This is a genomic window from Micromonospora sp. PTRAS2, from assembly GCF_054052245.1.
This window is the reverse complement of sequence record NZ_JBSWBU010000002.1, coordinates 461374-514168: the sequence shown is the minus strand read 5'-3', so window position 1 is coordinate 514168 and position 52795 is coordinate 461374. Positions and strand designations below refer to the sequence as shown.

The window sequence follows — 52795 nt, the reverse complement described above, 5'->3', positions numbered from 1 at the left end:
CTCCACGTGTTTGGCCATCGACGCCCGTGCCCGGTCGGTGAACTCGGCCGGCTTCGCCTTCGCATAGTCGGGCGCGTCGGCCAGCTCCACCCCCTCCGGCACGTACGACAGCGGGTCGTGCGCGCTGGTCTGGTCGGTGACGACGTCGATCGCCACGCCCCGGCGCAGCAGCTCGGGGAAGACCGTGGCCGCGTTGCCGACGACGCCGACCGACAGCGCCCGGCGGTCCCGCTTCGCGGCGAGCACCCGCTCGACGGCGTCGTCGAGGGAGTCGGCGACCTCGTCGAGGTAGCGGTCGCGCACCCGGCGGTCCAGCCGGGACCGGTCGACGTCGACGATCAGGCACACGCCGCCGTTCATGGTGACCGCGAGGGGCTGCGCCCCGCCCATCCCGCCGCAGCCGGCGGTGAGGGTCAGCGTGCCGGCGAGGGTGCCGTCTCCGTGCTGCTGCCCGTCGCCGCGGGCACCGGCGAACTTCGCGGCGACGGCCGCGAACGTCTCGTAGGTGCCCTGGAGGATGCCCTGGGTGCCGATGTAGATCCACGAGCCGGCCGTCATCTGCCCGTACATGGTCAGGCCGAGGGACTCCAGGCGGCGGAACTCCGGCCAGGTGGCCCAGTCGCCGACCAGGTTGGAGTTGGCCAGCAGCACCCGGGGGGCCCACTCGTGGGTGCGCAGCACCCCGACCGGTCGGCCGGACTGCACCAGCATCGTCTCGTCGTCGCGCAGGTCGGTGAGCGTGCGCACCAGCGCGTGATACGACGGCCAGTCCCGCGCCGCCCGCCCGGTGCCGCCGTAGACGACCAGGTCGTCGGGGCGCTCGGCCACCTCCGGGTCGAGGTTGTTCATCAGCATCCGCAGGGCGGCCTCCTGCGGCCACCCCCGGGCGGTGAGCGCGGCCCCCCGGGCGGCGCGGACGGGCTGGGGCATCTCGTCTCTCCTCTCAGCCGAGGAACAACTGGCGGCGGGCGGCGGAGGACTCGAACGCCTCCAGCCGGCGCTGGGTCTCGGCGGGCGCGGCGTCGCAGATGGCCTGAAGGACCACCATCGCCAGGGTCATCGGTGCGGTGTGCAGGTCGAACACGAGGTCGGTGCCGACGGCGGCCGGGAGCACCACCTCGGCGTGCTCGGTCGCGGGGCTGACCGGCGAGTCGGTGATGGCCACCACCGTCAGCCCGGCGGCCCGCGCCTCGGCCAGCGCGTCGAGGGTCTCCCGGGGGTAGCGGGGCAGCACGAAGGCCAGCAGGGCGGTCGCGCCGGCCGCCGCGGCCTGCTCCAGGCGGTCGGCGAGCAGGCTGCCGCCGTCGTCGAGCACCCGCACGTCGGGGTGCACCTTGGCGGCGAAGAACGCGAAGTACGCCGCCAGCGGCGCGGCGGCCCGCAGCCCGAGCACCGGCAGGGGGCGGCTCGCGGCGAGCAGCTTGCCGACGGCGGCGATCCGGTCGGTGTCGGCCAGCTCGCCGGCCAGCCGCTCCAGGTTGGCCACCTCGGTGCCGACGGCGCGTTGCAGCTCGTTGCCGCCGCCGGAGGGCTCGCCGGCGCCGGCGGCGCCGGTCAGCTCCCGCAGCCGGCGGCGCAGCGCCGGGTAGCCGTCGTGGCCGAGCGCCACGGCGAACCGGGTCACCGACGGCTGGCTGACGCCGGCCAGCTCGGCCACCTCGGCCGCCGAGAGGTACGCCGCGGCGGCGGCGTGCTGCACCAGGCTGTGCGCGATGCGCCGCTGCGTCGGGGTGAGCCGGACGCCCTGGAAGAGGTCGAGCACCCGGTCGGCGGACGCCCCGACCGTGCCTCCTTCATTCATGTCCTGACCCTATGCATGAAAACTTTCAGGGGCAACCCCGCGACGGCCTCCCGCGTCGTGCCGCCTCGGTACTATCCGCACGGCGGGTGAACAGAGGAGTGGGGCATGCAGCCGGAAGGTCCGTACAGGTTCACCGAGGCGTCGGGCGTCTGCCAGGTCGGCAGCGCCTGGTGGGCGGTGGACAGTCAGGACCGGCTGCTGACCGTCGCCGTGCTGGAGGGCGCCGCCGCCGCCGACCAGCCCTGGCGGGAGGCGTTCACCAACGCGGCGGACACCCTCGCGCAGACCCCGGGCGGCCCCCGCTACGTCAACGCCGACTTCGCCGCCGCCCGCCCCTGGGTGGCCTATCCGGCCGAGGTGGAGAACGCCGCCGACAAGCTCTTCGGCCTGCTCGGCATGCCGCTGCGCTCGCCCCACCTGGAGCCCGTCGGCGACCTGGCCACCCGGGCGATGCCGGCGACCACCCCGGTCGCCCCGGCCACCCCGACCTCGGGCGTGCCCAGCTCGGCCGTGCCCGCCTCCGGCCAGCCCGCCTCGGGCGTCCCCGCCTCGGGTGTCCCGGCCTCGGGCGTCCCCGCCTCGGGCGCCCCGATCTCGGGCCCGCCCGGCTCGGGGATCCCCAGCTCCGGGGTGCCCGTGTCCGGGGCGCCCAGCTCGGGGGCGCCGCCGGTCTGGGCGGCGCACGCCACCGGTTCGCCGGTCGTCGCGACCCCACCGGCGGACCCGCCGGCCGCCCACCCCGGGCCCGCCGACCCCGGGCCGCCGCACGACCCGTTCGCGTCGCCCGCCCGGCGCATCCAGCCGTCCCCGCCGCCCCGCCCGCGCACCGGGCTGCGGCTCGGCGTCGCGGCGCTGGCCCTGGCCGTGCTCGCCGCGGGCGGCGGGCTCGCCGTCTGGGCCGTCACCCGGGGCGCGGACGCGCCGCCGCCGGCCGGCCCCGCCGGGGCGTTCCCGACCGCCACCCCCGCCGCCGGCTTCCGCCCGTGGAGCCAGGCGGCCCCCTACAGCGCGCAGGAACGGGCGCTCGCCACCGCCGCGCCGGGGCTCGTCTTCGTCGAGGCCGTCTTCAACGGATACCTGCGCGACGGGCGGACCGGGGCGCTGCTCAACCCGACGCCCGTCACGTTCCAGCGGCGGTGCAGCGGCTTCGTGGTCGACCCCGCCGGGCACGTGCTCACCAACGGCCAGTGCGTCGCCCCCGACGAGCCGGTCGCCCGGGAGCGGGCCCTCTACACCCTCGGCCGCATCCTCGTCGCCGGGAAGAAGCTCACCTCGGGCGCGCTCGACGGCTGGGTCCGGTCGCGGACGGCCGGCACCCGGTTCACCGGCAAGGAGCCGGACCGCCCCCCGTCGAGCCAGGTCTTCGTGCAGCTCAACCAGGCCACCGGCGGGCTGACCGGCACCCCCGCGATCGCCGGCGAGGTGGTCCGCACCCGCGCCGCCGACGCCGGGGACCTCGCCCTGGTCAAGGTCGCCCGGCCCGACCTGCCCGGCGTCGAGCTGGGCGACGCCGCCGCGCTGACGCCGGGCGGCGTGGTGGTGGTCGCCGGCTACCACACCGTCGACGCCGACTTCCGCGACGCCACCTACACGCTGCGCTCGAAGACCGTGCAGGTCACCGCCACCGCCACCGGCCAGGGCGCCGTGCCGCTGTTCCGGATCGGCGACGACATCGGCATCTACTCCCACGGCGGCGTCGCCCTCGACCCGGCCGGCCGGGTTGTCGGCGTGCTCACCAACGACCGGTCCGGGGCGGGCGGGGCCAACCGGGCCGTCGTGCCGGTCACCGCCGCCCGGGAGCTGCTCGCCGAGGCCGGGGTCGCGCCCACGCTCGGCGACGCCGACCGGCTCTACCGGCGCGGGCTCGACGCGTACTTCACCGGACGGGACGCCACGGCGGTGTCCCAACTGGACGCCGTCGCCCGGGGCGGCAACGGCAACGAGCTGGCCGAGGCGTACCGGCGGAGCGCGGCCGACCGGCAGCAGCTCACGGCGGCGGCACCGGAGCAGTCCAACCTGCCCACGGTGCTGTTCTCGGGGCTCGGCGGCGCCCTGCTCGCCGCGCTCGCGATCGGCGTGGTGCTGCTGGCGAGGCGCCGATCGCGCCGCTGATCCGCCGCCGCGCCGGGTGCGCTCCAGGCCCGCCGCGCCGCCGTGCCGGCCGCGCCCCGTGCCGTCGCGCCGGGGCGGTCAGCGGGTCGAGGCGTCCCGGCCCCACGCGCCGCGCGGGTGACGGCGGGCGCGCAGCGCGGCGGCGAGCGTGACGGCCACGTAGACCACCGCGGCCGGCGCGAGCCAGGGGCGGGGCAGCACCACGTCGCGCAGCCAGGACGACGGGACCGACGGCCGGATCCCGGCATGCGAGGCGCGCAGCATGGCGTTGCCGGCCCGCACCCGGGCCAGCGTGCGGACCAGGTCCCGCAGCGTCCGGGGGGTCTGCACGAGCGACGCCACCGACGACACCTCGCGCTTCTCGGCCGAGGCGAACCGGGAGTCCAGGAAGAGGTCGTCGGCGATCTCGGCCGGGAACCGGTCGAAGCGCTCCCGTCCCGCCGCCGACACGCCCAGCACGCCCCGGCCGAACAGTGCGTCCGCGAAGATCGGCAACCGGGTGTTGATCGCGTAGTAGGCGCGCACCAGCAGCGGCCGGCCGGTGGTGACCATCTCCCGGCGGGGCGTCACGGCCAGCGGCGGGTCCACCGGGGCGGTCAGCGCGGCGGCCATCGCCGGCAGCGCGCCGGGGCCGAGGACCACGTCGGCGTCCAGATAGAACCGGGGGAAGCCGCGCACCACCGCGTCCCCGGCGTTCAGCGCGTGCGCCTTGCCCGCCTCGGCCAGCTCCACCACGCGTACGCCGGGCCGCGCGGCGGCCACCCGCGCCGTGTCGTCGGTGCAGCCGTTGGCCACCACGACGACGTCCAGCTCGACGCCGTCGTCGGTGTCCGCGTCGGCGAGCAGCGCGTCCAGGCAGCCGCCGATGACGTTCGCCTCGTCGTGGGCGGCGATCACCACACCGATCGGGCCGGGGCGGGGTGGGGGGCTCGACACGGCTGACCAGCTTGCCGGACGGGACACCGCGCCGCAAGGCGGGGTCGCGCCGCCCGCGCGCCCCGCCGGGCGGCCGTGGGGTCAGCGGGCGGGGCCCCCGCGTTGGTATCGTCCTGGTGTTTTGCTCCTTACCGACGGTTGGACAAGGTGGACAGTCCCGCGCCGCTCACCGCCCCCGGCACCCGGCTCGGGGGCGGCGCTCCGGAGCGGCTCGACCGGGCCGCCGGCCACCTCGCCACCGCCGCGCTGGCGCTGATCGCGGTCAAGCCCCTGCTCGACATCGGCGAGCGGGACGCGGGCGGCGGCGTCGACCTGGGCGTCCTGCTCAGCGCCGTCGGGGCGGGCTGCATGCTGGCGGCCCTCACGGCGGCGGTCCTCGCGGCCCGCCGGCTGCCGCCGCGCCCCGTGCAGGCGATGCTGCTCGCCCTCGCCCTGCTGCTGGTCGTCTCCGGATTCAGCTACCTGGCGGCCGGGCCGCGCGCCGACCTGCTGGCCCTGTTCGACATCCGTCGCTACCCCATCTACGGCCCGCGGCTCGACCCCGCCACGGCGATCCCCGCCGAGGCGGTGCGCCTGCTGGTCAGCTTCGCCCCGGTGGCGCTGATCGGGATGGCGCTGATGCGCCCGGCCCGGTTCCCCGTCCGCCGCCTGGCCGTGGTGGCGGCCGTCGTGCTGGCCGGCGCGGTCGTCCACTGCGCGCTGGCCTGGCTCCAGGTCGCCGGCGTCGTGCCCTACTCGTTCTACTTCGAGCTGCCGGGCCAGAAGATCGGCCGGGCGTCGGGGGGCTACTACCACCCGATGTCGCTCGGGCGGCTGCTGATGTTCTCGGTCTTCCTCTGCTATGTGCTCGGCGACCGGCTGCGGCTGCCCGGCGGCCGGCTGCGCCTGACCCCGCTGGGCCGGTACGCGCTGGTCGGCCTCTTCGTGGCCACCGGCGCGGTGTCGCTGCACCGGCTCACCATCGGCTGCCTGCTGGTGATCGTGGCCGCCTTCGAGGCGCGGCGGCTGGGGGCCCTGCGGGCCACGCTGCGCACCCGCGTCGGCCGGCGGCGGGTCGTGGCCGTGGCCGCCGGCCTGGTCGCGGCCGGCGGGGTCGCCGTCGCGCTCGTGGGCGACGCCGTCCGGGAGCGGGCCGGGGTGGCGCTGACGGAGGTCGGCTCGCTGGACGTGCGCTCCGACACGTTCATGCACGGCCGGGGTGCCATCTGGAACGACGTCGCCCGCGTCCTGCACCGGTCCACGCCGGACGTCTGGCTCTTCGGGTTCGGCTACGAGCCGTGGGACATGCACAACGACCTGCTGCGCGTCCTCGTCGTCTGGGGCGTCGTCGGCCTCGTCGCGGTCGTCGGGACCGTCGCCGGCCTCTACGTCGTCGTCCGGCGGCGGTGCGCCGATCCGGCGCAGCGCTGGGCGCTCGGCGTGCTGTACGCGGTCTTCGTGCTCTTCGGGCTCACGCAGAAGCCGATGGCGTACCCGTACTTCATGTGGCTGTTCCTCTTCGGGCAGCTGGTGATCCTGTCGCTGGGCGGCGCGACGGGCGCGTCGTCGGGCGACGACACGGTCACGGCCGATGTCGAACGGGGGGAGGAGGGGCGGCTCGATGAGGCATCCACTGCCGGCGTCCGTCCAGGGTGAGCAGGACGCGGACGGGGCACCGCACGCGGGCGACGACGCGGCCGTGGTGCCGACGTTCTCGGTCTGCATCGTGGTCCGCGACCGCGCCGAACTGCTGGTCGACGCCGTGCGCAGCGTGCTCGCCAACCATCACCGGGACTTCGAGCTGGTCGTCGTCGACGACGGCTCGGCCGTCCCGGTCACCCGGGTCCTGGCGGAGGCGGGCGTGTCCGCCGACCGGCGGGTCCGGGTGCTCAGCCTGCCGCCGAGCGGCATCGCCCGGGCCCGCAACGTCGCCCTGCGCGCCGCGACCGGCCGGTACATCACGGTGCTGGACTCCGACGACGAGCTCTCCGCCGACGCGCTGGGCCGGCTGCACGACCTGCTCACCGCCACCGGCGGCGGCTGGGTCTACGTCGACTACCACGAGGTGCGCGGCGACGCCTCCCGGCGCATCCGGCTGCCCGAATACACTTCGGCGCGCACCATGCTGCTGGGCGTGCTGACCCGCCCCCGGCTGCCGTTCAAGCACTCCGGCACCACCATCGACCGGCGGGTGCTGGAGCACATCGGCGGGTACGACGAGAGCTTCCGCCTCTTCGAGGACGTGGAGCTGATGCTGCGGGCGCTGCGCGCCGGCGTGCACCCCCGGCACCTGCCCCACCCGGTGGTCCGGTTCCGCCGGCACGACGGCAACATCACCCGGGGCCGCCTCGGCGGGCTGGTCTTCTGGTTCCGGCTGATCGACATGTACCGCCCGTCGCGGGCACCCGGCGTGGCGCTGGGCATCAAGGCGCTGCGCACCCTGAGCGAGACGGGCAAGTGGCTTGTCAGCCTCGGCCGTTGACGCCGGGCGGGGCGGCGAACCGCGGCGCGGGCGGGAGCCGGACCCCGGCTCCGGGCCGCACCCGAAGCCCGGGCGCGGGCGGGCGGCCACCATGCTGACCCAGGTCGGCCTGCTGGGGCTGAGCCAGGTCGGTGTCACCGTCGCCGCGTTCGGCAGCCAGGTGCTGCTCGCCCGCACGCTCACCCGGGAGGACTTCGGCTCGTTCACCGCCGTGCTGGCCGTGGTGTCGTTGACCGCTCCGGTGGCCGTCTTCGGCGTGTCCGAGCTGTGGTTGCAGGTGTTCGGGCAGGAGGGCGCGCGGGCGTACCGCTGGGTGGGGCCGTCGCTGCGGCTGGCCGGCGCGGCCTGCGCGGTGCTGCTGCTCGGCGTGCTGGCCTGGAGCGCCGCCGAGCTGCCCGACACCACGGCGGCGGGGGTGCGGGCCCTGCTCGCCACCGTCGTGGTGGCCCAGGCGGCGCTCGCCCTGGCCGGTGCGGTGCGGCAGCTGCGCGGCGACTACCGGGGGCTGTCCGCGCTCCAGCTGGCCCCCCACCTGGGCCGGGTGCTGGTCACCGGCGCGGTCTGGGCGGCCGGGCTGTCGGTCGTCGCCGCGGCGGCCGGGTACGCGGTCGTCGCCGTGGCGACGGTCGCCGCCTGCCTGCTGGCCTCCCGCGAGTTCCGGCGCGGCGCGATGCCGCTGGAGGGCCACCCGGCCCCCGCCGCCCGAGCCGCCCGCGCCACCGCCCCCGCCGCCCGAGCCGCCGTCCCGGCCCCCCGCGCCGCCGTCCCCGCCGCCCCGGCGGACGTCGACACCGGCCCCCGGCCGCGCGAGCTGCTGGGGGCGGCCACCCCGTACGTGCTCGGCAACGTCTGCTACCTGCTCGGCATCCACTTCGGCACGGTGCTCGCCGCCCAGCTGCTCGGCGGGGCGGAGGCGGCCCTGCTCGCCGTGCCGATGGCCGTGCTCACCGCCGTCTACCTGGTGCCCCGGGTCGTCTACCAGCAGTACCTGCTGGGCAAGCTGCACCGCTGGGCCGGCTCGGACGCCGAGGCGGTGCTGCTGGCGTACCGCTGGGGCAGCGCCGGGATGGTCGCGCTCGGCGCGGTCGTCGCGGCGGCGGTGGCGGTCGGCGGCCTGGTGGCCCTGCCGCTGGTGTTCGGCCCGGCATACCGCGACGCCGCGCCGGTGCTGGCGGTGCTGGCGCTGGCGGTGCCGTTCCGGTTCGGCGGTGCCGCCGTGGCCGCGCTGCTGACCAGCGGCGGGCTGCTGCGCCGCAAGGTGGTGTACCAGGCCGTGGGCGCCGTGGTGCTGCTGGTGGCGCTGGCGGTGGCCGTCCCGGCGTGGGGCGTGCGCGGTGCCGCCGGGGCGACCGTGCTGGCGGAGGCGGTACTCTGCTGCCTGCTCTGGGTCGCCGCCCGGCGGGGCGTCGTGGGCGACGCCCCGCTGCCCACCTGGCGCGACCTGCGCAGGCGCCTGAGCAGGGAGGCTCCCCGTGCGTCCTGAACCGGCACCCACCCGTCCCGCGCCGGCCGCCGTGGCCCGCCGGCCCCTGGTCGTCGGCTACTACGGCATGGAGAACGTCGGCGACAACGCGTTCTGTGTCGTCATGGACTGGGCGACGCGGGTCTACTGGGGAGCCGAGGAGCCCGTCTTCGCCGCACCACCCATGGTGGACCTGCCGCCGGAGCGCACCGGCATGGACCCGCGCTGGTACCGCTCGCGCGGCACCGCCGACCGGGCCGGCTGGGTGCTCAACAAGGCCGCCCTGCTGCGCCGCTCCACCATGCTGGTCTTCGGCGGCGGCTCGGTGTTCCGCGAGATGGGGCCGCTGAGCGAGAAGAAGGTCTTCTCGCTGTTCTCCGGGGTGTCCGGGCACCCGATGGCCGCCGTCGGGGTCTCCGTCGGCCCGTTCGTCTCCGCCGCCTCCGAGCGCCGGTTGCTGCGCGTCCTGCGCCGGGTCGCCTTCATCGGCGTACGCGACATCGCCTCCGCCGAGGTCCTCGAACGGGCCGGCTACCCGGGCGTGCTGGTGCCCGCCGGTGACCTCGCCGGCCTGCTGCCCGAGGCGCTCGGCGAGCCGGTCCCGCCGCGCCGGCCGCGCCCCACCGGCCGGGCCCGCCTCGGCGTGACCCTGCTCGGCGTCGACCACGAGGCCGCCGACGCCGACGTGCGCCGCCGCGAGGACGCCCTGGTCGAGGGGGTACGCGCGCTGGTGCGCGCCGAGCCCGTCGACATCACCGTGTTCGTGTTCAACACCCACCCGCTGCACGGCGACGAGCGGGTCAGCGAGCGGCTGCGGGCCGCCGTCGCGGGGCACTGCGACGTGCGGGTCGTCACCGCCCGCGACGGCGTGCGTGTCTGCTGGGACGAGATGAAGCGCTGCGACCTCGGGCTGCACATGCGGCTGCACGGGGCCGTCTTCGCCTACCTGGCGGGGGTACCGTTCACCCTCGTGCCGTACCAGCAGAAGTGCGACGACTTCCTCGACGAGATCGGGCAGCCGGCGGCGCTGCGCACGCCCCGGGTGCCCGGCGACGCGGCGGCGGTGGCCCGCACGCTGACCGGCCTGCTCACCACCGAGGAGGTGCCGGAGCTGCCCCGCGCGATCTACGCCGAGCGCGCCCGGCGCAACTTCACAGCCGCCCCCTGGGCCCGTGGGTGACGGCGGCCGGAGCCTCGATCGGGCGTCGCTGCCCCACCCTGACGCCGCCGCCGGGGCCGTGGCCGGCGCGCCCACCCGACCCCGGCCGGTTCCGGCGGTGACCCGGCCGCGCCCGCTCACCGCCGCCGGCCTGCTGGTGGCGGCGGCGCTGGTCGTCGCCACCGTCCTGCTCGCCGGCATGGCCGCCGTCGGCACCGGCCGCGCCGGGGACCCGGGCGGGGCCGGGGCCGCCCGGTCCGCCCCGGCCTACACCCCGTCGGCGGCCGGCACGCTGCGCGGCCTCGCCCCGGCCGGGACGCTGATCGGCACGGCCGTCGACCCGAGGGGCCTCAACCTCGACCCCGCCTACCCGGGGGTCCTCGCCGCCGAGTTCAACGCGGTCACCGCCGAGAACGCGATGAAGTGGCGCAACCTGGAGCCCTCGCCCGGCGTGTACGCGTGGGCCGGCGGCGACCAGATCGTCGACCTGGCCCACCGCAACGGCCAGGCCGTCTACGGCCACACCCTGGTCTGGCACAACGACGTGCCGGACTGGGTGTCCCCGGACTGGCCGGCGCAGCGGCTGCGGGAGGTGCTGCGCCGGCACGTGACCGCCGTCGTCGCGCACTACCGGGGCCGGGTGTGGGCCTGGGACGTGGTCAACGAGGTGCTCGCCGAGGACGGCTCCCTGCGCGACACCCTCTGGCTGCGCAAGCTCGGCCCCGGCTACGTCGCCGACGCGTTCCGCTGGGCCCGGCAGGCCGACCCCGACGCCAGGCTGTTCGTCAACGAGTACGGCACCGAGGGGCGGACCGCGAAGGCCGACGCGCTGCTGGACCTGGTGCGGCGGCTGCGCGCCGACGGCGTACCGGTCGACGGGGTGGGCTTCCAGGGGCACCTGGACGCCGAGCGTCCGCCCGAGGACGTCCGGGGCAACCTGCGCCGCTTCGCCGCGCTGGGCGTGCGCGTCGCCGTCACCGAGCTGGACGTGCGGGTGCGGCTCCCCGCGACGGCGGAGGGGCTGCGCCGCCAGGCCGCCGTGTACCGGGAGGTGCTGCGCGCCTGCCTGGACGTGGCCGCCTGCGCGTCGGTCACCGTGTGGGGCTTCACCGACGCCCGCAGCTGGATCCCCGGCTACCACCGCGGCTTCGGCGCGGCCTGCCTCTTCGACGCCGACTTCCGGCCGAAGCCGGCCCACGCGGCGCTGCTCGACGAGCTGGTGGCCCGGCGGCGCACCGGCGGCTGACGCCGCGCGGGACGTGGGCCGCCGACGGTCAGTCCCACCAGAACGACCAGCTCTGCATGCCCCGGATCTCCTGCGCGTACGCCGCCAGCGAGCCGCTGCCCTGCCGGACGTTGTCGGGGCAGAAGGCGAGGTGCTCGGCGGCGACGCGCAGGGCGTGCTCGGGCGTGGTGGGCGGGGCGGCCACGCTGAGGTGGAGGGTGTCGAAGCCGACCCCGATCACCAGCGCGCCGAAGCGCTCCGCCCAGCTGCGCAGCACCGCCGTGAGCTGGCCACCGGAGTCGAGGTGGTGCACCGGCCCCGTCCAGCCGGTGGCGGCCGGCGCGTCCGCGCCGCCGGCGGCCGGCACCAGCCCCAGCCGGGTCTCCCCGAGGTATTCGGTGTCGCTGAGCAGGAAGTCCACCAGGTCGTCGGCGACGTCGCCGACCGGTTCCTCCGGCTCGCCGGGCGCGGCCAGGCCGGGCCAGCGCCGGCCGAACGGGGCGGTGGCCTCGGCCAGCTCGGGGTCGTCGTCCTCGGACACGCAGCCGTCCCACCAGTGCGCCAGCAGCTCCGCCGGGTCGTGCCCGCCCCGTGGCGGCCGGCGGGCCGGGGCCACCTCCCCGTCGACCCAGGGGCGGTGCGGCTGGCCGCCCAGGCCGCTCAGCAGCAGCGGCCACAGCCCCGTGCCGGGGTGGTTGCGCCGGAACTGCGCCCACAGCGCGGGCTCGGCCGGTGCGTCGCTCAGCCAGTAGCGCGGCGGCCCGCCCGCCTGCGGCGTGATCAGGCGGCCGGGGGGCAGCTTTCCGGCGGGCAGCGCGGCCAGCAGCCGGGGCAGGTCGTCGGGCATGGGCGGCAGCCTACGGACCGGGTCCGACGTTCCCCGACCGCCCAGCCCGGGCTCTTGGCGGCGTCACGAGCCGGCGGCGACGATCTCCTTGACGGCGTCGCGGCGGACGGCGTCGTAGAGGGTGCGCGCCCGGCGGTCGTCGGCGAAGACGACGCTCTCGCTGCCGACGGTGCCCGTGCCCCGGCTGGGCGAGGTGAAGAAGAACAGGTTGCCGCCGCGCAACCCGCGCAGCTGGGTCGCCATGTCCAGCAGCGACATGCCCCGGTCGACGGAGACCGAATCCGACGTGGCCCGCACGAACGCGTTGAGCCGGCTGGGGTTGGCGAGGATGCCGCCGGACGCGGCCCGGTCGAGGATCGCCTTGATGACCTGCTGCTGGTGCCGGATCCGGGCGAAGTCGCCGTCGGCGAACTGCTTGCGCTGCCGGGCGTAGTCCAGCGCCGTCTCGCCGTCCATGAGCTGCGGCCCCTGCCGGAAGGTGCGGAACGGCGGGTGGATGGAGGTGAACGTCTTCTCCGAGGTGATCTCGACCCCGCCGAGGGCGTCGATGATCTCCCGGAACCCCGCGAAGTCGACAAGCACCACGTGGTCGATGCGGACGCCGGTGAACTGCTCCACCGTCCGCACCATCAGCGGCACCCCGCCCCAGGCGTACGCGGCGTTGATCTTCGCCTCCCGGCCGCCGTGCCGCCCGTCGGCCGAGCGGGGGACCGGGACCCAGGTGTCCCGGGGGATCGAGATCAGCTCCGCGCTCGACCGGTCCTTCGGCAGGTGCGCCACGATGATCGTGTCGGTGCGCGACCCCTGGGTGCCGTCCGGGTCCCGCGAGTCGCTGCCCAGGACCATGATGTTCAGCGCGCCCCGGGCCACCGCCGCCGGCCGCTCCTGCTCCGGCACCTCGGCGAACGCGTCGACCCGGTCGACGCCCCGCTCCACCGACCGCAGCCACAGCGCCCCGGCGACCGTGCCACCCGCGCCCAGCAGCACTACGGCGAGCAGCGCGACCAGCGCGATCCGCCCCCACCGGCGGCGCTTCGGGCGCGCCCCGGCACCCTCCGGCGTGGACGCTGCGGCGGGCGGGTCGGGCGGGCCGCCCGGGGTCGGTGCGGCCACCTGCTCGGGACGGGACATGGCGGCGATGCTATCGACGCGCCGCGCCCCGCACGTGCCCGTACCGGCCGGTCCGGGGCCGGGCGAGGGTGAAGTTCGCCACCCGTTGTTTCCCCGGACCTGGTACAACCCTCCCGTGGACGCAACGAAGCTCCGGCGGGCCGTCGCCCGCACCCGGCTCGCCCCGGTCGCCGCCTTCCCCAGGCGGCTCGCCCGGGTGGCCCGGTACGACGCCAAGGTGCTGCGCGCCTCCGCCCGCTGGCTGGTCACCTCCCGGGAGCACCACAACTACACGTACGAGCTGACCACGCTGAGCCGGCACCACCTGTCCTGGTTCGTCAGCGTCGTCTGCGACGTGCCGGTGGGCCGGGTGCGCGGCTGGTTCGCCGAGATCGAGGGCGACGACGAGCTGCGCCGGCACATCGAGCGGGCCACCGCGGAGGCGTCCCGCCGGGGCCTGGCCGACCGCCAGGTCCGCTACGCGCGCCGGATCGGCTGGTACGCGATGGTCCGCGCCGCCCGCCCCGCCCACGTCGTGGAGACCGGCGTCGACAAGGGGCTGGGCAGCTGCGTGCTGGCGGCGGCCCTGCTGCGCAACGCCGCCGAGGGCCACCCCGGCCGGGTCACCTCGCTGGACATCAACCCCGAGGCCGGCTACCTGGCCCGCACCGCACCCTGGTCCGAGGTCGTCGACCTGGTGGTCGGGGACTCCGTCGCCTCGATCGGCGCGCTCGACCGGCCCGTCGACCTCTTCCTGCACGACAGCGACCACAGCCGCGCCCACGAGAAGCGCGAGTTCGACGCCGTCGAGCCGAAGCTGGCCCCCGGCGCGCTGCTGCTCACCGACAACGTCACCGCCACCAACGTCCTCGCCGAGCACGCCGAACGCACCGGCCGGCGGTTCCTCGCGTACCGGGAGACCCCGGCCCGGCACTGGTATCCGGGCGACGGCATCGGGGCCGCCTGGTGACGCCCGGCGTCTTAGCTTTGGCTTAGCCGGCTTGTCCCCGACGCCGGGGGTCCGGCAGCATCGACCGGCGTGACCGACGGAAGCGCGCCCACGGACGCCCCCCAGCCCGCCGGCGGCCCCGGCCGCCGCCGCGCCCCGCGCCCCGGCCGGTCCCGCTGGTTCGCTGCCGGTGGGGTGGCCGTCCTCGCCGGCGTCCTCGGCCTGACCCTCGCCCTGCGCGCCGGCGCCACCCCGGCCTGCGCCGCCCCGCCCGCCGCCGTCCCGCTCGGTGTCGCCGCGCCGGTCGCCGCCGCGCCGCCGGTCGATGGGACCGTCCACAAGGGCAAGGCCACCTTCTACGACTCCAAGGGCGCCGGCGGCAACTGCTCCTACCCGAGCGCCCCGGCGAACCGGCTCTACGTGGCGCTCGGCCCGTCGGAGTACGCCGCCGGCGCGGCCTGCGGGGGCCACCTCGACGTGACGGGCCCGAAGGGCACGGTCCGCGTCCTCGTCATGGACCAGTGCCCCGAGTGCGCACCCGGTCACCTGGACCTCTCGCGCGAGGCGTTCGCGCGGATCGCCGACCCGGTGCAGGGCATCGTCTCCGTCAGCTACCGCGCGGTGGTCGACCCGCCGCTGCCCGGCCCGCTCACGTTCCGGATCAAGGAGGGCGCCTCGCGGTACTGGTTCGCCGTGCTGGTCGCCGACCACGGCAACCCGCTGCGCGCCGTGGAGGTGCGCCAGGGCGAATCGGGCGGGTGGCGGGCCGCCGCCCGGCAGGACTACAACTACTGGCTGGTCGAGTCCGGCGTCGGCCCCGGCCCGTACTCGATCCGGGTCACCGACGTCTACGGCCACCGCGTCACGGCAGGTGGCGTCCGGCTGACGCCCGGGCAGGTCCAGCGCGGCACGGTCAGGATGTACGGCGGCGGCGCGTCGGCCGGCGGCGGTCGACCGGCTGCCCGCTCGGCGTCGCCCCGGCCCAGCGCCTCGCCGACGCCCCGCGCGACGTCCCCGCGCCCGTCGCCGTCGGCCGCCCCGGCCTCATCCAGCCCGTCGGCCCCGGACGCGCCCGTCGTGCCGCTCGCCGCCGAAGCGCCCGCCGCCGGCTGCCGCAACTGACCCGGAGTCTCGTCGGCGTCCCCACCTGGCCGGGCGGGGATGTTGGCTGGCTCCGCTCCCCGACACGCCGACGCGATTGCACCGCAACCGGCCATTGATCGGACTACCGCGACGCCTTCCCAGGATCGGGGCTGCCGGCGGTGAGGTCGAGCCACATCAGGATCTCGTCGCGGTCGTCGCCCGGGGCGACCCGCAGCGCGCCCGGCAGCCGGCCCACCTCCCGGTACCCGAGCCGCGTGTAGAACCGCTCCAGCCCCAGCCCGCCCCGCACGGTCACGTGCAGCGCCTCCCGGCCCAGCTTCCGGCCGAGCCGTTCCGCCTCCCGCATCAGCGCCGACCCGTACCCCCGGCCCTGCGTGCCCGGGTGCACCATCACCCGCTTCAGCACGCACCAGTGGGCCTTGAGGTCGAACCGGTTGTCGGCGAAGACCAGCACGGCCTGCGGCCGGTCGCCGTCGAAGCCGACGAGCAGCCGGTCCGGGCCGTCGACGATGCCGGCGAACGCCGCCTCGGCGACGGGCCGGACGTCGGCCGCGGTAACCGGCGGCACGAAGCCGACCGCGCCGCCGGCGTTGGTGACGTCCACCCACAGGGCGACGATCTGTGCGCGCAGCTCGGCGGTGAGGTCGGGGTCGAGGACGAAACGCAGGCTCACGTCGCCATCCTGGCCCCGCCGCCACCCGCCGGCCGCACGATCGTGACACGCACAACAGCCGCACCAGGTGCCGGACGGCTTGCTGGGGTCGGCGGGTCGCGACGGAGCCGGCCGGAGCATCGACCGACCCGTCGACCGCGATGACGCGCGTGATGGAACCCGTGGTGCGGGAGAGGGGACTCGAACCCCCACGTCCTCACGGACACAGGAACCTAAATCCTGCGTGTCTACCCAATTCCACCACTCCCGCCTGCCCGAGGAGTCTAGAGGGTTCGGCGTCCCTCGTGTTAGCACCGTCCGGCAGGCGGACCGCCCGGATCCCGGCCGGACTCAGGTGACCGGGACCGGCGCGCCGCCGCTGCCGCCGTGCGCCGGGTCGTGGGCGGGCGCGTTGATCTCGACCGGCGGCGGGAACCGGGTCACGAAGTCGCACAGCGTGACGTGGGTCGGCTTGATGGTGATCACCGCCATGTCGGTCGTGTGCGCGCGTTTCTGCTGCTCCCAGCCCGGGGCCAGGCTCTTGTCCGCGAACATCCGCCAAGACGCCTTGACGTGCACGTCCGGGACCCCGGGGTGGACCTCGATGGACGCCGTGCCGCGCACCAGCATGACGACGGGCGTGTAGTCGGAGACGGTCGGGCCGAGCTGCGCCGCGACCTTCCGCCGCACCTCCGCCGAGTACGTGTCGACGCTGAAGGAGACCTGCGGATGCGCCGCGATCGCCCGCACCTTGTACGCGGTCGTCGGGCTGGCGAACTGGAACGCCTCGCCGTTCCACAGGTACGCGACCGGCACCGTGCGCGGGTGACCGTCCAGGCCCACGTAGCCGAGCCGCATCGCGACCGGCGACTCCAGCAAGATCTGGGCCACCGGATCGGTGTTCACCAGGTGCACGATTTCGGCGTAGTCCACAGCTGCCCCTTCCCCGCGCGGATGCCGGCAGCCGTCTTCGTCCCGGTGCCCGTGTGCGGCGGGCCCGCGATCCCCGGCGTGACCGGCCGTAGTCTGATCGCTACCAGGAAAGTATCGACGGCGGGTGGTGCCCCGGCCATCTCGCTGCTTGCCGTTGTGACCCGGCGTGCGGCGCGGGGCGTGGGGGTGTCGGGCCTCCGGCGCGGGCGTCGCCCGGTCGCCCGGTCACCCGGTCACCCGGTCGCCCGGTCGAGGCCGAGGTCGCGGCGCAACTTGGCGACGTGGCCGGTGGCCTTGACGTTGTAGAGCGCCCGCTCGATCTTGCCGTCGGGGTCGATGACGAAGGTGGACCGGATCACCCCGGTCACCGTGCGCCCGTAGGACTGCTTCTCGCCGTACGCGCCGTAGGCGGTGAGCACCGCCCGGTCGGTGTCGGCGACCAGCGGGAAGGTGATGGCGTCCCGCTCGCGGAACTTCGCCAGCTTCTCCGGCTTGTCCGGCGAGATGCCGACCACCTCGTAGCCAGCGGACCGGAGCGAGGCGAGCGAGTCGCGGAAGTCGCACGCCTGCTTGGTGCAGCCGGGGGTCATCGCGGCGGGGTAGGCGTACAGGATCACCGTCCGGCCGCGCAGGTCGGCCAGGGAGAGGGTCTCGCCGGTGTCGGTCGGCAGGCTGAACTCGGGCGCGGGGTCACCGGGGCTGAGGCGGGCTGGCGCGGTCATGGCCGAACCCTACCGCCGCCCCGGGCTGCCGATCCGACGCCGCCCCGGGCTGCCGGTCCGACGCCGCCCGCCATGTCGCCGACATCGCGGGATCCCGGGGGCGGTGATGGCCCCATGTCGCCGACATGGCGGGCGGGGCGCGCGCGGCGGTCCGGGCGGGGCGCGCGCGGCGGTCCGGGCGGCCCCGCGCGGCGGTCCCGGCCCCGCGCGGCGGTCCCCGGCCCGGCGGTGATCAGCGCCTCGACGCTGTTGCCAGGGATTGGCAACAGCTCATCCGTGGAAATAGGCTGGGCCGAGCCGGCGTGGACGCTCCCGCCGGGCCTCCGGGAGGTCGAGTGGAAACCCTGGCGATGCACATCTCCAACGGCATCGTGAACGGCCCGGTCGCCGCCGTCTTCGCCGCGTTCGCCCTGGCCGTGCTGACCCTCTGCGTGCTGCGCGGCCGGCGCGACCTCGACGACCGGCTCGCCCCGATGGCCGGGCTCGTCGCCGCGTTCATCTTCGCCGTCCAGATGCTCAACTTCCCGATCTTCACCGCCGGGGTGAGCGGCCACCTGCTCGGCGGCGCGCTCGCCGCGCTGCTGGTCGGCCCGTGGGTCGGCGCGCTCTGCGTGGCGGTCGTGCTGGTCGTGCAGGCGCTGGTCTTCGGCGACGGCGGGGTGGCGATGCTCGGCCTGAACGTCACCAACATGGCGGTCCTCGGCACCGCGGCGGCGTACCTGCTGATCGCCCTGCTGCTGCGGGTGCTGCCGCGCACCCCGACCGGCCTCGCCGTGACGGCCTTCGTCTCGGCGCTGGTCAGCGTCGTGGTCGCGTCCCAGGGCTTCGTGCTCCAGTACTGGCTGGGCGGCACCACCGACCTGGGCGGCAACCTCGCCGGCCTGGCCGGCACGATGGCCGGCGTCCACCTGCTGATCGGCATCGGCGAGGGCCTGATCACCGCGACCACGGTGGTCACCGTCGCCAAGGTCCGCCCCGATCTGGTGTACGCGCTGCGCGCCCTCAGGCCGGCCGCGCCGGCTCCCGTCGTCCCGGTCGCCGGAGGTGCCCGATGAGCAAGCGTCCCTGGGGTTTCGTCGTCGGCGGGCTGCTGGTCGCCCTGCTGCTGGCGGGCGTGGTGAGCAACTACGCCTCCTCGCACCCCGACGGGCTGGACTCGTCGCTGCTCAAGGGCTGCACGGTCGACGCCGAGGGGGAGATCACGGGCGGCAGCTGCCCCGCCCAGCAGGAACGCGACCACGAGCTGGCCGACAGCCCGCTGGCCGACTACGGCGTCCGCGGCCTCGACAACGACTTCCTCTCCACCGGCCTGTCCGGGGTGCTCGGCGTGCTGCTCACCTTCGCCGTGGGCGGCGGCGTCTTCTGGCTGCTGCGCCGCCGCGGCCCGCAGCCGCCGACGGCCGGCGCGCAGTCGACGACCGCCGGCCCGCAGTTGCCGACGGCCGACGTGCAGTCGACGACCGCCGACCCGCAGCCGCCGGCCGACGACGCGTCGCGCGTCGCGCGGTCCCGGTAGGCGGCCCGTCGATGGGGGCCGGTCACGCGCACGTGCTCTACCGGGAGGCGACCTCCCCGGTGCACCGCCTGCCGCCAGAGGTGAAGATCGCCGCGATGGTGCTGTTCACCCTCGCCGTGGTGGCGACCCCGCGCACGGCGTTCTGGGCGTTCGGCGGGTACGCCCTGCTGGTCGCCGCCGTGGCCGCGCTGGCCCGGGTCGGGCCGGGCTGGCTGCTCAGCCGCGCGGCGATCGAGCTGCCGTTCGTGCTCTTCGCGGTCGCGCTGCCGTTCCTCGGTGCGGGCGAGCGGGTCGAGGTGGCCGGGCTGGCCCTGTCCGTCGACGGGCTGCTCGGCGGCTGGAACATCGTCGCGAAGGGCACGCTGGGGGTGCTCGCGTCGCTCCTGCTGGCCGCGACCACGACGACGCGGGACCTGATCGTCGGCCTGGACCGGCTGCGCTGCCCGCAGATCGTCACCCAGATCGCCACCTTCATGCTCCGCTACCTGGACGTGCTGGTCGGCGAGGCCCGCCGGATGCGGGTGGCCCGGGTCTCCCGGGGCGACGACCCGCGCTTCCTGTGGCAGTTGCGCGGCTTCGCCGCCGGGGTCGGCGCGCTGTTCCTGCGCGCGTTCGAGCGCGGCGAGCGGGTCTACCTGGCGATGCTGTCGCGCGGCTACTCCGGCCGGATGCCGGCGGTGTGGCAGGGCGCGGGCGCGGCGAGCGCGGGGCAGTGGCTGGTCGGGGCGACGGTGCCGCTGGTCGCGGCCGGGATCGCCGCGACCGCCGTCGCCCTGACATGATCGGTGGCGTGCAGAACCCGGCTCCCCCCTCCCTGGACGTGCGCGGCGTCCGGTACGCGTACCCGGACGGGCACGTCGCCCTGCACGGGGTCGACCTGACCGTGGCGCGCGGCGGACGGGTGGCGCTGCTCGGGCCCAACGGCGCGGGCAAGACGACGCTGGTGCTGCACCTCAACGGCATCCTCACCGCCGCCGAGGGCTCGGTGAGCGTCGGCGGGCTGACGGTGAGCCGCGACCGGGACACCCTCGCGGAGATCCGCCGCCGGGTCGGGATCGTCTTCCAGGACCCCGACGACCAGCTCTTCCTGCCCACGGTCGCCGAGGACGTGGCGTTCGGCCCGGCCAACCTGGGCCTGCGCGGGGCCGAGCTGGCCGCCCGGGTCGACGAGGCCCTCGCGGCGGTGGGGATGGGCGAGCACCGGGACCGGGCCCCGCACCACCTGTCGTTCGGGCAGCGCCGCCGGGTGGCGGTGGCCACCGTGCTGGCCATGCACCCGGAGATCCTGGTGCTGGACGAGCCGTCGTCCAACCTCGACCCGGCGGCCCGCCGGGAGCTGGCCGAGATCCTGCGCGGCCTGCCGGTGACCCTGCTGATGGTCACGCACGACCTGCCGTACGCGCTGGAGCTGTGCGACCGGTCGGTGATCCTCGACGGCGGGCGCATCGTCGCCGACGCCGACACCCGGGAGCTGCTGGCCGACCGGGAGCTGCTGGCGGCGCACCGCCTGGAGCTGCCCTACGGCTTCACCCCCTGACCGGCTCCGTCACGCCGGGGGCGGGGCGGGGACTCCCCGGGTGGGCGGCGGCGCGGAGGCGGAGCAGGCCGGCCGCCGTGGCGCCGGCCCCCGTGGCCAGGATCACCACGAGCAGGGTGCGGGCCAGCCCGCCGGGCCAGGGGAGCGGGGGGACCGAGCGGGCGAGGACGGCGACGTTGGTGACCCCGGCGAACAGGGCGAGGCACCCCCCGGCCAACGCGAGGGCGAAGTCGGCGGCGGGGCGGCGGGCCAGCGCGTACCCGCCCGCCGCGAGCGCGCCGAGGCCGGTGAGCAGCGCCCATATCTGCCCGCCGAGCAGGCCCAGCAGCACGCCGCCGACGCCCGTGGCGCCCGCGTCCAGCTCCCGGCCCACGGTGAACACGATCGCGGCGACCCCGCCCGCCGCCAGCGCCGCGCCGGCGCCGGCCAGCGCCCGCGCCCCGAGCGGGGTGCCGGCCGCCAGCAGCCCGGCGGAGCCGACCAGCAGGAAGCCGAGCGTGGCCGCCACCCACCAGGGGTACGCGTCGGGCGGCGGCACCCAGTCGAGGGTGCCCCGGATCTCCACCGGCTCGGCGCCGTCGCGCAGCGGCACCACCCAGTCCCGCACCCGCTGCTCACGGGTCGGGTCGGCGCGCACCACCGCCGGCGGGGCCGGCTCCTGCCAGCGGGCCCGCCGGTCGTGCCAACGGGCCGTCGGCCCGTCGCCGACGCGCCGCCAGTCCGGGGCGGCGGCCGGGTCCGCCTGGGCGGGCAGGGCCGTGTCCCCGGCGAGGGTCCGGTTGAGGTACGTCGCCGGGGAGCGGCTGTTCTCGTACACCCCGTCCGGCCCGACGCGCAGGTACGGCTCGCCGGTGTAGCCGATCACCTCGATCGGCCGCCCGGTGCGGTTGACCAGCTCCAGCCGTGCCCCGCCCTCCACGACGCGGGCGGTCAGCCCGGGCCGGTCCGGCGTGACGCCGGTCACCTCGGCCCGGTAGTCCGTGCCGTCGGGCGACTCCCCGCCGTGCGCGGCGGCCGGCGTCGCCGTGGCGAGGACGGCGGCCAGCCCGACGAGCACGCCGGCCAGCCGGGCGACGACGGCCGGCCCGGCCACGCCGGCGCGGCGGCCCAGCCCGGCGGGGCGGGGCGGGGCGGGGGTCACTTGCTGGCCGCCGCCACCGCCGCCGTGAGGCCCGCGGGCGACCGGTCGGCGACCTCCGCGCCATTGACCTTGACGGTGGGCGTGCCGGTGACGCCGGCCCGGCTCGCGTCGTCGGTGACGTGCTCGGTCCACGCCTTGTACGTCCCGTCGGAGACGCAGGAGGCGAAGTCGTCCCGGTTCAGCCCGACGCCCGCGCCGATGTCGACCAGCTCGTCGTCGCTCAGCCCCGCGCCGCCCTCGGGCGGCTGCTTGGCGAACAGCGCCTTCGCGTACTCCTGGAACTTGCCGCCCTTCGCGGCGCAGCCGGAGGCGGCGGAGGAACGGGTGGAGTATTCGGTCGTGGAGAACCGGTTGAGGTAGGCCACGGGGTGGAACACCACCCGCGCCTTGCCCTCGCTGACGAGCTGGTCGATCGTCGCGCCGCTGGTCTGCTGGAACTGGTTGCAGGCGGGGCAGAGGAAGTCCTCGTACAGGTCGATGGTGACCGGGCCCGTCCCGTACGCGATGCCGGTGCCGGCCTCGGTCGCGCCCGGCGGGGCGGTGAAGGTGTCGGAGCGCTGGCTGGACCAGACGGCCCAGCCGATCCCGCCGGCGATGACCAGCACGGCGACCGCCACCAGCGACGTCCAGAGGGTGCGCTTGCGCCGGCGCTCCCGGGCGAGCTGCTCGCGGACCACCCGGGCGGCGTCCTTCTGCCCCTTGCGACTACTCATCATCGTCCTCCACCGGTGGGCCCGCGAGCCAGCCGTCGACGGAGACGGGGGTGCGGGGCCAGATCAGCAGGAACCCGGCCAGGGCCAGGAATCCCAGGTCCCGGAGGATCTCCGGGAGGTAGCTCGGCGCCTGCCCGGCGGCGAGCTGCCCGCCGCTGCCGAAGCAGCCGCAGTCGATGGCCAGGCCGCGCGACCAGGCCGAGGCGATGCCGGCGACGAAGACGACCAGCAGGGCCGCCGAGATCCCGGCGGCCAGGCGGGTGGCCAGGCCGAACAGCAGCAGCGCCCCGAGGGCCAGCTCGACGAAGGGCAGCGCCGCGCCGATCACGGTCGCGACGTCGTACGGCATGACCTGGTACGCGTTGACGGCACGCCCGGAGGCGGCCAGGTCGCCGACCTTGGCCCCGCCGGCGATCAGCCAGACGGCGGCCAGGCCGAGCCGGGCGGCGACGCCGAGCCAGGGCCGGACGGCGGCCCAACGGGCGGCCCCGGTGTGCGATGCGGTCACGGTCATTGGTCGTCCCGGGCCCGACGGAGGTTCCCCGTCGCGCAGGAGTTCCCGGTCACGGCCGGCGTTTCCGGTCATCCGGCCAGGGCGTCGCCGGCCGCCTCGACCAGGTCGTGGCGGGCCCGGGCCACGCGGGAGCGGATGGTGCCGACCGGCACCCCCTCCACGGCGGCGGCCTCGGCGTACGACAGGCCGAGCAGTTGGGTGAGCACGAACGCCCCCCGCCGCTCGGCGGGCAGCCGGCGCACCAGGTCGGCCGCGCCGAGCTGCCCGGCGGGGTCCGGGTGCGGCAGGTCGGTGTGGGCGTGGCTGGCCAGCCGTTCGGCGAGCCGGCGGCGGCGGACCACGACGCGCAGGTGGTCGGCGCAGGCGCGGCGGGCGATGCCGAGCAGCCAGGTGCGGGCGCTGGACCGCCCCGCGAAGGCGGGCAGCGCCCGGAACGCCCGCAGGTAGGTCTCCTGGGTGAGATCGTCGGCGGTGTCGGGGTCGACCAGCGCGGCGGCGAACCGCCACACCTCGGCCTGGGTGGCCCGGACGAACGCCGCCTGGGCGGCCGGGTCGCCGTCGCGGGCGGCCAGCGCCCAGCCGGTCGCCGGGTCGGGCTCGCGTGCGGTCGCCGGGTCGGGGGCACGACTGCGGGCCGGGTCGGTGGGACCGTCGGCGGCGGGCTCGCGCGGCGCGGGGATCACGTCAGACCACGGTACGCGGCGTGCCGGCGGTGGGCAGGGTCCTTCGACCCTTCCGATGACGTGGCACACTCCGGGAACTTTTCCGGTGCGCCGCCCGACCACCCTCCTATGACTTGCGACGACGTCCGCGTGGCACTGTCGGCGCGGCTCGACGGCGAGGACCCACAGGCGTCGCCGGCGGCGCTGGACGCACACACCGGCTCCTGCCCCGACTGCCGGTCCTGGCTGGCCAGCGCCGAGCAGGTGACCCGGCTCACCCGGCTGCGCCCGGTGCGGGTGCCCGACCTCACCGCGTCCGTGCTGGCGGCAGTCGCCGCCGAGCGGGCCACGGCACGGGCCGCCGCCGCCGCGACCGTGCGCGCCCGACGCCAGCTCCTGCGGGTGGCCGTGGCGGTGGCCGCGGTCGCCCAGCTCGCCGTGGCGCTGCCCGTCCTGGTCGGCGGCTTCGGGGTGGGCGCGGACGCGCACACCGGCCGCGAGATGGCCTCGTTCGACGTGGCGCTCGCGGTGGGCTTCGCCCTCGCGGCGTGGCGGCCGGAGCGGGCCCGGGCCTTCCTGCCGGTGGCCCTGGTGCTGGCGCTCTGCCTGGCGGCCACCAGCGCGCTGGACATCGCCAACTCGACCACCGCCCTGGTGCACGAGGCCGGACACCTGGCGGCCGTCGTGCAGGCGGGCCTGCTGTGGGCCCTGGGGCGCGCCGGCGGCGAGCCGAACCGCCCGCTGGGGCTCGCCGATCGGCCGGTTCATCGGCGAGCATGGCCGGCATGACTGCTGCCACTCTCCGGCCCCCCCGCCGGCTCGCGCGCCTCGGCGCGCTCGCCGGCCTGCTCGTCACCGTCGTCGCCCTGCTGCTGGCTCCCGCCACCCCCGCGAGCGCCCACGCCGTGCTGGTGAGCAGCAGCCCGGCCGCCTCCGCCGTGGTGCCGAGCGCGCCGTCCGAGGTGGTGCTGACGTTCAGCGAGCCGGTGCGCAAGGTGGCCGGGAAGATCCGGGTGATCGCCCCGGACGGGGCGCGGGCCGACCGGGGCGAGCCGTCGTTCTCCGACACGGTGGTGACCATCCCGGTGGACCCGTCGGCGGGGCGCGGGACGTACCTGATCAGCTACCGGGTGATCTCGGCGGACAACCACCCGATCTCCGGCGCGTTCACCTGGTCGGTGGGCGCGCCGTCGACCCCGCCGACGGACAGCGGGTCGGACACCCGTGCCGACCCGGTGGTGGAGACCGGCGTCAAGGTCGCCAAATACCTGGGCTACGCCGGTCTGCTCCTGCTGGTCGGCCCCGCGCTGGTGCTCGGCGCGCTGTGGCCGCGCCGGCTCGACCGCCGTGGCCCGGCCCGGCTCGCCTGGGTGGGGCTCGGCGTGCTGGCGTTCGCCACGCTGGCCGAGCTGTGGCTCCAGGTGCCCTACACCGCCGGCGGCGGGCTGTTCGACGTGACCGGCGCGGGCTTCGGCGACGTGCTCGGCGGCACGTACGGCACGACGCACCTGGTCCGGCTCGGCCTGCTCGCGGCGGCGGCGTTCCTGCTCCGCCCGCTCTTCGCCGGGCCGGTGGGGCGCACCGACGCGATCATCCTGGCGGTCCTCGGCGGCGCGGCGCTGTTCACCTGGCCGCTGGCCGGGCACCCGGCGGCCTCGCCCGCACCGGCGGTGTCGGTGGTGGTCGACGCGGTGCACCTGGGCAGCATGGCCGTGTGGCTGGGCGGGCTGGTGATGCTCGGCGGCTTCCTGCTGCGCCTGGCCGACGAGCGGGAGCTGGGCGCGATCCTGCCCGTCTGGTCGCGCTGGGCGGCGCTGTCGGTCGCGGCGCTGCTGCTCGCCGGCACCGTGCAGGCGCTGATCGAGGTGGCCACCCCGTCGGCCCTGGTCGACACCACGTACGGGCGGCTGGTGCTGGCCAAGATCGCGCTGTTCGCGCTGGTGATCGGCGTGGCCGCGTACTCCCGGGCGCTGGTGCGCCGGCGCACCGCCGCGGCCCACCCGGCCCCGGTGCGCCGGGCGGTCTGGGTCGAGCTGGCGATCACGGCCGTGGTGCTCGGCGTGACGGCGACCCTGGTGCAGACCCCGCCGGCCCGCAGCGCCGCCGAGGTGGCCGGTACGCCGGACACCTTCTTCACCACCACGCTGTCCAGCCCGATCTACTCGCTCCAGGTGGAGCTGGACCCGGCCGGGCGGGGCAACAACTCGATGCACCTGTACGCGTACACGTCGGACAACCGGCCGCAGCCGGTGGCCGAGTGGAAGGCGACCGCCGCGCTGCCGTCGGCGGGCATCGAGCCGATCGACATCCCGCTGCTGCCGCTGACCGACAACCACGCGTCCGGGGAGATCAACCTGCCCGCCTCGGGGGAGTGGCAGTTCCGCTTCACCGTCCGCATCTCGGACATCGACCAGGCCACGGTGAGCGCCACCGTGCCGATCCGTTAACGAAAGGTATTCCCATGCTCCGTCACCGGCGTTCCGTAACCGCCGCCGCCCTGGCCCTCGGTGCCGTCGCCGCCGTCGTGCTCGGCGTGGCCGCGCCCGCCTCGGCACACGTCTCGGTCAACCCGAAGGAGGCGACGCAGGGCGGCTACGGTCGGTTCGCGTTCCGGGTGCCGAACGAGGGCGACGAGGCCTCGACGACCAAGGTCGAGGTGGTACTGCCGGAGAACGCGCCGGTCGGCTCGGTGTCGACGATGCCGGTGCCGGGCTGGACGGTGACGGTGGAGAAGCGCAAGGTCGACCCGCCGGTGCAGGTGCACGGCAGCGAGGTCACCGAGGCGGTGGCGAAGATCACCTGGACGGCGACCGGGGACGCGGCGGTGAAGCCGGGCCAGTTCCAGGAGTTCCCGGTGTCGATGGGGCCGCTGCCGCAGGTGGACACGATGGTGTTCAAGGCGCTCCAGACCTACTCCGACGGCACGGTGGTGCGCTGGATCGAGGAGCCGACCGCCGGGGCGGAGGAGCCGGAGAACCCGGCCCCGGTGCTCACCCTGACCGCTGCCGCCCCGACGGAGGGTGCCCCGGCCCCGGCGGCGCCCGCGGCGGCGGCGGCGGACGACGATGACGACTCCGAGGGCGGGGCGGGCCTCGCGTTCGGCGTCGCGGGGCTGGTCGCCGGGCTGGCCGGGCTGGTCCTCGGCGGGCTCGCGTTCGCCCGGACCCGGCGGGGCCCGGCCGCGACGAGCTGACCCGGGAGCCCTCGCCCGTCGGCCCGCCGGTCCACCCGGCGGGCCGGCCCGTTTCCGGCCCCCGTCGTACGCCGTTGCTGCTGATATCGGGCCGATTGCGCCTTTTGCGCCGGTAAGGTCGGCCGGGTACTCAGGCCACGGAAGGGAACGACACGGATGCGGATCGCTCGCGCGCTCGCCGGCATGCTGCTGCTCACCATCGGTCTCCCGGCGCTACTGGCCGCGGGTGTGCTCGGCGTCCTGTCCCGGCACTCCGACGCCGCCGGCGGGTTCACCGTGGGATTCGGGGTGGTCGCCCTCCAGGCGCGCGCGGGCGCCGACTGGTTCCCGGCGGCAGCCTGGCTGCTGGGCGTCCTCGGCGTCCTGCTGGTGGCGTCCGCCGCGCTGCTGCTGCGCCCGGCGCGACCGCGCGAGGTGGTCTTCGTGGTCGAGCCCGACCAGGTCCCGGTGCTCGCCGACCGGCTCGGGGTGACCTCGCTCAGCGGGCTGGGCGCGCGCCCCGTGCCGGCCCCGGCCGTCGTCGCCGACCGGCAACTGGTCGCGGTGGGTGCGTCGGCCGAGCGGCCCCGCCCCGCGCTGGGGCCGGCACCGGCCCGCCGCCCGGTCACCCTCGCCGACCTGGCCCCGCCGCCCTTCCCGCCCGGTTCGCCGGCCCGCCCGGCGTCGCCGGCCTGGCCGCCGGCCGCGCCGGAGGCCACCACCCGTCCGGTACGCGTCGAGCCGCGCCGCATCGAGCCCCGCCGTATCCGCCCCGCCGCGCCCGGCGCCCGCCGCCAGCATCCCTGATCGGCACCCGGTGGCCAGCTCCGCCCAGCTCTGCCCCCGGCCGGTGAGAAGGGGACCCCTCTCTACCGAATGCGTTAACAGGGGGCCCCTCCTTGCGCGGCAGGCGAGCGGCCCTCCGTGCTGCCGACACGGAGGGCCGCCTGCACCGGGGGATCGGTGCCACGGGGGATGCCCGAGGTATGGGTAAGATTAACCGGTAACGACGCTACTCGGGAGAAGTGTCCATTTGGCGCGATTCTTCGCCCTGGCGGGCGGGTGCCGGGGCGGGGCGCGCAACGGGCAGGGCCACCACCAGCAGCAGGCTCAGCAGCACGTACGTGTTGCGCGCCAGGAACTCACCGGGCGAGTCGGTGGGCACCGGGGCCACCCCCCAGTCGTGGAACGACACCACCCCGTAGACGATCAGCGCGCCGGTGCCGACGGCCAGGCCGGCCAGCCACCGTCGCCGCCGCGCCCCGGCCGGCGTCGTCGGGTCCGCGCCGAGCGCCGCGTCGGCCAGCAGCACCACCGCCGGCACGAACCAGTAGATGTGGTGGGTCCAGGTGATCGGGCTGACCAGCGCCCCGACCAGGCCGGTCAGCGTCAGGCCGGTCAGCGCGTCCCCGGCGCGGGCGGCGCGGGCGGCCCGCCACAGCCCGTACCCGGCGACCAGCAGGGCCAGCGCCAGCCACAGCACCCGGCTCGGCTCGGCGGGCGCGGTGAGCCGGCTGAGCAGACCGAACAGCGACTGGTTGCCGGTGTAGTCGGTGCGTCCGACCCGGTCGGTCGCCCACAGTTCGTGGGTGAAGAACCGCCACGAGTCCGCCGGCGCCACGGCCGCGGCGAGCAGCGTGGCGCCGGCGGCGGTCGCCGAGGCCACGGCCGCGTCCCGCCACCGCCGGGTGGCCAGGAGGTAGACGATGAAGATGCCGGGATAGAGCTTCAGCGCGGTGGCCAGCCCGACGCCCACGCCCGCCCAGCGCCGCCCCTGCGGCACGGCGAAGAGCAGGTCGGCCAGGATCAGCACGACCAGCAGCATGTTGATCTGGCCGAAGGTGATCGTCTCCCGGGTGCTCTCCACGGCGAAGACCAGCAGCACCCCGACGGTGACGGTGAACACCCGGGGCAGCCCGTGCCGGGCGATGACCGGGGCGAGCAGCCACCGCGTGGTCACCACCACGCCGAGCACGGTGAGCACCGTGAAGACCGCGATCGTCAGCCCCAGCGGCAGCAGCGCGAACGGGCGCAGCAGCAGCGCGCTCACCGGCGGGTAGGTGAAGTACAGCTCGCCCTGCACCCGGTCCGGCTGCACGTAGTCGTAGAGCGGGTGGCCGGCGGCCCACCAGTCCATCGCCCGCATGTAGATCTTGAGGTCGAGGAAGTCGTGCTTCAGGCCCGGCAGGTACAGCGCCGGCAGCACGGCCGCCAGCGCCAGCACCGTGACCAGCCGGCGGACCCGGCGGCCGCCCGGTTCGGCGACGGTCACGGAGGGTGGCGCGATCGGTTCAGCTGGCACGGGGAAACCCTAGCGGTCCATCCCGCGTACGGTGCCGAGGCGCGAGGGTGTGGGCTGCGCGTAGGCTGTGCCCGTGGCTGATCTTCTCGTCTGGATCGACTGTGAGATGACCGGGTTGGACCTCGGCAGGGACGCCCTGATCGAGGTCGCCGCGCTGGTCACCGATCCCGACCTCAACGTGCTCGGCGACGGGGTCGACGTGGTGATCCACGCCGACGAGGCGGCGCTGGCGGCGATGCCGGAGATCGTCCGGACCATGCACGGCAAGTCCGGGCTGACCGAGGAGGTCCGGCGCTCCACCGTGACCCTCGCCGAGGCCGAGGACCTGGTGCTCGACTACGTCACCAGCCACGTGAAGGACGCCCGCTCCGCGCCGCTGTGCGGCAACTCGATCGCCACCGACCGGGGCTTCATCGCCCGGGACATGCCGCGCCTCGACGCCCACCTGCACTACCGGATGATCGACGTCTCCTCCATCAAGGAGCTGTGCCGGCGCTGGTATCCGCGGGTCTACTTCGGGCAGCCCAAGAAGGGGCTGGCCCACCGGGCGCTGGCCGACATCCGGGAGAGCATCCGCGAGCTGGAGTACTACCGGCGGACGGTCTTCGTCCCGCTGCCCGGCCCGGACGTGGACAGCGCGAAGGCCATCGCCGCCCAGCTCTGAGCCCACCCGGCCCGCGTCGGTCCGGGGCCGGTCAGCGGGCTGTGAGGCCGCGCCGGGTGGAGAGGCCGGCCGGTAGCCGGTTCAGCTCCGCCCAGGACAGCGCCGGCCGCACGCCGCGCACGTTGCGCGCCTCCCGGTACGCCGGCTGTGCCGGGAACCACCCGCGCGCACCCCGCCAGCGCCGCTCGGCGTCCTGCTCGTGTCGGTCCTCAGGCAGTTTCGGCATGACCATACCGTCCCAAATAAAGTTGTACATGTATGGAAATAGATATGACGTGGTCAAAGCGCCTCGGGTTCCCGCCGTCGGCGGCGTGACGACGCACCGTCGGCCGGCGGCGGTGCCGCCCCACGTCTACCCGTCCGCCCCGGGCCTCAACCAACCCGCGCACCATCGCGAGCCCACCGGCGTACCGTGATCATGGCGGCGCCCCCCGGCGGGCGCTGCGGAGGGAGGCGACCGGTGGGCGACCGGCGGCTGTACCTGCACCTGGTGACCTGGCTCGGGCAGTGGCCGCCGGGCCCGGGGCTGCACGTGGTCGGCTCGTACCGGCGTGACCTGCCCGCCTGGGACGGCCGGCTCCGCCCGGCGGTCGCGGTCGGCGACGGGCGCGGCACGGTGCTCTCGGTCGCGCCCCGGCACGTCCCGGAGGTCCGGGCGCTCGCCGCCCGGTCGCACCGGCGGCTGCTCGCCGGCCTGCCGGTCGCCGTCGCGCATCCCCGCTGGGTGTCCAACGACGACGTGTTCCGGTGGACCCTGGCACCGGCCCCGCTGCCGGAGGTGGGGGAGTGGATCGCGCCGACCGAGCCGGGGCTGCCCCGGTGGCTGGGGCTGTTCGACCGCGAGGTGCTGGTGGTGCGGGACGCCGACGGGCGGTACCTGGCGGGCGTGGCGATCAAGCGGCACGACGCGCACGGCCACGAGCTGGCCGTCGGCACCGTGCGGGCCGCCCGGGGCCGGGGGCTGGCCCGGCGGCTGGTGGCCCAGGCCGCCCGGCGGGTGCTCGACGAGGGGGCCGTGCCGACGTACCGGCACGACCCGGCCAACGGCGCGTCGGCGCGGGTGGCGGAGGCCGCCGGCTTCCCCGACCGGGGCTGGCGGTCGTACGGGGTCTATCCCCCGTGAGCCGGGCGCGGACCGTGGATCCCGGGCCGGATCCACGGTCCGCGCGGCCTCCCCCCCCCCAGGTCCTCCCTCGGCGCGACCGGTCGCTCCCGCCGGCCGCCGTCCCGCCCATGACGCTACGTAATGAGATCGGCGGTGGGCAAGGGTGGCCGGCGGGTCGGCGGTGTCGTCTAGTGGACTTGACCTGCGACTTGACCTGCGGATTGGTGTGGTGCCGGATCGCGCGTCAGTGACGCAGCGTGCGGATCAGGCTGATCGCCTGGCGGGTGGCCGGCCGCAGCACCCGCAGCCGGGACAGCCCGACGAGGCGGTCGACCAGCGGCACCGCCCCGTCGACGAGCTGCCGGGTCTTCGCCTGCCCTGGTGAGCGGTCGTGCACCCAGTAGAGGATCACCCCCAGGTACGCCAGCCAGAGCAGCTCGGACAGCTCCGGGCGCAGCTCGGGGTCGACCTTCGCGGTCGAGCCGTCGAGCACCTCGCGGAACAGCGCCACCGACGCCTGCCGGGGCGCGGCGGACTCGGCGGAGAACGGGCTCAGCGGCGACGTCGGCTCGGCCGCGGTCTTGAAGAACGTCCCGGCGAACTCGTGGTACGGGGTGAGCACGTCGATGCCGGCGTGCAGCACCCCGGCCAGCCGTTGCCCGAACTCGGTCTCCCGCGCCAGCACCGCCGCCGCGGCGGCCCGGTGCTCCACCTGCGTGCCCGCGTAGAACTCCTGGATCAGGTGGTCCTTGGAGCCGAAGTAGTAGTACGCGTTGCCGACCGCGACGCCCGCCTCCTGGGCGATGGCCCGCATGGTGGTGCGGGCGTAGCCGCGTTCACGGAACATCCGCAGCGCGGTGTCCAGGATCAGCCGCCGCGTCTGCTCACCCCGGACGGTCGCCGCCTCGCCCGCAGCGGTCGTCGGCGCAGTCTGCTCGGTCATCGTCGCCACCGTATCCCGGGTCGGGGCCGACCGATCCGTCCCACTCTTCGCGGACCAGCCCGCGGACCGACGAGGCGGCGGCCACCACCCGTCGGGCCAGCGGCATGAGGTGCGGCCGGGCCAGCCGTTCGGCCGTGGCCCGGTGGTCCGCCAGCGCCCACAGGCAGGCGAACCAGGCCCCGTCGCCCGCGTACACCTCGCCGGTGTCGGCCACCACGGTCAGGTCGCGCAGCGTGGCGTCGTGGTCGAGGCCGGGGAAGCGCCGCCGGGCCTCGACCGACCCGGCCGGCACGAACTCCAGGGGTACGAGCTGGGCGCGCGTGGCCAGCCAGCGCCGGGCGGCCCGGCACAGCGGGCAGTGCGCGTCGTAGAGGACGGTGAGGCCGCCGATCCCACCGCCCCCGTGTGCGGTGGGACCGGCGTCGCCCGCCGGAACGGGAGAGTGTCCGCTCATCGGGCCGGCGGGACCGGGCCGGCGCCCGTCGCGCCACCGTGCGGGGCGGCCGGGGGCCCGGCAGGCTGCGGGCCGGCAGGCTGCGGCACGTGCGGGCTGGCGGGGTGCGGCGCGTGTGGCGCGTGCGGGCCGGCGGGGTGCGGCATGTGTGGCGCGTGCGGGCCCGGCTGGGCGGGCGGCGGGGCGAGCCGGGCGACGGGTGCCACCGGGGGGTGCGTGGCGAGCTGGCGCAGCCGGCCCCGGCGGTAGCGGCCGAGCGCGAACACGTTGAAGAAGTGCAGCGCGCCGAGCACCAGCAGCACCAGCCCCACCTTCAGGGACAGCTCCTCCATCGCCTGGCTGGTGCCGGTGACCGGGTCGCGGTGCCGCATCGCCACCGTCACGTAGCCGAGGTTGAGCAGGTAGAAGCCGACCACCAGGAGGCTGTTGACGGCGCGGGCCAGCCGCTCGTCGGCGAAGACCTCCTCCAGGAAGACCAGCCCGTTGCGGGACAGCGACCGCGCCACCCAGACGGTCAGGCCGATGCTGACCGCGAGGTAGACCAGGTACATCCAGACCTTGACGTCCATCCCGGCACCTTCCTTGAACACGTTCAAATTCAGGTCGCCTTCAGCGTAGGGCACAACTTGAACACGTTCAAGAGCGGGTTGGCGGCGGTGCGCGGGTCAGGCGGTCAGGTCGTCAGGGGGTCAGGCCGAGGGCCTGTGCTGCGGCGCGCCCGTTGGCGTGGCTCGCGCCGTACGTGGTGACGAACGCGCGGGCACCCGCCGGCCGCCACCGCCCCGGCCAGCCCATCTCGACCACGACCACCGGGTGCACGGCGGTCAGCGCGTCCACCAGTGCCGCGCCGCCCGGCAGCCGGTGCAGGTGCCGGCCGACCAGCACGATCGGCCGCTCCCCGGCGCGGGCGCGCAGCGCATCCGCATCCGCCTCGGCGGCCACCACCCGGATCTCCTCCGCCCCGGTCAGGTGCGGGCCGAGGCCCCACGGCACCCGCCCCTGCGCGATGGTGGTCGCGGCGTCCAGCCGCACGACGAGGGGCCGGCCCAGCCCGGCGACGTCGCCCTCCACGCGGACGGCGCGCTGCGCGGCGGCGTACCCCAGGTCGGTGGGGGTGATCGGCGACGGGCCGGCGGCGCGGGTCCCGGCGGCGAGCGCGGCGGCCCGCGTTCCGGCGGCGAGCGCGGCGGCCCGGCCGGCGGCCTGTTCGACCCGGGCCCGGTCGAGCCGGCCGTCGCCGAGCGCGGCGACGATCTCGGCGGCGACCCGCTCGACCAGGCCGGCGTCGACCCGCGCGCCGATGCAGAGCAGGTCCGCCCCGGCGGCGAGCGCCAGGACGGCGGCCGGGCCGACGCCGCCGGCGGCCAGCGCCGCGCCCTTCATCTCCAGCGCGTCGGTGATCACCGCCCCGGTGAAGCCCAGCTCACGGCGGAGCAGGTCGACCAGGACCGCGCGGCTGAAGGTGGCCGGGCCGTCGCCGGTGAGCGCGGGCACCCGGATGTGCGCGGTCATGATCGACTTGACGCCGGCGTCGACGACCGCCGCGAACGGGGGCAGGTCGCGCTCGCGCAGCACCGCCGGGGACGCCTCCACGGTGGGCAGCTCGTGGTGGCTGTCGGCGACCGTCGCGCCGTGGCCGGGGAAGTGCTTGGCGCAGGCGGCCACGCCGGTCGACTGGAGGCCGGCGACGGCGGCGGCCGAGTGGGCGGCCACCCGGGCCGGGTCCGCGCCGAACGAGCGGGTGCCGATCACCGGGTTCTCGTCGGCGGTGTTCACGTCCACGGTCGGGGCGAGGTCAACGGTGATCCCCAGGGCGGCCAGCTCGGCGCCGATCGCCGCGTACACCCGCCCGGTCAGCGCCGGGTCGTCGACCGCGCCGAGGGCGGCGTTGCCCGGGTACGGGCTGCCGGTCGCGTGGGCGAGGCGGGTCACGTCCCCGCCCTCCTCGTCGATCGCGACCAGCACGTCGGGGCGGGCGGCGCGCAGCGCGGCCGTGCTCGCCGCCACCTGGGCCGGGTCGTGCACGTTCGTGCCGAACAGGGTGTGCCCGGCGAGCCCTTCGGCGACCAGGTCGACGGCCCAGCCGGGCGGGACCGGCCCCGGGTACGCGGCGAGCAGCGTGCCCAGCGCGAGCCGGCGCAGTCCAGGATCGGTCCCCACGGAGGTCTCCCCTCTGCCGTGCCCGGTCGGGCGCGGTCGTCGTACCGGAGGCGTCGGCCGGTGCCGGGTCGTCCGAGTACCCAGGTTCGGGGTGGCCGTTACGCTACGGTCACCCGCGTGTCGGTTTGGTTAGCAAAGTTTACGAAAAATTGAGGACGTGGCATGAGTGCGACCCGGCTGCCCGGCACCCCCCGCCTGTTGCGGGCGCTCAACGACCGCGCGGCGCTGGAGCTGCTGCTGGAGCAGGGGCCGCTGACCCGGGCCCGGCTCGGCGAGCTGACCGGGCTGTCCAAGGTCACCGCCTCCCAGCTCGTCGAGCGGCTGGAGGAACGCGGCCTGGTCGCCCGGGTCGGCGAACAGGCCGGCGGGCGGGGCCCGAACGCCCAGCTGTACGCCGTCCGGCCGGGCTCGGCGTACGTGGTCGGGGTGGACGTCGGCGCCGAGCGGGTCGTGGCCGCCTGCGCGGACATCACCGGGGCGGTCGTCTCCCGGGTGGAGCAGTCCACCCGCGACACCGACGACCCGGTCGGGGTGGTGCACAACGCCGTCGTGCAGGCCGCGAGCGGCGCCGGCGCGGAGCTGTCCAGCGTGCGCCGGGTGGTGCTGGGCACCCCCGGCCTGGTCGACCCGGCCAGCGGCGACATCACGTTCGCGTTCAACCTGCCGCGCTGGCACCGGGGCCTGCTCGCCGCGCTGCGCGAGGACCTGGCCACGCCGGTGGTCTTCGAGAACGACGTCAACCTGGCCGCCGTGGCCGAGGCGCAGTCGGGGGCGGCCCGGGAGAACCGCGACTTCGTGCTGGTCTGGGTCGGCGCGGGCGTCGGCCTGGCGATCATGCTCGGCGGTCGGCTGCACCACGGCAGCAGCGGCGCGGCCGGCGAGATCGGCTACCTGCCGGTGCCCGGCGTGCCCATCCCGCGCGACGTGTCGCGCCGCGCCAAGCCGGCCTTCCAGCAGCTCGCCGGGGCGGACGCGGTGCTCGCGGTGGCCCGGGAGCACGGGCTGCCCGCCGACTCGGCGGCCGACGCGGTGCGCGCGGCCATCGCCGCCGGCACCGCAGGCGGCCCGCTGCTCGACGAGCTGGCCCGCCGGCTGGCCCTGGGCGTGGCGAGCACCTGCGTGGTGCTCGACCCGCCACTGGTGGTGCTCGCGGGCGAGGTCGGTCAGGCCGGCGGGGCGGCGCTCGCCGAGCGGGTGCAGCACGAGGTGGCCGCGATCACCCTGGTGCGCCCCCGGGTGGTGCCGACCGGGCTGACCGAGGAGCCGATCCTGCACGGTGCCCTGCGCACGGCCCTGGACGCGGTGCGCGACGAGGTCTTCGGCAGCACCGTGGGCTGACCCCGCGCGGCTCATGTGAAGGAATTCTTCACCACCGCGCGGGGTGCTGCAAGGTGTTGCCTGGCCTTGCGGCAGCTCAGCTGAGGTCGCGGCGGCGGAACGCGCCGAACGCCGCCATGGTCAGCACGCCGACGAGCGTCAGCAGCACCGCCAGCCCGAGCCCCCACCCGATCTGGTAGTTGCCGTCGCAGTAGCCGCTCACCCCCCGACAGGCGGTCGCGTCGGAGAGCCGGGCCTGGCCCGTCAGCCACGCGTCGAGATACGTGGAGAGCATCCAGTCCTCGCCGCGCGGCAGGCCCACCACCTCCACCACCACCCGCAGGCCCAGCTCCCACACCACCGCGTACGCGGTCACCGCGCCGAGCGCGGCGGCCGTCCGCCGGCCCAGCGTGGCCAGGGCGAAGCCGGCCGCCGCGGCGAGCAGCACCAGCACCAGCCCGCGCAGCCAGATCAGCCCCAGCCCAGGCCAGAAGTCGCCGCCCGTCGCCCCGGGCAGCCCGGCGCCCTGCCCGATCAGCCAGAACACCCCCAGGTACGCCGCCGAGGCCAGCACCGACAGCAGCGTCAGCGCCCCCAGCAGGGTGCCCAGCTTCGCGCCGAGCACGGCGAGCCGCCGGGGTCGCCAGATCAGCAGGTTCACCACCCCACCGGTGGACAGGTCCGCCCCGATGTACGACGCCCCCACCAGGAACCCGAACAGCACCAGGAACGCGACGAGGAAGTAGAGCAGCGGCCGGGCCTGGTCGGCGAAGGTGAACACCCCCTGCAGATGGTCGGCGGCCACGGGCAGCCGGTCGCGCTGGCCCGGATCGAACACCGAGCAGTTCGGCGGGTAGTCCTGGGCCTCCTCCGGCGGCAGCGTCCCGCGTACGGCCGCCAGGCACTGCTGGAACGTGTCCTCCAGCGCCTGCCGCTGCTGCGCCGCCGACTGCTGCGCCGCGACGATCTCGTCCGGCGACGGCCGGTGCGAACCCACCAGCGTGGTCACCGCCGTGACCGCGAACGCCAGCACCAGCAGCACCAGCATGAGTCGCACGAAGCGGCGGGTGGCCAGCCGCTCCCACTCGGCCCGGACCAGGTTCACGCCCCCGCCTCCTCGTCCCGCACGCCGCCGTCGGTCAACTCCAGGAAGACACTCTCCAGGTCCGGCCGCAGCGGGACCAGTTCGCGTACCCACAGCCCCTGCTCGCCGAGCAGCCGGCTGACCTCGCCGGCGTCGGACACGCCGCCGACCACCAGGTGCTCGGGGCGCTCGTCCACCGCCAGGCCGGCGGCGCGCAGCAGCTCCGCCGCCCGGTCGGGCTCCGGCACGCGGACCAGCCACTCGTGCTGGTCGTGGCCGGCCAGCACCTCCGCGACCGGGCCGGCGGCCACCCGCCGCCCCGCCGAGACGATCGTCACGTGGTCGCAGATCAGCTGGATCTCGCCGAGGATGTGGCTGGACAGCAGGACGGTCACCCCCGCGTCGGCCAGCGACCGCATCAGGTCCCGCATCTCCCGGATGCCGGCCGGGTCCAGCCCGTTCGCCGGCTCGTCGAGGATCAGCAGCTCCGGCTCCTTGAGCAGCGCCGAGGCCACCGCGAGCCGCTGCCGCATGCCCAGCGAGTAGCCCCGCACGTCGTCCTCGCCCCGGTCGAGCAGCCCCACCTGCGCCAGCACCTCGTCGACCCGCCGGGTCGGCACCCCACTGGCCAGGGCGAGCAGCCGCAGCGTGCGGTGCCCGGTGAAGTTGCCGAAGAACTGCGGGGTCTCCACGATCGCGCCGACCCGGGCGGCCACCCGCGCCTGCGCGCGCGGGACGTCCTCGCCGAACAGCCGCATCCGGCCGGAGTCGGCCCGGACCAGGCCGAGCAGGGCGCGCAGCGTGGTGGTCTTGCCCGAGCCGTTCGGCCCGAGGAAGCCGTGGATCTCACCCCGCCCCACCAGCAGGTCGAAGCCGTCCACGGCGACGTGCCGACTCCGGTACGGGCCGTGGAACGTCTTGCGCAGCCCCTCGATCTCGATGACCGCGCTCATCCGATGTGCTCCCGGTGTGACATCCGCGTCTCCCCCGTGCGGTGACCAACGACACGGCGCCCCACCCTAGGGTGTGGACGCTGCCCGTGGGGGGCGGTGCGGCGGTGCGTGGTTGGATGGGCGGGTGACTGGTGACCTGATCCCCGGCGCCCCGGGCGCCGCCCCCGCCGCCACCCCCGTGGACGCGGATCTGGTGGTCAGCCTGGACGGTGTCGGCGTACGCCGGTCCGGCACCGCGCTGCTGCACGACGTGCACTGGCGGGTCGAGCTGGACGAACGCTGGGTCGTGCTGGGCCCGAACGGTGCCGGGAAGACCACGCTGCTGAACCTGGCCGCCGGCCGGTTGCACCCGACGACCGGCGTCGCCCACGTGCTGGGGGAGCGCATCGGCCGCACCGACGTCAACGAGCTGCGGATGCGCATCGGTCTGTCCACCGCCGCCCTCGCCGGGCAGGTGCCCGCCGAGGAACGGGTCGCCGACGTGGTGGTCACCGCCGCCTGGTCGGTGGTCGGGCGCTGGCGGGAGAGCTACGACCCCGGCGACGAGGCGCGGGCCCGCGCCCTGCTCGGTCAGCTCGGCGTCGGGCACCTCGCCGACCGACCCTTCGGCACCCTGTCCGAGGGGGAGCGCAAGCGCGTGCAGATCGCCCGCGCGCTGATGACCGACCCCGAGCTGCTGCTGCTCGACGAGCCCGCCGCCGGGCTCGACCTGGGCGGGCGCGAGGACCTGGTGGCCCGGCTGGCCGAGCTGGCGTACGACCCGGACGCCCCGGCGCTGGTCCTGGTCACCCACCACGTCGAGGAGATCCCGCCCGGGTTCACCCACGCGTTGCTGCTGCGCGAGGGCGCCGTGGTGGCCCAGGGGCTGCTCGGCGACACCCTCACCGCCGACAATCTCGCCAAGACCTTCGGCCTGCCGCTGACGGTCGAGCGGCACGGCGCCCGCTGGACGGCCCGCGCCGCCTGAGTCGCGAGTTGGGCGCAACCGGAGCGGCCGGAGCAAGGGAGGCAACCGTGCGGCAGACCCGCGTCGCCGTCGTGGGCAGCGCCAACATGGACCTGGTGGCCACCGCCGGGGCCCTGCCCCGCCCCGGCGAGACGGTGCTCGGCAGCGACTTCGTCATGGTGCCCGGCGGCAAGGGGGCCAACCAGGCGGTCGCCGCCGTGCGGGCCGGGGCGTCCTGCGCCTTCCTCGGCGCGATCGGCTCGGACGCGTTCGGGGTGACCCTGCGCGCCCGGATCACGGCGGCCGGCGTCGACACGGGCCACCTCCGGGTGGTCTACGGGGCGTCCGGCGTCGCCCTGGTGATGGTCAGCGCCGACGGCGAGAACGCCATCCTGGTCACCCCCGGGGCGAACGCCGCGTTCACCGGCCTCACCGAGGGCGAGCTGACCGCCGTATGCGACGCGGACGTCCTGGTCGCCCAACTGGAGATCCCGGTGGCGACGGTGACGGAGGCCGCGCTGGCCGCCCGGGCCGCCGGCACCCGGGTGATCCTCAACGCCGCGCCCGCCCGGCACGTGCCGGCCGAGCTGCTCGACGCCGTGGACCTGCTGGTGGTCAACGAGAACGAGGCGCGGACGCTCACCGGTGCCGGGCGCGACGACCCGGGTGCCCTGCTCACGCTGGTGCCCCGCGCGGTGCTGACCCTCGGTGGCGAGGGCGCCTGGTACGTCGAGCGCGACGCCGCGCCAGTGCACGTCCCGGCGGTGCGGGTCGACGTGGTCGACTCGACCGCCGCCGGGGACGCGTTCACGGCCGCGCTCGCGGTGGCCTGGGGCGAGGGGCGGGACCTGCGGGCGGCGGTGCACTGGGCGGCGGCGGCCGGCGCAGCCTGCGTACGCCGGCTGGGCGCGTCCGTGGCCCTGCCCAGCCGGGCCGAGATCGACCAGCTCTACGCCCCGCCGGCCTGACCCCACCCGGCAGACACGGCCCTCACTCGTCGGTCAGCTTCTCGCCCCGGCGGCGGAGCATGCCGAGGCCGGGGATGCCGGCCACGGCGAGCTTCAGGTCCCGGGTGACGTCGAGCAGGTCGTGCAGGTCGGGGCCCACCCGGTCCAGCGTCGCCAGGATCGGCAGGATGTCGGCGGTCAGGTGCTCCTTGAGTTTGGGCAGCTCGTCGACGAGGCGGATGGCCGCGGTCACCTCCTCGTGGCTGAGCTGCTCGACGAACCGGGTCGCCATCGGCGCGCCCCGGCGTAGCGCCGGCTCGTACGCGGCCAGCAGCTCGGCGGCGGTGCCGGCCGCCTCGGCGGCGGCGGTCACGGTCCCCGCGGCGCGGTGGGCCACCGCGCCGGCCTCGGCGACCACCGTGCCGGCGGCGGCGGAGACCCGCTCGGCCTCGCCGACGACCACGGCCGCGGCGGCGGCGACCTCGGTGGCGGTGTCGATCGCGGTGGTCGCGGCGGCGCTGATCACGGCGACCTCCCGGACGGCGCTCTCGGCGTCGTCGAGCACCCGGTCGGTGCGGTCCAGCGTCCCCTCGATCCGGTCCACCACCCCGTTGATCCGGTGCAGCAGCGCCTCCACCCCGTCCAGCACCGCGAAGGCGCGGGCCGGGACGGCGGCGAACGAGGCGGCCGAGCCGAGCGCCTGGTCGAGGGCGGTGCGGGTGAGGCCGACGACGGCGGACGGCCGGGGGAGGGGAATCACCATGCCTCCCAGTGTGCGTCGGACGGACCAGTGCCGCCCGGTCAGCCCCTTTCGCCCTGCTGCTCCACGGCCCGCTGCACGGCGCGGTAGATCTGCCCGAACCGCAGCGCGTCCGGCGTGCTCAGCAACATCACCTCCCGCCCGTGGTGCTGCACCCACAGCTCGTTGACCCGGTTGCCGCGCTCGTACGAGCGGTCCAGCCAGCCGAGCGGCAGCTCCAGGAACGGGACCAGGGCCAGCGCACCGACCGCGCAGGCGGCCAGGATGATCAGGGCGAGGGTCCAGTTGCCCCGGTCCTGCGCCGACCAGGCCAGCGACACCACGCAGACCAGCGCCACCAGCGGCGGCAGCGACAGCAGAAGCACCAGCACGCCCCGGCCGATCACCCGGCCGCGGACGGCGAGGGTGGTGCGCCCGCGCGCGTGCCAGACGTACGTGACGTCGGCGAGCGCGATGGTGTGGCCACCCACCCGGATCGACTCGGAGGTCACCTGCACCGCGTCGTCCTGGTAATAGATGGCCATCACCAAGCCTAACCGCCACCGGGCGCGCTCGCCCAGCCCGGCGAGGGACGTTCGGGTCCTAGGGAGCTGAGTCATCTACGACATCGCCCGCCCCGGGCGCGGCATCCCTCCCCGGTCGGACACCGCACCGCACTGCACCACGCAGCACCGCACGGCAAAGCCCCGCCCCACGCAGCACCGCCCCACGCAGCACCGCCCCGCGCAGCCCCGCCCCGCGCAGCCCCGCCCCGCGCAGCACCCGCCCCACGCAGCACCGCCCCGCACGCCACCGCCCTGCACCGCACCGCACCGCGCCCACGGCACCGCACCACACAACGCCGCACAGCACCGCCCGCCCCGGGGCCTGATCCATCCACAACATCAGCTTGCTAGTCGGGCTGAAGCCCCTGCTGGGGGCCCGGGGCGGCGCGGGAGCCGCCTCCCCCGGCCGGCGGAGGTGCGGCGCGGGCCGGGGTGGGACCGCGCGGGGTAGGGCGGGGTGGGGTCCGCGCCGGGCGCTACGGCCTGACGGCGTTCCCCGGCGGGCGGCCGCCGGTCCGACCGGACCGCTCCGCCTGCCCTGCCGGGCCGGCCTCCACCGCCCGCTGCACCGCCCGGTAGATCTGCCCGAAGCGCAGCGCGTCGCCCGTGCACACCAGCCGCACCGGCTGGCCCCGCCAGCGGGCCCACAGCTCCAACTGGCGGCTGCCCCGGGCGTACGAGCGGTCCAGGTGCTCGAAGAGGAAGTCGGCGACCGGCCCGACGGCGAGCCCGACCAGCACGGAGGCTCCCACGATGGCGATCGTGACGGTCAGCGAGCGGTGCAGCCACAGCGCGAGCGCCACCCCCAGCGCGGCGGCGACCAGCGGGCCGGCGAGCGCCGCGCCGATCGCGCCCCGGCCGGCGAGCACCCGCCAGGACCGGCTGCCGCGCAGGTGCCAGACCATGCTGATCTCGGCCAGCGGGTACGTCCGGCCGTCCACCCGCACGGAAGTGGAGGTGACCTGCACCGACCTGTCGTCGTAGTACGTGACCATGGCGGACTCCGGTGGGCGGGGCGGACATCAGACTATCTGCCCCAACGATCCGGGCCGTAAGGTTGGCACGCGACTTCGACGAGGAAGTGAGGGCAAGTGTGAGCGAGTTCGTGCGGCTGGAGACCAAGGACGGCATCGGCACCATCCGGTTGGACCGGCCGCCGATGAACGCGCTGAACAAGCAGGTCCAGGAGGAGTTGCGCGCCGCCGCGGCGGAGGCCACCGCCGACCCCGAGGTCCGCGCCGTCATCGTGTACGGCGGCGAGAAGGTCTTCGCGGCCGGCGCGGACATCAAGGAGATGGCCGTCATGTCCTACGTGGACATGGCGGAGCGGGCGGCGGACCTGTCCAGCGCGCTCGGCGCGTTCGCCCGGATCCCCAAGCCGGTGGTCGCCGCGATCACCGGGTACGCCCTCGGCGGCGGCTGCGAGCTGGCCCTCGCATGCGACTGGCGGGTGGTGGCCGAGGACGCGAAGCTCGGCCAGCCGGAGATCAAGCTGGGGGTCATCCCCGGCGCGGGCGGCACCCAGCGGCTGGCCCGGCTCGTCGGCCCGGCCCGCGCGAAGGACCTGATCATGTCGGGCCGGATGGTGGACGCCCAGGAGGCGCTGCGGATCGGCCTGGCCGACCGGGTCGTGCCGGCCGCCGACGTGTACGCCGCCGCCGTCGAGCTGGTCACCCCGTACCTGAACGGGCCGGTGCAGGCGCTGCGGGCGGCGAAGCTGGCGGTCGACGCCGGCCTGGACATGGACCTCACCTCGGGCCTGGCCTGGGAGACCCAGCTCTTCGCGGCGCTGTTCGCCACCGACGACCGGCGCGAGGGCATGGCCGCCTTCGTCGAGAAGCGGAAGCCCGACTTTACCGGCCGCTGACCCGAGCCCGGTTCACATTCCGCCTACCGGCCAGTAGCGTGTGACTCCGGCCACGGCGAGGGGAGCGGCGATGACGGAGCGGGTCGAGGGTCACGGCGGACAGTTGGCGCTCGCGGCGCTGCGCGCGCACGGCGTACGCGAGATGTTCACCCTCTCCGGCGGGCACGTCTTCCCGCTCTACGACGCGGCGCACACCGCCGGCTTTCCGCTCTACGACGTGCGGCACGAGCAGTCGGCGGTGTTCGCGGCCGAGGCGGTGGCCAAGCTCAACCGCCGCCCCGGCCTCGCCGTGCTCACCGCCGGCCCCGGCGTCACCAACGGTGTCTCCGGGCTGACCAGCGCCTTCTTCAACGCCTCGCCGGTGCTGGTGCTCGGCGGCCGGGCCCCGCAGTTCCGCTGGGGCTCCGGCAGCCTCCAGGAGATGGACCACCTGCCGCTGGTCGCCCCCGTCACCAAGCACGCCGAGACCGTGTTCGGCGCCGACGACATCCCGCGCGCGGTCAGCGCGGCGCTGACCACCGCGCTCACCCCGCACCGGGGCCCGGTCTTCCTCGACTTCCCGCTGGAGGCGATCTTCTCCGTCGGCGACGCCGAGCTGCCCGAGGCGGTCGCGCCCGCCCCGATCGAGGCCGACCCGGACGAGGTGGCCCGGGCCGCCGGGCTGATCGCCGCCGCCCACCGCCCGGTGATCATCGCCGGCTCCGACGTGTACGCCGGGGACGCCGTCGACGCCCTGCGCGCCGCCGCCGAGGCGCTGCGGGTGCCCGTGTTCACCAACGGGATGGGGCGCGGCGCGCTGCCCCCGTCGCATCCGCTGGCCTTCGCCAAGGCCCGCCGGGTCGCCCTGTCCGGTGCCGACGTCGTCGTCGTGGTCGGCACCCCGCTGGACTTCCGGCTCGCCTTCGGCGACTTCGGCGACGCCCGGGTGGTGCACGTGGTGGACGCGCCCAGCCAGCGGGCCACCCACGTCACCCCGGCCGCCTCGCCCGCCGGTGACCTGCGGCTGATCCTCACCGCGTTCGCCGAGCACCCCGGCGACCGGGCCGACCACGACGACTGGGTCGCGCGGCTGCGCGAGGCCGAGGACGCCGCGAAAGCCCGCGACGCCGAGGCGATGGCGGCCGAGACCGACCCGATCCGCCCGGCCCGCGTCTACGGCGAGCTGCGCCGGGTGCTCGCCCCCGACGCCATCACCATCGGCGACGGCGGCGACTTCGTCTCGTACGCGGGGAAATACCTGGAGCCCGCGCAGCCCGGCACCTGGCTCGACCCGGGCCCGTACGGCTGCCTCGGCACCGGCATGGGCTACGCGATGGGGGCCCGGGTCAGCCACCCCGACCGGCAGGTCTGCGTGCTGATGGGCGACGGCGCGGCCGGCTTCTCGCTGATGGACGTGGAGTCCCTGGTGCGCCAGAAGCTCCCCGTCGTGATCGTGGTCGGCAACAACGGCATCTGGGGGCTGGAGAAGCACCCGATGCGCGCCATGTACGGCTACGACGTCGCCGCCGACCTCCAGCCCGGCCTGCGCTACGACAAGGTCGTCGAGGCCCTCGGCGGGGCGGGCGAGACGGTGGAGAAGGCCGGCGACCTCGCCCCGGCCCTGGAGCGGGCCTTCGCCTCGGGCGTGCCGTACCTGGTCAACGTGCTCACCGACCCGGCCGACGCGTACCCCCGCTCGTCGAACCTGGCCTGAGCGCCACCGCTTAATTCGGGGGACTCCCGGCGTCTGTCGTCGTAACGTCAGCCGAGGCTCGGCAGTTTGTCAGTGCCGTCGGCCAGTTGGCGTGACACATGCACAGACGACGGGAGTTTCCATGACGTACGCGATCCGGGCGGAGGGCCTGGTGCGACGCTTCGGCGCCACCACGGCCCTCGCCGGAGTCGACCTCGCGGTCCCCAGCGGGACCGTGTACGGGTTGCTCGGGCCCAACGGGGCCGGGAAGACCACCACCGTGCGGGTGCTCGCCACTCTGCTCGCCGCCGACGAGGGCCACGCCACCGTCGGCGGGTACGACGTGCGCCGCGACGCCCACCGGGTGCGCCAGCTCATCGGCCTCACCGGCCAGTACGCCTCGGTCGACGAGGCGCTCACCGGCACGGAGAACCTGCTGCTCATCGGCCGGTTGCTCGGCCTCTCCCGGGCCGACGCCCGGGCCCGGGCCCGGGAGCTGCTCGCCCGGTTCCAGCTCGCCGACGCCGCCGACCGGGCGGCGAAGACCTACTCCGGCGGCATGCGCCGCCGCCTCGACCTGGCCGCCAGCCTGGTCGGCCGCCCGCAGGTGCTGTTCCTCGACGAGCCGACCACCGGGCTCGACCCGCGCAGCCGCAACGACCTGTGGGACACCGTGCGTGGCCTGGTCACCGACGGGGTGACCGTGCTGTTGACCACGCAGTACCTGGAGGAGGCCGACCAGCTGGCCAGCGAGATCGCCGTGGTCGACCACGGGCGGGTGATCGCCCAGGGCACCCCGGAGGAGCTGAAGGCCAAGACCGGCGGCCAGGTCCTCGCGATCCGACCGGCGGACCCGGCCGACCTGGCGACCGTGGTGGCCATCGCGGGGGAGGCCGCCGCCGCCAGTCCCGAGGTGGCCCAGAGCACCGTGACCGTCGCGGTCAACGGCCCCGGGGTGCTGCCCGCCGTGGTCCGCCGCCTCGACGATGCCGAGATCCCCGTGGCCGAGCTGGCCCTGCGGGGCGCCAGCCTCGACGAGGTCTTCCTGCACCTCACCGGCCACCGTGCCGAGCCCGACGCGCCGACCGGCGACGACACCCCGTCCGGGGCCGACCTGGAGAGGACCCCGGCATGACCGCCGCCACCGTCACCGCCCCGCTCGCCCCGGCCCGCCGTCTCGGCGTGGGCGCCGGGGTGCGGCACACCCTCACCCTGGCCTGGCGCAGCCTGGTGCAGATCAAGCACAACCCGATGGAGCTGCTCGATCTCAGCATCCAGCCGGTGATGTTCGTGCTGCTGTTCACGTACGTCTTCGGCACGGCGATCTCCGGCTCGCCGGGGGAGTACCTCACGTTCGCCCTGCCCGGCATCATCGTGCAGAACGCCCTGTTCGCCACGATGACCACCGGCTTCGGGCTCAACAACGACCTCACCAAGGGGGTGTTCGACCGGCTGCGCGCCCTGCCGATCGCCCGCTGGGCCCCGCTGGCCGGGCGGATCCTCGCCGACACCGTGAAGCAGGCGTGGTCGGTGTCGCTGCTGATCGGCGTCGGGGCGATCCTCGGCTTCCGGCTCGGCAACGGGGTGCTCGGGCTGCTCGGCGCGTTCGCCCTGCTGCTCGCGTTCTCGCTGGCCGCGGCGTGGATCTCGGTGCTGGTCGGGGTGCTGGTCAGCGAGCCCGACAAGGTGCAGATCTTCGGGTTCACGGTGATCTTCCCGCTCACCTTCACCAGCAACGTCTTCGTCCCCACCGACCGGATGCCGGGCTGGCTCCAGCACTGGGTCGAGGTCAACCCGGTGACGATCCTGGCCGACGCCCTGCGCGGCCTGCTGGTGGGCGGCCCGGTGGTCGGTCCGGCGATCCAGGCGATGATCTGGGCCGTCGCGCTCGCCGCCGTCTTCGCGCCGCTGGCGGTCCGGGCGCTGCGGCGTCGCGTCTGACGCCTGCGGGGGCGGCCCGGTCACACCTCGGGGCGGTTCTCCTCCCGGGGCGGGTCGCCCTCGCGGTGGCGCAGGTCGTCCTCGCGCCGGCGGAGGTCCTCCTCCCAGCGGCGGAACAGCTCGGCGTCCTGCCGCCGGGTGCGTTCGGCCAGGGAGTCGAGGAACTCCGGGTCGTCGTCCGGGGCGAGCGGCCGACGCGGGCCGCCGGGGGCCGACCGGGGCGCGCCCGGCCCTGCGGCGGGGCGCTGCCGGCCGGCGAGGAACCAGGCGATCGAGCCGACCAGCGGGAAGAACAGGATGATCAGCACCCAGGCGATCCGGGGCAGCCCGCGGATCGCCCCCTCCTCGGCGGAGAGGCAGCTGATCAGCGCCAGCACCGCGAGCGCGATCTGGACCAGGAAGAGCAGGACGTACAGGCGGGCCATCTCCCCATCATGGCGCACCCGCGCCCGTCACCCCAGTCCGCGCAGGACCAGCAGCACGCCCAGCGTGGCCTGCCACGCGGCGGCGAGGGCCAGCGCCGGCATGGTGCGGGAGGTGGCGCGCACCGGGCCCGACCCGACGGCCCGCCCCCAGCACAGGGCGAGGGCCGCCGCCCAGCCGGCGACCGCCGCGCCGGCCAGCACCGCCCCGGCGGCGTCCCCGGTGAGCGCCAGCCGGACGGTCAGCACGGTGACGGCGGTGAGCGCGAGCAGGCTGCGCCGCCAGGCCAGGCGGGTGCGTTCGGGTTGCAGCCCCGGGTCGCCGGCCGGGCCCGGCCCGACCGTCACCGGCCGCCGATCGCGCGGGCCAGCACCGCGATGACCAGCAGCACCGCGCCCAGCCCCACGGCGAGGGCGAGCACGGCGGGGAAGCGGGACGCCGGCAGTTCCTCGCCGAGCCGGATGGCGCGTTCGGTGCGGGCCCAGTGGTCCACGGCCCGCACGGCGACGGTGCCGCCGAGCAGCAGCAGCGCGACGGCGATCGCCTCGCGCAGGTGCGCCAGCGGCAGCGGCGGGAGGAACTGGGCGGCGGCCAGCCCGCCGGCCACCAGGGCCAGCCCGGTGCGCAGCCAGGCCAGGAACGTCCGCTCGTTGGCCAGGGAGAAACGGTAGTCGGGCGTGCTGCCCACCGACCGCAGCTCCCGCGGGTCGAACCACCGCCGTACCGTCTCCCACACGCAGCCGATTATCCGCTTTGTCCAGGGCATAGGTTGGACGGGTGACTGATCTTGATGCGACGACGCTGCGCGAGGCGTACGACAACCAGCTCAAGGCGTGGGCCCCGGACCCGCTGCCGGAGGGCGTGACGGTGGAGCGGGACGGGCCGTTGGTGCGCATCCTCGGCCTGGACCACGGGGGCTTTCTGACGTACCGCGACCTGGGTGGCCTGACCGGGGCGGCGCTGGACGCGCTGATCGTCCGCCAGGTGGAGTTCTTCCGCGCCCGGGGCGAGTCGGTGGAGTGGAAGCTGCACGGCCACGACGAGCCCGCCGACCTGCCGGACCGGCTGCGGGCCGCCGGCTTCGTGCCCGAGGAGCGGGAGACCGTCGTGATCGGCCCGGTCGCGCCGCTGGCGGCCACGCTCCCGGTGACCCCCGAGGGGGTACGCCTGCGCGAGGTCACCGCCCGCGCCGACCTGGACCGGATCATGGTCATGGAGGAGGAGGTCTGGGGCGTGTCCCGGGATCACTTCGCCGACGGGCTGGAGAAGGAGATCGCCGCCGACCCGCAGTCGATCACGGTGGTGGTCGCCGAGGCGGGGGAGACCGTGGTCAGCGCCGGCTGGGTGCGCTACGTGGCGGGCACCGGCTTCGCGACGCTGTGGGGCGGCTCGACGCTCGCGCAGTGGCGGCGCCGGGGCATCTACCGGGCGCTGGTCGGCTACCGGGCGCGGCTGGCCGCCCAGCGGGGCCGGACCCTGCTGCAGGTGGACGCCTCCGAGGACAGTCGGCCGATCCTGCAGCGGTTGGGTCTCGTCCCGGTCACTACGACCACGCCCTGCATCTACACTCCGTGACCATGGGCCAGCCGCTGACGGACGAGGAACGACTCACCCTGAAGACGGGCGCGTTCGGCGCGGTCTTCCTGGTGTCGAACGCCGACCCGGGCATGTTCGCGATGCTGCGGGAGAGCTTCGCCGCGTCGGGGGCGATGGCGGGGGCGAGCGGCCCGGTGAAGGAGGCGCTGACGACCGGCCCGCTGCCGAGGCTGCCCCGGGACTCGGCCCTGGAGGTCGAGGCGGTGGTGCTGCCGGCGCTGGGCCGGGCGGTGGAGATCCTGCGCGCGAAGTCGCCGGAGGACGTGGCGGCGTACCGGTCGCTGGTGCTGGCCGCCGCCGACCGGGTGGCGCGGGCGCACCGGGGGGTGACGCCGGCCGAGGCCGAGGTGATCGACCGGATCCGGGGCGCGCTGGCCGAGCCGGCCTGAGTCCGCGCGTGTCCGGTGCGCCCCGGAGTCGGGGTGCGCGGTGAGCTGTGTCACCCTGAGGCCCCCGGGAGCCGATGCTACTTGTGGGTAACATTGGCGCGTGGGCAAGTGCACAGCAGCCCGTGGTTGACCGATCGTTAAGTTTCGCGGGAGGCTGCGCCCGTGACCTGGCGAGGGATCGCCACACCAACAGGAGGGGTCGTCGAAGCGCGATGAACATCGTCGTACTCGTCAAGCAGGTGCCCGATTCGGGCGCGGACCGCAACCTGCGTCCTGACGACAACACCGTCGACCGCGGTTCGGCGAGCAACGTCATCAACGAGATGGACGAGTACGCCATCGAGGAGGCGTTGAAGATCAAGGAGGCGCACGGGGGCGAGGTGACGATCCTGACCATGGGTCCGGACCGGGCGACCGAGTCGATCCGCAAGGCGCTGTCGATGGGGCCGGACGCCGCCGTGCACGTCGTCGACGACGCCCTGCACGGGTCCTGCGCCGTGGCCACCTCGAAGGTGCTCGCCGCCGCCCTCGGTCAACTCAACGCCGACCTGGTGATCTGCGGCGCCGAGTCGACCGACGGCCGGGTCCAGGTCATGCCGCACATGATCGCCGAGCGCCTGGGTGTGGCCGCGCTGACCGGCGCGCGCAAGCTCACCGTCGACGGCTCCACCCTGACCGTGGAGCGGCAGACGGAGGAGGGCTACGAGGTGGTCACCGCCTCGACCCCGGCCGTCGTCTCCGTGTGGGACACCATCAACGAGCCGCGCTACCCGTCCTTCAAGGGCATCATGGCCGCCAAGAAGAAGCCGGTGCGCACTTTGTCCCTGGCCGACCTCGGCGTCGCCCCGGCCGAGGTGGGCTTCGACGGCGCGACCAGCACCGTGCTGGAGCACAGCAAGCGCCCGCCGCGCTCCGGCGGCGCGAAGGTCACCGACGAGGGCTCCGGCGGCGCGCAGCTGGTCGAGTTCCTCGCCACCGAGAAGTTCGTGTGAGGGGTGCAGGTCATGTCTGAGGTTCTCGTCGTCGTCGAAGCCACCCGCGAGTTCGGCGTCAAGAAGGTCACCCTTGAGATGCTCACCCTCGCCCGCGAGCTCGGCACGCCCAGCGCGGTCGTGCTCGGCGGCCCCGGCGCGGCCGAGGCGCTGAGCGCGAAGCTGGGCGAGTACGGCGCGGAGAAGATCTACGCCGCCGAGAGCGAGGAGATCGACGGCTACCTGGTGGCCCCGAAGGCCACCGTGCTGGCCGACCTCGTCAAGCGGGTGCAGCCGGCCGCCGTGCTGCTCGCCTCCGCCCAGGAGGGCAAGGAGATCGCCGCCCGGTTGGCCGTCAAGCTGGACAACGGCATCCTGACCGACGTGGTCGCCCTCGCCGCCGACGGCACCGCCACGCAGGTCGCGTTCGCCGGCTCGACCATCGTCACGTCGAAGGTCACCAAGGGCCTGCCGCTGGTCACCGTGCGGCCGAACTCGCTCACCCCGGCCCCGGCCCCCGCCACCCCCGCCGTCGAGCAGCTCACCGTGACCGTGGGTGAGGCGGACAAGCTGGCCAAGGTCGTCGACCGGGTCGCCGAGCAGAAGGGCTCCCGCCCCGAGCTCACCGAGGCGTCCGTGGTCGTCTCCGGCGGCCGAGGCGTCGGCAACGCCGACAACTTCAAGCTGGTCGAGGAGCTGGCCGACCTGCTCGGCGGGGCCGTCGGCGCGTCCCGCGCGGCCGTCGACTCCGGCTTCTACCCGCACCAGTTCCAGGTGGGCCAGACGGGCAAGACGGTCTCCCCGCAGCTCTACGTGGCGTTGGGCATCTCCGGCGCGATCCAGCACCGGGCCGGCATGCAGACCTCGAAGACCATCGTCGCGGTGAACAAGGACGGCGAGGCGCCCATCTTCGAGCTGGCCGACTTCGGTGTGGTGGGCGACCTGTTCAAGGTCGTGCCGCAGGCCGCCGAGGAGATCCGCAAGCGCAAGTGAGCCACCCCCCGGGGGACCCGGGGCGAAACGCCGAAGGGGGCCACCCGGGATCGGGTGGCCCCCTTCCGCCGTTGCCTGTCGACGGGGAGCTGATCGGCGGGCCGGGGAGCTGATCCGGCCCGCCGATCAGCCCGTCAGGGTGCCCCTCAGCAGGCTGTCGCCGGAGTGGGCGGGCTTGTTGTCGTACTGCTCGGCGGAGACGTCCACCACCGAGTAGGTCCGGAGGTCGACGTTCGGCGGCAACGGTAGCAGCGCGTCCCCCGTGCCGGAGTTCAGCACGCCGACCGAGAACATCCGCATGGTGGCCGGGTCGATGAGCCAGACCTCGTAGTACCCCGGTACCGCCGGGAGATTCGCCACATGCAGGTGCAGTTGGTTGTCGGTGAACACCCGGGCGTCCCCGTTGGCGTCGCGCGGCGTCGTCCCGTACGCGGTCAGGGCCCCGCTGGCCAGCACCACGCGCTCCGGCGGCCGGGGCTCGTCGGCGGAGCCCGACAGCACGGCGAAGGTGCCCACCACGCCGACCGCGGCGGCGGCCGCCGCCGTCACCGCCGTGACCGCCCAGCGGGGCAACCGGCGACGCCGCCCACCGGCCCCGCCGGGCCGCGCCGCGCCGTTCTCCGGCCGCGCGTCGGTCTCCGGCGGCCCGGCGGCGCGGCGGTCGCCGAGCGACGGCAGCGCCTCGGCCGCCACGACCTCCGCGACGATCCCCTGCCACACGTGCTCGGGCGGGTCGGGCAGGTCGCCCAGCCCCTGGGTGCCGGCACCGAGGCCGGCGACGTGCCGCAGGCCGTCCACCTCGGCCCGGCAGTGCGCGCAGGCGTCGAGGTGGCGGGCCTCACCGTCGTCCGCCTCGCTCTCACCGAGCGCCAGGAAGACCAGCCGGTCGTGGTCCAGGTGCTGCACCGTCCACCTCCCATCTGCGTTTCAGGCTCGCCATACCTCGCCGGATGTGACTCTTGACCGTCCCCAGCGGCACGCCGGTCACCGTCGCGATCTGCTGGTGGGTCAGGTCGTCGTAGAACGCCAACTCCAGCATCCGGCGCTGGTCGTCGGGGAGCCGGGCCAGCTCGTCGGCAACCACCAGCCGGTCGACGACCGTGTCCGGGTCCGGGCCGGTCGGGGCCGGATCGGGCAGTTGCCGCACCGTCTCCACCACGCGGTTCTCCCGCGCGGAGGCGCGCAGCCGGTCGACGACCTTGCGCCGGCCGATGCCGAGCAGCCAGCCGATCAGCGACCCCCGGGACGGATCGAAGGTGTCCCGCCCCAGCCAGGCCGCGACGAAGGTCGCCTGGGTCACGTCCTCCGCGTCGCTGCGGTTGGCCAGCGTGCTGGTGGCCAGGTGCAGCACCGCCCGGCCGTACCGGTCGTACGCCTGGCGCAGGGCGGCCTCGTCGCCCGCGCGGAACCGCTCGGCGAGGTCGTCCTGGGGTGGTGGCTCGGGTTCCTGTTGCACCGCTGTCACCGGGCGGTTCGCCTTCCGTGGAGCATGCCCGACTGTAACCCCCGCCGTCATCGCCCCACCTTCGCGCCTCGTGCGTCCGCACCTGTCTCACCTGCTCTTCGCCGTCGAGGGCCCCCGTGGATGCGCCCGCCGGAAAGAAAAAGAAGTCGTCGGAGGGCGCATCCGGGGCGGCGGGAGCCGGCGTAACCCGTTCTGCAAGCCAGGCCTGACGAACCAGCACGAACCACCAGGAGGCAGACATGCAGCTCTCGTACTTCCGTCGGGTCGCCGCGGGCGGCGCGGTCGCCGCGCTGACCTTCGCCGGTGCCGGTGCCCTCACCGCCACGCCGGCCTACGCCGCCACCAGCAAGGTCTCCGTCGTGCACGGCATCCCCGACACCCCCGTCGACGTGTATGTCAACGGCAAGAAGACCCTCGACAACTTCAAGCCCGGCGACGTGGCCGGCCCGCTCGACCTGGAGCAGGGCGCGTACGACATCGCCCTGACCAAGCCCGGCGAGGCGCTCGACAAGGCGATCCTCACCGTCGACGACGCCGAGGTGCCGGGCGGGGCGAACATCAGCCTCGCCG

59 protein-coding genes and 1 tRNA gene (2 of these 60 running past the window's edge) are annotated in these 52795 nt (G+C 75.6%); 30 read left to right on the top strand and 30 right to left on the bottom strand.

Going from position 1 to position 52795, the window contains the following annotated elements; translation table 11 throughout:
- Both hutU and ACVMYR_RS08225 read right to left on the bottom strand, forming a co-directional pair.
- Positions 1-930, bottom strand: the 5' portion of a protein-coding gene (gene hutU, locus ACVMYR_RS08230; protein WP_457121475.1) for a urocanate hydratase. 768 nt of this gene lie to the left of the window's left edge; only the first 930 of its 1698 coding nucleotides appear in the window; it begins with the start codon at positions 928-930; its stop codon lies beyond the left edge, outside the window.
- Positions 931-943: 13 nt separating this feature from the next.
- Positions 944-1801 (bottom strand): MurR/RpiR family transcriptional regulator, encoded by an 858-nt coding sequence (locus tag ACVMYR_RS08225; RefSeq protein WP_091274296.1) that lies wholly within the window; start codon positions 1799-1801, stop codon positions 944-946.
- Between the two features lie 105 nt (positions 1802-1906).
- Between ACVMYR_RS08225 and ACVMYR_RS08220 the strand changes: the two genes are divergently transcribed.
- Positions 1907-3913, top strand: coding sequence for a trypsin-like peptidase domain-containing protein (locus ACVMYR_RS08220; RefSeq protein ID WP_457121474.1), 2007 nt, complete (start codon positions 1907-1909; stop codon positions 3911-3913).
- 78 nt (positions 3914-3991) lie between these two features.
- On the opposite strand, the gene ACVMYR_RS08215 is transcribed toward ACVMYR_RS08220, so the two are convergent.
- On the bottom strand, positions 3992-4849 hold the full coding sequence (locus ACVMYR_RS08215) for a glycosyltransferase (protein ID WP_457121473.1): 858 nt from the start codon (positions 4847-4849) through the stop codon (positions 3992-3994).
- A 147-nt stretch (positions 4850-4996) separates the two neighbouring features.
- Here ACVMYR_RS08215 and ACVMYR_RS08210 point away from each other — a divergent pair, with 147 nt between their 5' ends.
- The 5 genes from ACVMYR_RS08210 to ACVMYR_RS08190 all read left to right on the top strand — a co-directional run bounded on the left by ACVMYR_RS08210 (position 4997) and on the right by ACVMYR_RS08190 (position 11177).
- Positions 4997-6484 (top strand): hypothetical protein, encoded by a 1488-nt coding sequence (locus tag ACVMYR_RS08210; protein ID WP_457121472.1) that lies wholly within the window; start codon positions 4997-4999, stop codon positions 6482-6484.
- Positions 6450-7310, top strand: a complete 861-nt coding sequence (locus ACVMYR_RS08205) for a glycosyltransferase family 2 protein (protein WP_457121471.1) — start codon at positions 6450-6452, stop codon at positions 7308-7310. Before ACVMYR_RS08210 ends, ACVMYR_RS08205 begins: the two co-directional genes overlap by 35 nt.
- Before the next feature lie 91 nt (positions 7311-7401).
- Positions 7402-8793, top strand: coding sequence for a lipopolysaccharide biosynthesis protein (locus ACVMYR_RS08200; protein ID WP_457121470.1), 1392 nt, complete (start codon positions 7402-7404; stop codon positions 8791-8793).
- Positions 8783-9952, top strand: coding sequence for a polysaccharide pyruvyl transferase family protein (locus ACVMYR_RS08195; RefSeq protein ID WP_457121469.1), 1170 nt, complete (start codon positions 8783-8785; stop codon positions 9950-9952). Before ACVMYR_RS08200 ends, ACVMYR_RS08195 begins: the two co-directional genes overlap by 11 nt.
- Before the next feature lie 97 nt (positions 9953-10049).
- The gene (locus ACVMYR_RS08190) at positions 10050-11177 is read left to right on the top strand and encodes an endo-1,4-beta-xylanase (protein WP_457121468.1); all 1128 of its coding nucleotides are present in this window, start codon (positions 10050-10052) and stop codon (positions 11175-11177) included.
- A gap of 28 nt (positions 11178-11205) precedes the next feature.
- Here ACVMYR_RS08190 and ACVMYR_RS08185 read toward each other — a convergent pair whose 3' ends face one another.
- On the bottom strand, positions 11206-12003 hold the full coding sequence (locus tag ACVMYR_RS08185) for a DUF4253 domain-containing protein (protein WP_396791669.1): 798 nt from the start codon (positions 12001-12003) through the stop codon (positions 11206-11208).
- 63 nt (positions 12004-12066) lie between these two features.
- Positions 12067-13134 (bottom strand): LCP family protein, encoded by a 1068-nt coding sequence (locus ACVMYR_RS08180; RefSeq protein WP_077936505.1) that lies wholly within the window; start codon positions 13132-13134, stop codon positions 12067-12069.
- Positions 13135-13249: 115 nt separating this feature from the next.
- On the opposite strand from ACVMYR_RS08180, the gene ACVMYR_RS08175 reads away from it, so the two are divergent.
- The gene (locus ACVMYR_RS08175) at positions 13250-14083 is read left to right on the top strand and encodes a class I SAM-dependent methyltransferase (RefSeq protein WP_396791673.1); all 834 of its coding nucleotides are present in this window, start codon (positions 13250-13252) and stop codon (positions 14081-14083) included.
- A gap of 69 nt (positions 14084-14152) precedes the next feature.
- Positions 14153-15184: an expansin EXLX1 family cellulose-binding protein gene (locus tag ACVMYR_RS08170; protein WP_457121467.1), complete on the top strand. Its 1032-nt coding sequence runs from the start codon at positions 14153-14155 to the stop codon at positions 15182-15184.
- A gap of 103 nt (positions 15185-15287) precedes the next feature.
- On the opposite strand, the gene ACVMYR_RS08165 is transcribed toward ACVMYR_RS08170, so the two are convergent.
- The 4 genes from ACVMYR_RS08165 to bcp form a co-directional block, all read right to left on the bottom strand.
- Positions 15288-15839: an N-acetyltransferase family protein gene (locus ACVMYR_RS08165; RefSeq protein ID WP_457121466.1), complete on the bottom strand. Its 552-nt coding sequence runs from the start codon at positions 15837-15839 to the stop codon at positions 15288-15290.
- Between the two features lie 162 nt (positions 15840-16001).
- A tRNA-Leu gene (locus tag ACVMYR_RS08160) sits at positions 16002-16089 on the bottom strand.
- A gap of 80 nt (positions 16090-16169) precedes the next feature.
- On the bottom strand, positions 16170-16751 hold the full coding sequence (locus tag ACVMYR_RS08155; protein WP_077936509.1) for a pyridoxamine 5'-phosphate oxidase family protein: 582 nt from the start codon (positions 16749-16751) through the stop codon (positions 16170-16172).
- Positions 16752-16984: 233 nt separating this feature from the next.
- Positions 16985-17473 carry a thioredoxin-dependent thiol peroxidase gene (gene bcp / locus ACVMYR_RS08150; protein WP_457121465.1) on the bottom strand — a complete coding sequence of 163 codons (489 nt, stop codon included), beginning with the start codon at positions 17471-17473 and terminating at the stop codon, positions 16985-16987.
- A 335-nt stretch (positions 17474-17808) separates the two neighbouring features.
- Between bcp and ACVMYR_RS08145 the strand changes: the two genes are divergently transcribed.
- From ACVMYR_RS08145 to ACVMYR_RS08130, 4 genes are read left to right on the top strand one after another with little or no spacing between them, the layout of a single operon-like run.
- A complete protein-coding gene (locus ACVMYR_RS08145) occupies positions 17809-18528 on the top strand; it encodes an energy-coupling factor ABC transporter permease (protein WP_077936510.1) in 720 nt (239 codons plus the stop codon).
- Positions 18525-18989 carry a PDGLE domain-containing protein gene (locus tag ACVMYR_RS08140; RefSeq protein WP_457121464.1) on the top strand — a complete coding sequence of 155 codons (465 nt, stop codon included), beginning with the start codon at positions 18525-18527 and terminating at the stop codon, positions 18987-18989. The genes ACVMYR_RS08145 and ACVMYR_RS08140 overlap by 4 nt, the downstream gene beginning before the upstream one ends.
- An 11-nt stretch (positions 18990-19000) precedes the next feature.
- Positions 19001-19771: a cobalt ECF transporter T component CbiQ gene (cbiQ, locus tag ACVMYR_RS08135; protein WP_043962201.1), complete on the top strand. Its 771-nt coding sequence runs from the start codon at positions 19001-19003 to the stop codon at positions 19769-19771.
- Complete coding sequence (locus tag ACVMYR_RS08130; protein WP_077936512.1) at positions 19768-20526, top strand: energy-coupling factor ABC transporter ATP-binding protein; 759 nt, start codon at positions 19768-19770, stop codon at positions 20524-20526. Before cbiQ ends, ACVMYR_RS08130 begins: the two co-directional genes overlap by 4 nt.
- Here the strand turns inward: ACVMYR_RS08130 and ACVMYR_RS08125 are convergent.
- The 4 genes from ACVMYR_RS08125 to ACVMYR_RS08110 form a co-directional block, all read right to left on the bottom strand.
- Complete coding sequence (locus ACVMYR_RS08125) at positions 20516-21667, bottom strand: hypothetical protein (protein ID WP_457121463.1); 1152 nt, start codon at positions 21665-21667, stop codon at positions 20516-20518. The two genes, ACVMYR_RS08130 and ACVMYR_RS08125, sit on opposite strands and share 11 nt — an antisense overlap.
- Positions 21664-22380 carry a DsbA family protein gene (locus ACVMYR_RS08120; RefSeq protein ID WP_077936516.1) on the bottom strand — a complete coding sequence of 239 codons (717 nt, stop codon included), beginning with the start codon at positions 22378-22380 and terminating at the stop codon, positions 21664-21666. The genes ACVMYR_RS08125 and ACVMYR_RS08120 overlap by 4 nt, the downstream gene beginning before the upstream one ends.
- On the bottom strand, positions 22373-22894 hold the full coding sequence (locus tag ACVMYR_RS08115) for a MauE/DoxX family redox-associated membrane protein (RefSeq protein ID WP_091274337.1): 522 nt from the start codon (positions 22892-22894) through the stop codon (positions 22373-22375). Before ACVMYR_RS08115 ends, ACVMYR_RS08120 begins: the two co-directional genes overlap by 8 nt.
- 68 nt (positions 22895-22962) lie before the next feature.
- Entirely contained in the window at positions 22963-23577 is a 615-nt protein-coding gene (locus tag ACVMYR_RS08110; protein ID WP_077936518.1) for a sigma-70 family RNA polymerase sigma factor, read from the bottom strand.
- 108 nt (positions 23578-23685) lie between these two features.
- Between ACVMYR_RS08110 and ACVMYR_RS08105 the strand changes: the two genes are divergently transcribed.
- From ACVMYR_RS08105 to ACVMYR_RS08090, 4 genes are all read left to right on the top strand, one after another.
- Positions 23686-24345: a zf-HC2 domain-containing protein gene (locus tag ACVMYR_RS08105; RefSeq protein WP_077936519.1), complete on the top strand. Its 660-nt coding sequence runs from the start codon at positions 23686-23688 to the stop codon at positions 24343-24345.
- Positions 24342-26003 (top strand): copper resistance CopC/CopD family protein, encoded by a 1662-nt coding sequence (locus ACVMYR_RS08100; RefSeq protein WP_077936522.1) that lies wholly within the window; start codon positions 24342-24344, stop codon positions 26001-26003. Before ACVMYR_RS08105 ends, ACVMYR_RS08100 begins: the two co-directional genes overlap by 4 nt.
- 14 nt (positions 26004-26017) lie before the next feature.
- On the top strand, positions 26018-26749 hold the full coding sequence (locus tag ACVMYR_RS08095) for a YcnI family copper-binding membrane protein (RefSeq protein ID WP_457121462.1): 732 nt from the start codon (positions 26018-26020) through the stop codon (positions 26747-26749).
- Between the two features lie 156 nt (positions 26750-26905).
- Positions 26906-27535 carry a hypothetical protein gene (locus ACVMYR_RS08090; RefSeq protein ID WP_457121461.1) on the top strand — a complete coding sequence of 210 codons (630 nt, stop codon included), beginning with the start codon at positions 26906-26908 and terminating at the stop codon, positions 27533-27535.
- Between the two features lie 205 nt (positions 27536-27740).
- Here the strand turns inward: ACVMYR_RS08090 and ACVMYR_RS08085 are convergent, their stop codons facing one another.
- On the bottom strand, positions 27741-29030 hold the full coding sequence (locus ACVMYR_RS08085) for a glycosyltransferase 87 family protein (RefSeq protein WP_457121460.1): 1290 nt from the start codon (positions 29028-29030) through the stop codon (positions 27741-27743).
- 67 nt (positions 29031-29097) lie between these two features.
- Between ACVMYR_RS08085 and orn the strand changes: the two genes are divergently transcribed.
- Positions 29098-29694: an oligoribonuclease gene (orn, locus tag ACVMYR_RS08080; RefSeq protein WP_077936524.1), complete on the top strand. Its 597-nt coding sequence runs from the start codon at positions 29098-29100 to the stop codon at positions 29692-29694.
- Positions 29695-29725: 31 nt separating this feature from the next.
- Here the strand turns inward: orn and ACVMYR_RS08075 are convergent, their stop codons facing one another.
- Positions 29726-29920, bottom strand: a complete 195-nt coding sequence (locus ACVMYR_RS08075; RefSeq protein ID WP_077936536.1) for a DNA repair protein — start codon at positions 29918-29920, stop codon at positions 29726-29728.
- Positions 29921-30154: 234 nt separating this feature from the next.
- Between ACVMYR_RS08075 and ACVMYR_RS08070 the strand changes: the two genes are divergently transcribed.
- Positions 30155-30817, top strand: a complete 663-nt coding sequence (locus ACVMYR_RS08070; RefSeq protein ID WP_457121459.1) for a GNAT family N-acetyltransferase — start codon at positions 30155-30157, stop codon at positions 30815-30817.
- 226 nt (positions 30818-31043) lie between these two features.
- On the opposite strand, the gene ACVMYR_RS08065 is transcribed toward ACVMYR_RS08070, so the two are convergent.
- From ACVMYR_RS08065 to ACVMYR_RS08050, 4 genes are all read right to left on the bottom strand, one after another.
- Entirely contained in the window at positions 31044-31742 is a 699-nt protein-coding gene (locus ACVMYR_RS08065; RefSeq protein WP_457121458.1) for a TetR family transcriptional regulator, read from the bottom strand.
- A complete protein-coding gene (locus tag ACVMYR_RS08060; RefSeq protein ID WP_077936527.1) occupies positions 31684-32196 on the bottom strand; it encodes a thiol-disulfide oxidoreductase DCC family protein in 513 nt (170 codons plus the stop codon). The genes ACVMYR_RS08065 and ACVMYR_RS08060 overlap by 59 nt, the downstream gene beginning before the upstream one ends.
- Positions 32193-32765 carry a hypothetical protein gene (locus tag ACVMYR_RS08055; RefSeq protein WP_457121457.1) on the bottom strand — a complete coding sequence of 191 codons (573 nt, stop codon included), beginning with the start codon at positions 32763-32765 and terminating at the stop codon, positions 32193-32195. The genes ACVMYR_RS08060 and ACVMYR_RS08055 overlap by 4 nt, the downstream gene beginning before the upstream one ends.
- A gap of 112 nt (positions 32766-32877) precedes the next feature.
- On the bottom strand, positions 32878-34356 hold the full coding sequence (locus ACVMYR_RS08050) for a glycoside hydrolase family 3 N-terminal domain-containing protein (RefSeq protein ID WP_077936529.1): 1479 nt from the start codon (positions 34354-34356) through the stop codon (positions 32878-32880).
- Between the two features lie 162 nt (positions 34357-34518).
- Between ACVMYR_RS08050 and ACVMYR_RS08045 the strand changes: the two genes are divergently transcribed.
- Positions 34519-35694 (top strand): ROK family transcriptional regulator, encoded by a 1176-nt coding sequence (locus ACVMYR_RS08045; RefSeq protein ID WP_043962217.1) that lies wholly within the window; start codon positions 34519-34521, stop codon positions 35692-35694.
- A 76-nt stretch (positions 35695-35770) separates the two neighbouring features.
- Here the strand turns inward: ACVMYR_RS08045 and ACVMYR_RS08040 are convergent, their stop codons facing one another.
- Both ACVMYR_RS08040 and ACVMYR_RS08035 read right to left on the bottom strand, forming a co-directional pair.
- Positions 35771-36778 carry an ABC transporter permease subunit gene (locus ACVMYR_RS08040; protein ID WP_457121456.1) on the bottom strand — a complete coding sequence of 336 codons (1008 nt, stop codon included), beginning with the start codon at positions 36776-36778 and terminating at the stop codon, positions 35771-35773.
- A complete protein-coding gene (locus ACVMYR_RS08035; protein WP_457121455.1) occupies positions 36775-37710 on the bottom strand; it encodes an ABC transporter ATP-binding protein in 936 nt (311 codons plus the stop codon). The genes ACVMYR_RS08040 and ACVMYR_RS08035 overlap by 4 nt, the downstream gene beginning before the upstream one ends.
- Before the next feature lie 124 nt (positions 37711-37834).
- Between ACVMYR_RS08035 and ACVMYR_RS08030 the strand changes: the two genes are divergently transcribed.
- Together ACVMYR_RS08030 and ACVMYR_RS08025 are read left to right on the top strand one after the other, a co-directional pair.
- Positions 37835-38677, top strand: coding sequence for an ABC transporter ATP-binding protein (locus tag ACVMYR_RS08030; protein ID WP_077936532.1), 843 nt, complete (start codon positions 37835-37837; stop codon positions 38675-38677).
- 47 nt (positions 38678-38724) lie between these two features.
- Positions 38725-39624 carry a ribokinase gene (locus ACVMYR_RS08025; RefSeq protein WP_457121454.1) on the top strand — a complete coding sequence of 300 codons (900 nt, stop codon included), beginning with the start codon at positions 38725-38727 and terminating at the stop codon, positions 39622-39624.
- 22 nt (positions 39625-39646) lie between these two features.
- Here the strand turns inward: ACVMYR_RS08025 and ACVMYR_RS08020 are convergent, their stop codons facing one another.
- From ACVMYR_RS08020 to ACVMYR_RS08005, 4 genes are all read right to left on the bottom strand, one after another.
- Positions 39647-40366, bottom strand: coding sequence for a hypothetical protein (locus tag ACVMYR_RS08020; protein ID WP_457121453.1), 720 nt, complete (start codon positions 40364-40366; stop codon positions 39647-39649).
- 38 nt (positions 40367-40404) lie between these two features.
- Positions 40405-40887 (bottom strand): DUF6232 family protein, encoded by a 483-nt coding sequence (locus ACVMYR_RS08015; protein WP_077936535.1) that lies wholly within the window; start codon positions 40885-40887, stop codon positions 40405-40407.
- Between the two features lie 58 nt (positions 40888-40945).
- Positions 40946-41239 carry a pentapeptide repeat-containing protein gene (locus ACVMYR_RS08010; protein WP_457121452.1) on the bottom strand — a complete coding sequence of 98 codons (294 nt, stop codon included), beginning with the start codon at positions 41237-41239 and terminating at the stop codon, positions 40946-40948.
- A 145-nt stretch (positions 41240-41384) separates the two neighbouring features.
- Positions 41385-41903 carry a DUF6232 family protein gene (locus ACVMYR_RS08005; RefSeq protein WP_077936537.1) on the bottom strand — a complete coding sequence of 173 codons (519 nt, stop codon included), beginning with the start codon at positions 41901-41903 and terminating at the stop codon, positions 41385-41387.
- A 98-nt stretch (positions 41904-42001) separates the two neighbouring features.
- Between ACVMYR_RS08005 and ACVMYR_RS08000 the strand changes: the two genes are divergently transcribed.
- From ACVMYR_RS08000 to ACVMYR_RS07985, 4 genes are all read left to right on the top strand, one after another.
- Positions 42002-42775, top strand: coding sequence for an enoyl-CoA hydratase/isomerase family protein (locus ACVMYR_RS08000; protein WP_043962224.1), 774 nt, complete (start codon positions 42002-42004; stop codon positions 42773-42775).
- A gap of 70 nt (positions 42776-42845) precedes the next feature.
- On the top strand, positions 42846-44468 hold the full coding sequence (locus tag ACVMYR_RS07995; RefSeq protein ID WP_457121451.1) for an acetolactate synthase: 1623 nt from the start codon (positions 42846-42848) through the stop codon (positions 44466-44468).
- Between the two features lie 121 nt (positions 44469-44589).
- Positions 44590-45582 carry a daunorubicin resistance protein DrrA family ABC transporter ATP-binding protein gene (locus ACVMYR_RS07990; RefSeq protein WP_043962226.1) on the top strand — a complete coding sequence of 331 codons (993 nt, stop codon included), beginning with the start codon at positions 44590-44592 and terminating at the stop codon, positions 45580-45582.
- Complete coding sequence (locus ACVMYR_RS07985; protein WP_077936540.1) at positions 45579-46388, top strand: ABC transporter permease; 810 nt, start codon at positions 45579-45581, stop codon at positions 46386-46388. The genes ACVMYR_RS07990 and ACVMYR_RS07985 overlap by 4 nt, the downstream gene beginning before the upstream one ends.
- A gap of 20 nt (positions 46389-46408) precedes the next feature.
- On the opposite strand, the gene ACVMYR_RS07980 is transcribed toward ACVMYR_RS07985, so the two are convergent.
- The 3 genes from ACVMYR_RS07980 to ACVMYR_RS07970 are packed head-to-tail and all read right to left on the bottom strand — an operon-like array spanning position 46409 to position 47577.
- Positions 46409-46813, bottom strand: coding sequence for a PLD nuclease N-terminal domain-containing protein (locus ACVMYR_RS07980; RefSeq protein WP_077936541.1), 405 nt, complete (start codon positions 46811-46813; stop codon positions 46409-46411).
- Positions 46814-46840: 27 nt separating this feature from the next.
- Positions 46841-47158, bottom strand: coding sequence for a DUF202 domain-containing protein (locus tag ACVMYR_RS07975; RefSeq protein ID WP_077936542.1), 318 nt, complete (start codon positions 47156-47158; stop codon positions 46841-46843).
- Positions 47155-47577, bottom strand: coding sequence for a YidH family protein (locus ACVMYR_RS07970; protein ID WP_255704076.1), 423 nt, complete (start codon positions 47575-47577; stop codon positions 47155-47157). The genes ACVMYR_RS07975 and ACVMYR_RS07970 overlap by 4 nt, the downstream gene beginning before the upstream one ends.
- Before the next feature lie 11 nt (positions 47578-47588).
- On the opposite strand from ACVMYR_RS07970, the gene ACVMYR_RS07965 reads away from it, so the two are divergent.
- From ACVMYR_RS07965 to ACVMYR_RS07950, 4 genes are all read left to right on the top strand, one after another.
- On the top strand, positions 47589-48386 hold the full coding sequence (locus ACVMYR_RS07965; protein ID WP_457121450.1) for a GNAT family N-acetyltransferase: 798 nt from the start codon (positions 47589-47591) through the stop codon (positions 48384-48386).
- Positions 48383-48796 carry a hypothetical protein gene (locus ACVMYR_RS07960; protein WP_457121449.1) on the top strand — a complete coding sequence of 138 codons (414 nt, stop codon included), beginning with the start codon at positions 48383-48385 and terminating at the stop codon, positions 48794-48796. Before ACVMYR_RS07965 ends, ACVMYR_RS07960 begins: the two co-directional genes overlap by 4 nt.
- A gap of 212 nt (positions 48797-49008) precedes the next feature.
- Positions 49009-49788 carry an electron transfer flavoprotein subunit beta/FixA family protein gene (locus ACVMYR_RS07955; protein WP_077936545.1) on the top strand — a complete coding sequence of 260 codons (780 nt, stop codon included), beginning with the start codon at positions 49009-49011 and terminating at the stop codon, positions 49786-49788.
- Positions 49789-49800: 12 nt separating this feature from the next.
- Complete coding sequence (locus tag ACVMYR_RS07950; protein WP_077936553.1) at positions 49801-50760, top strand: electron transfer flavoprotein subunit alpha/FixB family protein; 960 nt, start codon at positions 49801-49803, stop codon at positions 50758-50760.
- A gap of 126 nt (positions 50761-50886) precedes the next feature.
- Here the strand turns inward: ACVMYR_RS07950 and ACVMYR_RS07945 are convergent, their stop codons facing one another.
- Together ACVMYR_RS07945 and ACVMYR_RS07940 are read right to left on the bottom strand one after the other, a co-directional pair.
- Positions 50887-51666 carry an anti-sigma factor gene (locus tag ACVMYR_RS07945; RefSeq protein WP_457121448.1) on the bottom strand — a complete coding sequence of 260 codons (780 nt, stop codon included), beginning with the start codon at positions 51664-51666 and terminating at the stop codon, positions 50887-50889.
- Complete coding sequence (locus ACVMYR_RS07940; protein WP_176734048.1) at positions 51620-52276, bottom strand: RNA polymerase sigma factor; 657 nt, start codon at positions 52274-52276, stop codon at positions 51620-51622. The genes ACVMYR_RS07945 and ACVMYR_RS07940 overlap by 47 nt, the downstream gene beginning before the upstream one ends.
- 188 nt (positions 52277-52464) lie before the next feature.
- Here ACVMYR_RS07940 and ACVMYR_RS07935 point away from each other — a divergent pair, with 188 nt between their 5' ends.
- Positions 52465-52795, top strand: partial view of a DUF4397 domain-containing protein gene (locus tag ACVMYR_RS07935; protein WP_077936547.1) — the 5' portion only. The gene runs 503 nt beyond the window's last position; only the first 331 of its 834 coding nucleotides appear in the window; the start codon lies at positions 52465-52467; the stop codon falls past the right edge of the window.

What these genes read in the sequence shown, in the direction of transcription:
- ACVMYR_RS07990 (WP_043962226.1), top strand. Translation starts at nt 44,590, where the DNA reads ATGACGTACGCGATCCGGGCGGAGGGCCTGGTGCGACGCTTCGGCGCC.
- ACVMYR_RS08015 (WP_077936535.1), bottom strand. Translation starts at nt 40,887, where the DNA reads ATGGCCATCTATTACCAGGACGACGCGGTGCAGGTGACCTCCGAGTCG.
- ACVMYR_RS08010 (WP_457121452.1), bottom strand. Translation starts at nt 41,239, where the DNA reads ATGGATCAGGCCCCGGGGCGGGCGGTGCTGTGCGGCGTTGTGTGGTGC.
- ACVMYR_RS08075 (WP_077936536.1), bottom strand. Translation starts at nt 29,920, where the DNA reads ATGCCGAAACTGCCTGAGGACCGACACGAGCAGGACGCCGAGCGGCGC.
- ACVMYR_RS08200 (WP_457121470.1), top strand. Translation starts at nt 7,402, where the DNA reads ATGCTGACCCAGGTCGGCCTGCTGGGGCTGAGCCAGGTCGGTGTCACC.
- ACVMYR_RS07970 (WP_255704076.1), bottom strand. Translation starts at nt 47,577, where the DNA reads ATGCCCTGGACAAAGCGGATAATCGGCTGCGTGTGGGAGACGGTACGG.
- bcp (WP_457121465.1), bottom strand. Translation starts at nt 17,473, where the DNA reads ATGACCGCGCCAGCCCGCCTCAGCCCCGGTGACCCCGCGCCCGAGTTC.
- ACVMYR_RS08180 (WP_077936505.1), bottom strand. Translation starts at nt 13,134, where the DNA reads ATGTCCCGTCCCGAGCAGGTGGCCGCACCGACCCCGGGCGGCCCGCCC.
- ACVMYR_RS07940 (WP_176734048.1), bottom strand. Translation starts at nt 52,276, where the DNA reads ATGACGGCGGGGGTTACAGTCGGGCATGCTCCACGGAAGGCGAACCGC.
- ACVMYR_RS08140 (WP_457121464.1), top strand. Translation starts at nt 18,525, where the DNA reads ATGAGCAAGCGTCCCTGGGGTTTCGTCGTCGGCGGGCTGCTGGTCGCC.
- ACVMYR_RS08060 (WP_077936527.1), bottom strand. Translation starts at nt 32,196, where the DNA reads ATGAGCGGACACTCTCCCGTTCCGGCGGGCGACGCCGGTCCCACCGCA.
- ACVMYR_RS08185 (WP_396791669.1), bottom strand. Translation starts at nt 12,003, where the DNA reads ATGCCCGACGACCTGCCCCGGCTGCTGGCCGCGCTGCCCGCCGGAAAG.
- ACVMYR_RS08100 (WP_077936522.1), top strand. Translation starts at nt 24,342, where the DNA reads ATGACTGCTGCCACTCTCCGGCCCCCCCGCCGGCTCGCGCGCCTCGGC.
- ACVMYR_RS08205 (WP_457121471.1), top strand. Translation starts at nt 6,450, where the DNA reads ATGAGGCATCCACTGCCGGCGTCCGTCCAGGGTGAGCAGGACGCGGAC.
- ACVMYR_RS08065 (WP_457121458.1), bottom strand. Translation starts at nt 31,742, where the DNA reads ATGACCGAGCAGACTGCGCCGACGACCGCTGCGGGCGAGGCGGCGACC.
- cbiQ (WP_043962201.1), top strand. Translation starts at nt 19,001, where the DNA reads ATGGGGGCCGGTCACGCGCACGTGCTCTACCGGGAGGCGACCTCCCCG.
- ACVMYR_RS08095 (WP_457121462.1), top strand. Translation starts at nt 26,018, where the DNA reads ATGCTCCGTCACCGGCGTTCCGTAACCGCCGCCGCCCTGGCCCTCGGT.
- ACVMYR_RS07980 (WP_077936541.1), bottom strand. Translation starts at nt 46,813, where the DNA reads ATGGCCCGCCTGTACGTCCTGCTCTTCCTGGTCCAGATCGCGCTCGCG.
- ACVMYR_RS07955 (WP_077936545.1), top strand. Translation starts at nt 49,009, where the DNA reads ATGAACATCGTCGTACTCGTCAAGCAGGTGCCCGATTCGGGCGCGGAC.
- ACVMYR_RS08045 (WP_043962217.1), top strand. Translation starts at nt 34,519, where the DNA reads ATGAGTGCGACCCGGCTGCCCGGCACCCCCCGCCTGTTGCGGGCGCTC.
- ACVMYR_RS08120 (WP_077936516.1), bottom strand. Translation starts at nt 22,380, where the DNA reads ATGAGTAGTCGCAAGGGGCAGAAGGACGCCGCCCGGGTGGTCCGCGAG.
- ACVMYR_RS08090 (WP_457121461.1), top strand. Translation starts at nt 26,906, where the DNA reads ATGCGGATCGCTCGCGCGCTCGCCGGCATGCTGCTGCTCACCATCGGT.
- ACVMYR_RS07950 (WP_077936553.1), top strand. Translation starts at nt 49,801, where the DNA reads ATGTCTGAGGTTCTCGTCGTCGTCGAAGCCACCCGCGAGTTCGGCGTC.
- ACVMYR_RS08220 (WP_457121474.1), top strand. Translation starts at nt 1,907, where the DNA reads ATGCAGCCGGAAGGTCCGTACAGGTTCACCGAGGCGTCGGGCGTCTGC.
- ACVMYR_RS08130 (WP_077936512.1), top strand. Translation starts at nt 19,768, where the DNA reads ATGATCGGTGGCGTGCAGAACCCGGCTCCCCCCTCCCTGGACGTGCGC.
- ACVMYR_RS08115 (WP_091274337.1), bottom strand. Translation starts at nt 22,894, where the DNA reads ATGACCGTGACCGCATCGCACACCGGGGCCGCCCGTTGGGCCGCCGTC.
- ACVMYR_RS08005 (WP_077936537.1), bottom strand. Translation starts at nt 41,903, where the DNA reads ATGGTCACGTACTACGACGACAGGTCGGTGCAGGTCACCTCCACTTCC.
- ACVMYR_RS08055 (WP_457121457.1), bottom strand. Translation starts at nt 32,765, where the DNA reads ATGGACGTCAAGGTCTGGATGTACCTGGTCTACCTCGCGGTCAGCATC.
- ACVMYR_RS07985 (WP_077936540.1), top strand. Translation starts at nt 45,579, where the DNA reads ATGACCGCCGCCACCGTCACCGCCCCGCTCGCCCCGGCCCGCCGTCTC.
- ACVMYR_RS08105 (WP_077936519.1), top strand. Translation starts at nt 23,686, where the DNA reads ATGACTTGCGACGACGTCCGCGTGGCACTGTCGGCGCGGCTCGACGGC.
- ACVMYR_RS08020 (WP_457121453.1), bottom strand. Translation starts at nt 40,366, where the DNA reads ATGGTGATTCCCCTCCCCCGGCCGTCCGCCGTCGTCGGCCTCACCCGC.
- ACVMYR_RS08035 (WP_457121455.1), bottom strand. Translation starts at nt 37,710, where the DNA reads ATGAGCGCGGTCATCGAGATCGAGGGGCTGCGCAAGACGTTCCACGGC.
- ACVMYR_RS08225 (WP_091274296.1), bottom strand. Translation starts at nt 1,801, where the DNA reads ATGAATGAAGGAGGCACGGTCGGGGCGTCCGCCGACCGGGTGCTCGAC.
- ACVMYR_RS07995 (WP_457121451.1), top strand. Translation starts at nt 42,846, where the DNA reads ATGACGGAGCGGGTCGAGGGTCACGGCGGACAGTTGGCGCTCGCGGCG.